The organism is Mediterraneibacter flintii (assembly GCF_055387595.1).
The window spans coordinates 1,095,760-1,153,430 of the sequence record NZ_AP031405.1; the positions used below are offsets into that span (position 1 = coordinate 1,095,760).

The 57,671-nt window shown below is 42.6% G+C and carries 52 protein-coding genes and 8 tRNA genes (2 of these 60 only partly in view); 46 read left to right on the forward strand and 14 right to left on the reverse strand.

Annotated elements, in window-relative coordinates:
* The 6 genes from mutY to trpS all read left to right on the forward strand — a co-directional run.
* Positions 1 to 1,075, forward strand: the 3' portion of a protein-coding gene (gene mutY / locus ACZ5C4_RS05220) for an A/G-specific adenine glycosylase (protein WP_464520062.1). The gene continues 671 nt to the left of window position 1, outside the view; the window shows 1,075 of its 1,746 coding nt (coding positions 672-1,746); the start codon falls outside the window, past its left edge; it ends in the stop codon at positions 1,073 to 1,075.
* Between the two features lie 252 nt (positions 1,076 to 1,327).
* Positions 1,328 to 1,942: a TetR/AcrR family transcriptional regulator gene (locus ACZ5C4_RS05225; RefSeq protein WP_464520063.1), complete on the forward strand. Its 615-nt coding sequence runs from the start codon at positions 1,328 to 1,330 to the stop codon at positions 1,940 to 1,942.
* Positions 1,943 to 1,958: 16 nt separating this feature from the next.
* Entirely contained in the window at positions 1,959 to 2,879 is a 921-nt protein-coding gene (locus ACZ5C4_RS05230) for a diacylglycerol/lipid kinase family protein (RefSeq protein ID WP_464520064.1), read from the forward strand.
* A 15-nt stretch (positions 2,880 to 2,894) separates the two neighbouring features.
* Positions 2,895 to 3,707, forward strand: a complete 813-nt coding sequence (locus tag ACZ5C4_RS05235; RefSeq protein ID WP_464520065.1) for a glycerophosphodiester phosphodiesterase family protein — start codon at positions 2,895 to 2,897, stop codon at positions 3,705 to 3,707.
* A gap of 126 nt (positions 3,708 to 3,833) precedes the next feature.
* Positions 3,834 to 4,508 carry a phosphatase PAP2 family protein gene (locus ACZ5C4_RS05240; protein WP_464520066.1) on the forward strand — a complete coding sequence of 225 codons (675 nt, stop codon included), beginning with the start codon at positions 3,834 to 3,836 and terminating at the stop codon, positions 4,506 to 4,508.
* Positions 4,509 to 4,691: 183 nt separating this feature from the next.
* Positions 4,692 to 5,777, forward strand: a complete 1,086-nt coding sequence (gene trpS / locus ACZ5C4_RS05245; protein ID WP_464520067.1) for a tryptophan--tRNA ligase — start codon at positions 4,692 to 4,694, stop codon at positions 5,775 to 5,777.
* 55 nt (positions 5,778 to 5,832) lie between these two features.
* Here trpS and ACZ5C4_RS05250 read toward each other — a convergent pair.
* Both ACZ5C4_RS05250 and ACZ5C4_RS05255 read right to left on the reverse strand, forming a co-directional pair.
* Positions 5,833 to 5,906: transfer RNA gene (locus ACZ5C4_RS05250), tRNA-Arg, on the reverse strand.
* Between the two features lie 253 nt (positions 5,907 to 6,159).
* Positions 6,160 to 7,392, reverse strand: a complete 1,233-nt coding sequence (locus ACZ5C4_RS05255) for a 6-phosphofructokinase (RefSeq protein WP_464520068.1) — start codon at positions 7,390 to 7,392, stop codon at positions 6,160 to 6,162.
* 195 nt (positions 7,393 to 7,587) lie between these two features.
* Here ACZ5C4_RS05255 and glf point away from each other — a divergent pair, with 195 nt between their 5' ends.
* The 12 genes from glf to ACZ5C4_RS05315 all read left to right on the forward strand — a co-directional run bounded on the left by glf (position 7,588) and on the right by ACZ5C4_RS05315 (position 22,426).
* Positions 7,588 to 8,691, forward strand: coding sequence for a UDP-galactopyranose mutase (gene glf, locus ACZ5C4_RS05260; RefSeq protein ID WP_464520069.1), 1,104 nt, complete (start codon positions 7,588 to 7,590; stop codon positions 8,689 to 8,691).
* A gap of 40 nt (positions 8,692 to 8,731) precedes the next feature.
* Positions 8,732 to 12,457 (forward strand): S8 family serine peptidase, encoded by a 3,726-nt coding sequence (locus ACZ5C4_RS05265; RefSeq protein WP_464520070.1) that lies wholly within the window; start codon positions 8,732 to 8,734, stop codon positions 12,455 to 12,457.
* 223 nt (positions 12,458 to 12,680) lie between these two features.
* Complete coding sequence (locus tag ACZ5C4_RS05270) at positions 12,681 to 13,706, forward strand: hypothetical protein (protein ID WP_464520071.1); 1,026 nt, start codon at positions 12,681 to 12,683, stop codon at positions 13,704 to 13,706.
* 10 nt (positions 13,707 to 13,716) lie between these two features.
* Complete coding sequence (locus tag ACZ5C4_RS05275; RefSeq protein WP_464520072.1) at positions 13,717 to 14,385, forward strand: zinc-ribbon domain-containing protein; 669 nt, start codon at positions 13,717 to 13,719, stop codon at positions 14,383 to 14,385.
* A 24-nt stretch (positions 14,386 to 14,409) separates the two neighbouring features.
* Complete coding sequence (locus ACZ5C4_RS05280; protein WP_464520073.1) at positions 14,410 to 15,075, forward strand: zinc ribbon domain-containing protein; 666 nt, start codon at positions 14,410 to 14,412, stop codon at positions 15,073 to 15,075.
* A gap of 30 nt (positions 15,076 to 15,105) precedes the next feature.
* Positions 15,106 to 15,936 (forward strand): zinc ribbon domain-containing protein, encoded by an 831-nt coding sequence (locus ACZ5C4_RS05285; protein ID WP_464520074.1) that lies wholly within the window; start codon positions 15,106 to 15,108, stop codon positions 15,934 to 15,936.
* A gap of 95 nt (positions 15,937 to 16,031) precedes the next feature.
* Positions 16,032 to 16,295 (forward strand): zinc ribbon domain-containing protein, encoded by a 264-nt coding sequence (locus tag ACZ5C4_RS05290; RefSeq protein ID WP_464520075.1) that lies wholly within the window; start codon positions 16,032 to 16,034, stop codon positions 16,293 to 16,295.
* Positions 16,296 to 16,332: 37 nt separating this feature from the next.
* Positions 16,333 to 16,947 carry a zinc ribbon domain-containing protein gene (locus tag ACZ5C4_RS05295; RefSeq protein WP_464520076.1) on the forward strand — a complete coding sequence of 205 codons (615 nt, stop codon included), beginning with the start codon at positions 16,333 to 16,335 and terminating at the stop codon, positions 16,945 to 16,947.
* A 12-nt stretch (positions 16,948 to 16,959) separates the two neighbouring features.
* A complete protein-coding gene (locus tag ACZ5C4_RS05300) occupies positions 16,960 to 17,775 on the forward strand; it encodes a zinc-ribbon domain-containing protein (protein ID WP_464520077.1) in 816 nt (271 codons plus the stop codon).
* Positions 17,776 to 17,785: 10 nt separating this feature from the next.
* Positions 17,786 to 19,036 (forward strand): glycoside hydrolase family 3 protein, encoded by a 1,251-nt coding sequence (locus ACZ5C4_RS05305; RefSeq protein WP_464520078.1) that lies wholly within the window; start codon positions 17,786 to 17,788, stop codon positions 19,034 to 19,036.
* Between the two features lie 161 nt (positions 19,037 to 19,197).
* A complete protein-coding gene (locus tag ACZ5C4_RS05310; protein ID WP_464520079.1) occupies positions 19,198 to 20,385 on the forward strand; it encodes a hypothetical protein in 1,188 nt (395 codons plus the stop codon).
* Positions 20,375 to 22,426 carry a hypothetical protein gene (locus ACZ5C4_RS05315; RefSeq protein WP_464520080.1) on the forward strand — a complete coding sequence of 684 codons (2,052 nt, stop codon included), beginning with the start codon at positions 20,375 to 20,377 and terminating at the stop codon, positions 22,424 to 22,426. Before ACZ5C4_RS05310 ends, ACZ5C4_RS05315 begins: the two co-directional genes overlap by 11 nt.
* A gap of 235 nt (positions 22,427 to 22,661) precedes the next feature.
* Here ACZ5C4_RS05315 and ACZ5C4_RS05320 read toward each other — a convergent pair whose 3' ends face one another.
* Together ACZ5C4_RS05320 and ACZ5C4_RS05325 are read right to left on the reverse strand one after the other, a co-directional pair.
* Positions 22,662 to 23,924 (reverse strand): Glu/Leu/Phe/Val family dehydrogenase, encoded by a 1,263-nt coding sequence (locus ACZ5C4_RS05320; protein WP_464520081.1) that lies wholly within the window; start codon positions 23,922 to 23,924, stop codon positions 22,662 to 22,664.
* A gap of 3 nt (positions 23,925 to 23,927) precedes the next feature.
* Entirely contained in the window at positions 23,928 to 25,217 is a 1,290-nt protein-coding gene (locus tag ACZ5C4_RS05325) for an aspartate aminotransferase type Ic (protein WP_464520082.1), read from the reverse strand.
* A gap of 140 nt (positions 25,218 to 25,357) precedes the next feature.
* Here ACZ5C4_RS05325 and ACZ5C4_RS05330 point away from each other — a divergent pair, with 140 nt between their 5' ends.
* Together ACZ5C4_RS05330 and ACZ5C4_RS05335 are read left to right on the forward strand one after the other, a co-directional pair.
* The gene (locus ACZ5C4_RS05330; protein WP_464520083.1) at positions 25,358 to 26,320 is read left to right on the forward strand and encodes a LysR family transcriptional regulator; all 963 of its coding nucleotides are present in this window, start codon (positions 25,358 to 25,360) and stop codon (positions 26,318 to 26,320) included.
* Between the two features lie 35 nt (positions 26,321 to 26,355).
* Complete coding sequence (locus tag ACZ5C4_RS05335) at positions 26,356 to 28,254, forward strand: PEP/pyruvate-binding domain-containing protein (RefSeq protein ID WP_464520084.1); 1,899 nt, start codon at positions 26,356 to 26,358, stop codon at positions 28,252 to 28,254.
* On the opposite strand, the gene ACZ5C4_RS05340 is transcribed toward ACZ5C4_RS05335, so the two are convergent.
* Positions 28,251 to 29,138 (reverse strand): LysR family transcriptional regulator, encoded by an 888-nt coding sequence (locus tag ACZ5C4_RS05340; RefSeq protein ID WP_464520085.1) that lies wholly within the window; start codon positions 29,136 to 29,138, stop codon positions 28,251 to 28,253. The genes ACZ5C4_RS05335 and ACZ5C4_RS05340 overlap by 4 nt on opposite strands.
* A gap of 171 nt (positions 29,139 to 29,309) precedes the next feature.
* On the opposite strand from ACZ5C4_RS05340, the gene ACZ5C4_RS05345 reads away from it, so the two are divergent.
* From ACZ5C4_RS05345 to ACZ5C4_RS05435, 19 genes are all read left to right on the forward strand, one after another.
* The gene (locus tag ACZ5C4_RS05345; protein WP_464520086.1) at positions 29,310 to 30,086 is read left to right on the forward strand and encodes a carbon-nitrogen hydrolase family protein; all 777 of its coding nucleotides are present in this window, start codon (positions 29,310 to 29,312) and stop codon (positions 30,084 to 30,086) included.
* Between the two features lie 24 nt (positions 30,087 to 30,110).
* Positions 30,111 to 31,427 carry a purine-cytosine permease family protein gene (locus ACZ5C4_RS05350; protein ID WP_464520087.1) on the forward strand — a complete coding sequence of 439 codons (1,317 nt, stop codon included), beginning with the start codon at positions 30,111 to 30,113 and terminating at the stop codon, positions 31,425 to 31,427.
* Positions 31,428 to 31,464: 37 nt separating this feature from the next.
* Positions 31,465 to 32,532, forward strand: a complete 1,068-nt coding sequence (locus tag ACZ5C4_RS05355; RefSeq protein ID WP_464520088.1) for an aminopeptidase — start codon at positions 31,465 to 31,467, stop codon at positions 32,530 to 32,532.
* A gap of 56 nt (positions 32,533 to 32,588) precedes the next feature.
* The gene (locus ACZ5C4_RS05360; RefSeq protein WP_464520089.1) at positions 32,589 to 33,653 is read left to right on the forward strand and encodes a M29 family metallopeptidase; all 1,065 of its coding nucleotides are present in this window, start codon (positions 32,589 to 32,591) and stop codon (positions 33,651 to 33,653) included.
* 90 nt (positions 33,654 to 33,743) lie between these two features.
* Positions 33,744 to 35,339, forward strand: a complete 1,596-nt coding sequence (locus ACZ5C4_RS05365) for an OPT/YSL family transporter (protein WP_464520090.1) — start codon at positions 33,744 to 33,746, stop codon at positions 35,337 to 35,339.
* A gap of 72 nt (positions 35,340 to 35,411) precedes the next feature.
* Positions 35,412 to 36,842: a beta-Ala-His dipeptidase gene (pepD, locus tag ACZ5C4_RS05370; protein ID WP_464520091.1), complete on the forward strand. Its 1,431-nt coding sequence runs from the start codon at positions 35,412 to 35,414 to the stop codon at positions 36,840 to 36,842.
* Positions 36,843 to 37,082: 240 nt separating this feature from the next.
* Positions 37,083 to 37,577: a DUF1700 domain-containing protein gene (locus ACZ5C4_RS05375; protein ID WP_464520092.1), complete on the forward strand. Its 495-nt coding sequence runs from the start codon at positions 37,083 to 37,085 to the stop codon at positions 37,575 to 37,577.
* A 268-nt stretch (positions 37,578 to 37,845) separates the two neighbouring features.
* Complete coding sequence (locus ACZ5C4_RS05380; RefSeq protein ID WP_186875349.1) at positions 37,846 to 38,031, forward strand: hypothetical protein; 186 nt, start codon at positions 37,846 to 37,848, stop codon at positions 38,029 to 38,031.
* A 128-nt stretch (positions 38,032 to 38,159) separates the two neighbouring features.
* Positions 38,160 to 39,308 carry a THUMP domain-containing class I SAM-dependent RNA methyltransferase gene (locus tag ACZ5C4_RS05385; protein WP_464520093.1) on the forward strand — a complete coding sequence of 383 codons (1,149 nt, stop codon included), beginning with the start codon at positions 38,160 to 38,162 and terminating at the stop codon, positions 39,306 to 39,308.
* Between the two features lie 12 nt (positions 39,309 to 39,320).
* The gene (locus tag ACZ5C4_RS05390) at positions 39,321 to 39,935 is read left to right on the forward strand and encodes an XTP/dITP diphosphatase (RefSeq protein WP_464520094.1); all 615 of its coding nucleotides are present in this window, start codon (positions 39,321 to 39,323) and stop codon (positions 39,933 to 39,935) included.
* On the forward strand, positions 39,932 to 40,414 hold the full coding sequence (locus tag ACZ5C4_RS05395) for a metallophosphoesterase family protein (RefSeq protein WP_464520095.1): 483 nt from the start codon (positions 39,932 to 39,934) through the stop codon (positions 40,412 to 40,414). Before ACZ5C4_RS05390 ends, ACZ5C4_RS05395 begins: the two co-directional genes overlap by 4 nt.
* A gap of 130 nt (positions 40,415 to 40,544) precedes the next feature.
* Positions 40,545 to 40,619: transfer RNA gene (locus ACZ5C4_RS05400), tRNA-Pro, on the forward strand.
* 7 nt (positions 40,620 to 40,626) lie between these two features.
* A tRNA-Gly gene (locus ACZ5C4_RS05405) sits at positions 40,627 to 40,697 on the forward strand.
* A gap of 49 nt (positions 40,698 to 40,746) precedes the next feature.
* Positions 40,747 to 40,820: transfer RNA gene (locus ACZ5C4_RS05410), tRNA-Arg, on the forward strand.
* A 5-nt stretch (positions 40,821 to 40,825) separates the two neighbouring features.
* Positions 40,826 to 40,899 (forward strand) — tRNA-His (locus ACZ5C4_RS05415).
* Between the two features lie 52 nt (positions 40,900 to 40,951).
* A tRNA-Gln gene (locus ACZ5C4_RS05420) sits at positions 40,952 to 41,023 on the forward strand.
* A 27-nt stretch (positions 41,024 to 41,050) separates the two neighbouring features.
* Positions 41,051 to 41,123 (forward strand) — tRNA-Lys (locus ACZ5C4_RS05425).
* A 447-nt stretch (positions 41,124 to 41,570) separates the two neighbouring features.
* A tRNA-Leu gene (locus ACZ5C4_RS05430) sits at positions 41,571 to 41,651 on the forward strand.
* Between the two features lie 192 nt (positions 41,652 to 41,843).
* Positions 41,844 to 42,860 carry an N-acetylmuramoyl-L-alanine amidase gene (locus ACZ5C4_RS05435; RefSeq protein ID WP_464520096.1) on the forward strand — a complete coding sequence of 339 codons (1,017 nt, stop codon included), beginning with the start codon at positions 41,844 to 41,846 and terminating at the stop codon, positions 42,858 to 42,860.
* A 196-nt stretch (positions 42,861 to 43,056) separates the two neighbouring features.
* Here the strand turns inward: ACZ5C4_RS05435 and ACZ5C4_RS05440 are convergent, their stop codons facing one another.
* A complete protein-coding gene (locus ACZ5C4_RS05440; protein WP_464520097.1) occupies positions 43,057 to 44,280 on the reverse strand; it encodes a 6-phosphofructokinase in 1,224 nt (407 codons plus the stop codon).
* A 200-nt stretch (positions 44,281 to 44,480) separates the two neighbouring features.
* Between ACZ5C4_RS05440 and ACZ5C4_RS05445 the strand changes: the two genes are divergently transcribed.
* The 7 genes from ACZ5C4_RS05445 to ACZ5C4_RS05475 all read left to right on the forward strand — a co-directional run bounded on the left by ACZ5C4_RS05445 (position 44,481) and on the right by ACZ5C4_RS05475 (position 50,972).
* Entirely contained in the window at positions 44,481 to 45,497 is a 1,017-nt protein-coding gene (locus ACZ5C4_RS05445; protein ID WP_464520098.1) for a glycosyltransferase family 2 protein, read from the forward strand.
* Positions 45,498 to 45,613: 116 nt separating this feature from the next.
* Positions 45,614 to 46,210 carry a rubrerythrin gene (rbr, locus tag ACZ5C4_RS05450; protein WP_186875343.1) on the forward strand — a complete coding sequence of 199 codons (597 nt, stop codon included), beginning with the start codon at positions 45,614 to 45,616 and terminating at the stop codon, positions 46,208 to 46,210.
* 21 nt (positions 46,211 to 46,231) lie between these two features.
* Positions 46,232 to 47,974: a S8 family peptidase gene (locus ACZ5C4_RS05455; protein ID WP_464520099.1), complete on the forward strand. Its 1,743-nt coding sequence runs from the start codon at positions 46,232 to 46,234 to the stop codon at positions 47,972 to 47,974.
* A gap of 74 nt (positions 47,975 to 48,048) precedes the next feature.
* Positions 48,049 to 49,080: an NUDIX domain-containing protein gene (locus ACZ5C4_RS05460; RefSeq protein ID WP_464520100.1), complete on the forward strand. Its 1,032-nt coding sequence runs from the start codon at positions 48,049 to 48,051 to the stop codon at positions 49,078 to 49,080.
* Entirely contained in the window at positions 49,065 to 49,556 is a 492-nt protein-coding gene (locus tag ACZ5C4_RS05465) for a DNA-deoxyinosine glycosylase (protein ID WP_464520101.1), read from the forward strand. Before ACZ5C4_RS05460 ends, ACZ5C4_RS05465 begins: the two co-directional genes overlap by 16 nt.
* A gap of 138 nt (positions 49,557 to 49,694) precedes the next feature.
* A complete protein-coding gene (locus ACZ5C4_RS05470) occupies positions 49,695 to 50,321 on the forward strand; it encodes a GTP pyrophosphokinase (RefSeq protein WP_464520102.1) in 627 nt (208 codons plus the stop codon).
* 72 nt (positions 50,322 to 50,393) lie between these two features.
* Positions 50,394 to 50,972: a nicotinate-nucleotide adenylyltransferase gene (locus ACZ5C4_RS05475; protein ID WP_464520103.1), complete on the forward strand. Its 579-nt coding sequence runs from the start codon at positions 50,394 to 50,396 to the stop codon at positions 50,970 to 50,972.
* Between the two features lie 134 nt (positions 50,973 to 51,106).
* Here ACZ5C4_RS05475 and trhA read toward each other — a convergent pair whose 3' ends face one another.
* The 8 genes from trhA to ACZ5C4_RS05515 form a co-directional block, all read right to left on the reverse strand.
* Positions 51,107 to 51,766, reverse strand: coding sequence for a PAQR family membrane homeostasis protein TrhA (gene trhA / locus ACZ5C4_RS05480; protein ID WP_186875338.1), 660 nt, complete (start codon positions 51,764 to 51,766; stop codon positions 51,107 to 51,109).
* Between the two features lie 231 nt (positions 51,767 to 51,997).
* Positions 51,998 to 52,927: a carbamate kinase gene (arcC, locus tag ACZ5C4_RS05485; protein WP_464520104.1), complete on the reverse strand. Its 930-nt coding sequence runs from the start codon at positions 52,925 to 52,927 to the stop codon at positions 51,998 to 52,000.
* A gap of 124 nt (positions 52,928 to 53,051) precedes the next feature.
* Positions 53,052 to 53,591: a prolyl-tRNA synthetase associated domain-containing protein gene (locus ACZ5C4_RS05490; RefSeq protein WP_464520105.1), complete on the reverse strand. Its 540-nt coding sequence runs from the start codon at positions 53,589 to 53,591 to the stop codon at positions 53,052 to 53,054.
* Positions 53,592 to 53,605: 14 nt separating this feature from the next.
* Complete coding sequence (locus tag ACZ5C4_RS05495) at positions 53,606 to 55,183, reverse strand: DUF975 family protein (protein ID WP_464520106.1); 1,578 nt, start codon at positions 55,181 to 55,183, stop codon at positions 53,606 to 53,608.
* A 139-nt stretch (positions 55,184 to 55,322) separates the two neighbouring features.
* Positions 55,323 to 55,928: a hypothetical protein gene (locus tag ACZ5C4_RS05500; protein WP_464520107.1), complete on the reverse strand. Its 606-nt coding sequence runs from the start codon at positions 55,926 to 55,928 to the stop codon at positions 55,323 to 55,325.
* Positions 55,913 to 56,428, reverse strand: a complete 516-nt coding sequence (locus tag ACZ5C4_RS05505) for a flavodoxin family protein (RefSeq protein WP_464520108.1) — start codon at positions 56,426 to 56,428, stop codon at positions 55,913 to 55,915. The genes ACZ5C4_RS05500 and ACZ5C4_RS05505 overlap by 16 nt, the downstream gene beginning before the upstream one ends.
* Positions 56,429 to 56,609: 181 nt before the next feature.
* Positions 56,610 to 56,999: a hypothetical protein gene (locus ACZ5C4_RS05510; protein ID WP_464520109.1), complete on the reverse strand. Its 390-nt coding sequence runs from the start codon at positions 56,997 to 56,999 to the stop codon at positions 56,610 to 56,612.
* Between the two features lie 111 nt (positions 57,000 to 57,110).
* A protein-coding gene (locus tag ACZ5C4_RS05515; protein WP_464520110.1) for an ABC transporter permease crosses the window boundary here: on the reverse strand, positions 57,111 to 57,671 show its final stretch. Its footprint extends 681 nt past the window's final position; the window shows 561 of its 1,242 coding nt (coding positions 682-1,242); the start codon falls outside the window, past its right edge — the gene reads right to left on this strand; it ends in the stop codon at positions 57,111 to 57,113.

Sequence of the window (57,671 nt, forward strand, 5' to 3'; positions counted from 1 at the left end):
CGTGCTGGGCTCTCCGCGCCTGAAAGAAACCTGTGAGCCGCTTATAAGCTGGTTTAGAAAAAATAAGAGAAGGCTTCCCTGGAGAGAACGGGTGAGCGCCTATCGGGTATGGGTTTCTGAAATTATGCTTCAGCAGACCCGTGTGGAGGCGGTCAAGCCATATTATGAGAGATTTTTAAAAGAGCTGCCAGATGTACAGGCATTGGCGGAAGCACAGGAGGAACGGCTTTTGAAGCTCTGGGAGGGCTTGGGATATTATAACCGTGTACGGAACATGCAGATTGCGGCGCAGCAGATGGTAGAAAAATATAAGGGAGAATTTCCGCGTACCTTTGAGGAGATTGCGGCTTTAAAGGGAATCGGCAGCTATACTGCCGGAGCGATCAGCTCTTTTGCATACGGAATTGCCAAGCCTGCTGTTGACGGAAATGTATTAAGAGTGGTGTCCAGAATCCTTGCCAGCGAGGAAGACATTATGAAAGCGGGAGTGAGAAAGAAGATAGAGCAGCTGGTGGAAGAGGTAATTCCAGAGGAAGCTGCATCTGATTTCAACCAGGGATTAATTGAGCTGGGGGCGCTTATATGCGTTCCGGGCGGAGAACCGAAATGTAATATATGTCCGGTGAAGGGGACATGTCTGGCATATGAACAGGGAAAGCAGAGTAAGCTGCCTGTTAAGAAAAAAGCAAAAGACAGAAGAGTGGAAAAACGGACAGTTTTACTGTTTCGGGACACCCATACGGTGGCAATTAAAAAGCGTCCCGCGCGGGGGCTTCTTGCGGGACTGTATGAGTTCCCGAATGTAAAAGGACATCTGAACAGGAAAGAGATTATCGAATACAGTAAAGCTATTGGACTATCGCCAGTCAGACTAAAAGAGTTAGAAGATGCAAAACATATTTTCAGCCATGTAGAATGGCATATGAAAGGGTATGAAATTTTGGTAGATGAACTCGAAAAAAATTGTAGTGAAGAAATGATTTTCGCCGATGAAAAAGAGATTGACACTCGCTTCCCCATCCCATCTGCATTTGAGGCATACAGAAGCGTGATAAAAGAGAGGATATCGAAATAGGAGTGCTGGCATAGACAAACTCTAATGTGACAGCTTAGCCCGCGCCACTCGTAAAACCGCACTGCGCGCTTATCTTGGCTGCCGCCATTGTTTTACTCATTGACGGATGCGCACTGTATGGCCGGACTGTTACATTTCAATATTAGAGTATGCTCTGTTTTCTTGAATCTGTAGGATATTTGTGCTACACTAGAAATAGTGTTGGTGTATACTAACGTGTCGGGTGAATCAGGAAATAAAGGAGTGTATCCAATGGAAGAAAAGACAGAATTGTCAAGACAGCAGTTGAAATCAAGAGAGACAAAGGAGAGGATTTTTCGGGCGGCAAAGCATATTTTACAGAAAAAAGGGTATGAAGAGCTTTCTATCAAAAATATATGTGAAGAAGCGGGAGTATCGAATGGAAGCTTTTACCATCATTTTAAAACAAAGGATGATTTACTGTCTTACTATATAGAAGATCAGCCCAGAGTGAATCCAGATTATCTGGCTGTGCCAAAGAGTGCGCGGGAGGTAAAAAGGGCGATTATAGAGGTTTATCTGAATTATGTACAATATTGCAGAGAGCTTGGAGTCGAGTTTATATCGGGCTATTATGATACGAAGAACCAGGCATTAAATGCAGCAATCAGAACGGAGCGTCCCTACCCGATCGTAACGGTACAAAATTATGTAGAGAAAGCAGTACGCGCAGGTATCATTTCTCTGCGTGGAGAAATCGAAGAATTTACGACAGATATTCGCATGATTGTAATCGGCAACGTGTTCGAGTGGTGTCTTAGGAATGGAGATGCTGATTTTGAAGGAAACATGAGCCGTTCTCTGGAAAGGTACCTGGATAGTACTGTATGTGAGGGGAAAGAATAAAAGGCGGGAGCAGGAGATGGAATATATTTTTATAGTCAATCCCAAGGCGAGGTCAGGAACGGGAAAACTAACATGGGACAGACTGGAGCCGGAACTGAAAAAGAGAAGAATTGTTTATCGTGCATATTTGACCAGATATGCAGGCGAGGCAGCAGACATAGCCAGAGAAGTGACAAAGGATGGAAAAGAACATATCCTTGCTGTGCTTGGAGGAGACGGGACAGTCAATGAGGTTTTGAACGGAATCTGCGACCTTCGTAAAGTGATACTTGGCTATATACCGATTGGCTCAAGTAATGACTTCGCCAGAGGAATACAGATTCCAAAGGAACCGAAAGAAGCGCTCGACTTGCTCCTGGAGCGTAAGTATATCAGGGAAATGGACGTAGGCCTGATGATACGAAAGGACAAGCAGAAAAGATTTGCGGTAAGCGCCGGAATCGGGTTTGACGCGGCGGTCTGCCATGAGGTCTGTCTGTCAAAGTGGAAACAATTTTTGAATAAATTGCATATGGGGAAATTAAGCTATGCAGTGGTAGCTCTAAGGCGCCTGATAAAAGATCCGGCGGTACGGGCAGAGGTTTGTCTGGATACAGGAGAAAAAGCAGTATATGACAGGACATATTTTATCGCTGCTATGAACCAGCAATACGAGGGCGGCGGCTTTCGTTTTTGTCCTAAGGCATCGGCGCAGGACGGAAAGCTGGATGTCATTATAGTGTCAGGACTTCCCAAATGGAAAATTCTTTGTCTGCTTCCCACTGCATTTTGGGGCGGACATGTATACTTTAAAGGGGTAACTACTTTGCAGTGTAAAAGTATTGCGATACGTCTGGAAAGTCCTCTGCCTATTCATACAGATGGCGAACCGGTATTTTTAAGAGATGAAATGAAGGCATGTCTGTTGCCAGATAGGATTCGAATTATTACGGCTTGATAGGAGGAAGTCAGGATGTGGCTGTCTATAATTGGGATACTTCTATTGTGTATTATATTTTATTTGTTTCTTACAGCTCCGCGTCTGGGCGGAAGAAAAAGACTTCATCCATTTTTGGGAGTGCAGTGGGCTCATAGGGGACTTCACAATGTAAAAATGGGGATTCCAGAGAACTCTATGGCGGCGTTTAGAGCAGCGGTGAAGGAAGGATACGGTATTGAGTTGGATGTGCATTTATCCAGAGATAAAAAAATCGTTGTATTCCATGATGAGACATTTAACAGAGTGTGTGCGAGAGATGGCAGGGTGGAGGAAACAGATTATCGAGAGATGAAAAAATATAACCTTCTGAATACAAAAGAGAGGATACCGCTTCTAAAGGAAGTGCTGGACTATGTAGACGGACGCGTGCCTCTTCTTATAGAAGTAAAGCTTCCTACCGCAGATACGCGGATTTGTGAATGCCTGGAGAAGGAATTAGAAGGATACGGCGGGAAATATATGATTCAGTCCTTTAACTGTTTTGTATTGCGGTGGCTTAAAAAGAACCGTTCGGAAATTCTGCGGGGGCAGTTGTCTGAAAATCTTACCAGGGCAGGAAAAAAGCCGCATTATGTCTTTCGATTTTTTGTAAAGTATTTGCTGACAAATGTATTTTGCCGTCCTGACTTTATTTCTTATAAAATGTCTGATGCGGCAAACTTAAGTCTGTGGATGAACCAGTATGTGTTTCGGGCTCCGGTTGCAGTATGGACGCTTAGAAGTGAGTATGAAGTATGGAGGGCAAAGAGAAAGTTTCAGATGTACATTTTTGAACGAAACGGATAATATAATAAAAGGTAAAGAAATTCAAAAGATTTGTTAAGAATTGATGAATATTATTGTTGCCGAAATAGAATCGTGATATAATCGGGGCAAAGTTGTAGGATTTTTGTAGAGAAGGAAGTAGTTTACATGACGGCAAAGGAAAGAATTTTTAATTTCATAAAGAAATATAAGCATGCGTGGGTATTTCTTTATGCACTGATTTATATGCCGTGGTTTATGTACTTAGAAAAACATATTACGGTACATTCAGAATATCATGTAATTCACTCTGCGCTGGATAACAAAATCCCATTTGTTGAGTATTTTATTGTGCCGTATCTGCTCTGGTTTGTATTTATTGCAGTTGTATTTTTGTACTTTTTCTTTACTGATGTAAATGGATTTTATAAACTTGCAAAATTGAGCTTTATAGGCATGACTATTTTCCTTGTGGTTTCCACTTTATTTCCAAATGGAGTGGCGCTTAGGCCGATTGTATTCCCGCGGGATAATATATTTACGGAAATGGTGAAGATGCTTTACATGGCGGATACGCCTACGAATGTATTTCCGAGTCTTCATGTATTTAACTCACTTGCCGCATGTATTGCTATTTACGAAAGCAGGGAGCTGCGCAAACATAAGCTGCTCAGCATGAGCGCCTTTATTCTGGCAGGATTGATTATTTTAGCTACGATGTTTTTAAAACAACATTCGGTTATCGATGTGATGGGTGCATTTTTGATGGCGTATACATTGTATCAGTTTGTTTATGCAGCAGAGAGGAAGAAAGCACCGAATGTAAGTGAACAAAGGGTGTAGTAAAAACAAAAAAAGAATAGAAAAAGCGAAGACGGCAGTGTAGATTACCTGCCGTTATTGTTTTATAGAACGGCAGATAGAAAGAAATAGCCGTTTCCAAAAGAGTAGGATAGTGTTATAATAAAAAAAGCGTCTCGTCTATATAGACGGGAAAAGCGAATGAGCGCAGGAGGAAAGAAAAAGATGAAAAAGATCATGCTGACAGGTGACAGACCTACCGGAAAGCTGCATGTCGGGCACTATGTAGGTTCTTTAAAACGCAGGGTAGAACTGCAGAATAGAAATGACTTTGATGAAATGTATGTAATGATAGCAGATGCACAGGCATTGACAGATAATGCGGATGATCCGGAGAAGGTGCGTCAGAATATTATAGAGGTTGCGCTGGATTATCTTGCCTGCGGGCTGGAACCGGAAAAATGTACAATGTTTATTCAATCACAGATTCCAGAGCTCTGTGAGTTATCCTTCTATTATATGAATCTGGTGACGGTGTCAAGACTTCAGAGGAATCCTACTGTAAAGGCAGAGATACAGATGCGCAATTTCGAGGCGAGCATTCCGGTAGGATTTTTTACTTATCCGATCAGCCAGGCAGCGGATATTACGGCGTTTAAGGCGACAATAGTTCCGGTAGGAGAGGATCAGCTTCCTATGTTGGAACAGACAAAAGAAATTGTAAGAAAATTTAATTCTGTATATGGAGAGACGCTGGTGGAACCGGATATTCTACTTCCGGATAATCAGGCATGTCTGCGTCTGCCGGGGACAGACGGTAAGGCAAAAATGAGCAAATCTCTGGGAAATTGTATTTATCTGTCGGAAGAACCGGAGGAAATTCAGAAGAAAGTGTTCAGTATGTTTACGGATCCGGAGCATATCCGTGTGGAAGATCCGGGCAAGCTGGAAGGAAATACAGTTTTCACTTATCTCGATGCATTTTGCAGGCCAGAATATTTTGCAGAATTTCTGCCGGACTATGAAAACTTGGATGAGTTAAAGGAGCATTATAAACGAGGCGGACTGGGAGACATGAAGGTAAAACGCTTCTTGAATAAAGTGCTCCAGGCAGAACTAGAACCGATCCGCAATCGCAGAAAGGAATACCAGAAGGATATACCATATGTATATGAGATATTGAAAAAAGGAAGCGAGAAGGCCGAAGAGGCTGCTGCGCAGACACTGCACGATGTAAAAGAAGCGATGAAGATTAACTATTTTGATGATAAAGAGCTGGTTGCTATGCAGGCAGAACGATTTGCAGAATAAAGAAGCAAATAACAAAAAAGATTGTTCTGAATTTCAGAACAATCTTTTTTTACTACGTGCGATAGAAGATTCGAACTCCCGACCTTCTGGTCCGTAGCCAGACGCTCTATCCAGCTGAGCTAATCGCACACATGTGAAACACTTCGTTCACAGCGAATATTAGTATATAATATTGTAAGGATATTGTCAAGTGCTCAAAGAAAAATATTTGTAAATATCAGTTCAGCCATACAGTGTGCGGGAAGCATAAAACATGCTTGCATGTTTTTGCGAGCGTACATCTGTATGAGCTGAACTGATATGTAAATATGGATAAATGAAAAGGTGCCATAAAGCAGACTTAAGGCTGCATCTGACACCTTTCTTAATTGAAAATGCAAAATCAATATGGACGGAATAAATGCCTTGGAATTCCGTCCACCATAACAGGGGATACATCCCCCTGAATTAATGGACGCACATAATTTACAAATTCGTCTGTTACATAAGTACCACTTTCATTTACCCATTCTCTTGGAACCAGTTTTTCATCATTGGCTATTTTATGCACGTCTTTAACTTCTGTACCACTCTGGTAAGGATCATCAGACAGTCGTTTGAGAACAACCATCTTGCCGGAATCCCCTTCGTCTGCTGCCTTTACAGCAGCGCCGCCTACCTGATAGGCCTCCAGAATATCTACGCGGGAAGCGCAGTGAGAAGCAGAGCGCTGCAAAGAACTTAATTCAATGGCGCGAGTCTTACAGCCTACCTCTCCGGCAATATAGCTTGCCAGATAATTTGCGGTGCCAGACAATTGTTTATGCCCGAATGCATCTACAAAATCAATACTTTGTCCGAGTTCACATACATAACGTCCGTCAGAGAGCCGGATGCCTTCTGAAATTGCTACGACAACAGAGGGCTTTTTGCTAAGAAGCTCTTTTACCTTGTGCCCGAATGCCTCTATATCAAATGGAAGCTCCGGCAGATAGATTAAGTCAGGACCTGCACAGTCCTCCCCTTTTGCAAGTGCAGCCGCACCAGTCAGCCATCCTGCATTTCTTCCCATGATTTCTACGATAGATACGAGCCCTTTGTCATATTCCAGACAGAAGCTGTCGCGGATAATTTCTTTTACAGAAGTACCGATATATTTTGCGGCGCTTCCATATCCAGGCGTGTGATCGGTAAGAGCAAGATCGTTGTCAATCGTTTTGGGGCATCCGATAAAATGAGTGGGGTGTCCGGTAACGATTGCATAATCGGAGAGTTTTTTTATTGTGTCCATAGAATCATTTCCGCCGATATAGATAAATGCTTCAATATTCAGTTTGTCAAGAATGGAGAAAATCTTTTCATATACCTCCTTATCCTGGTGGATTTCCGGCAGCTTGTAACGGCAGGAACCCAGGAATGCTGCTGGTGTCCTTTTTAAAAGCTCGGCATCCAGTTCATTTGTGATGAATTCAGACAAGTCAATGTACCTTTCCTGCATAAGTCCTTGAATTCCGTGTAGCATACCGTATACTTTTTCCGCCCCTCTGTCTTTGGCGGTACGGTATACGCCAGCGAGACTGGAATTAATTGCAGCGGTGGGGCCGCCTGACTGTCCGACAATTACGTTTCCTTTCATGTATATTACCTCCGTCTCAATAGATTGTTACTTAATAGTTTAGTGCATTTTGACTAATTTGTAAACGGAAAAATAATTTATATAGTTAAAATGACGAAAAATGGCGAGATATATCATATAAAAAAAGAGAAATGCTATAATAAATGCAGATGTCTTATCCTGATAAGACAATTGTACGGTGGAAAGGAAAAGAAAATGAGAAAATATGATTATCTAATTGTAGGTGCCGGGCTGTACGGCGCAGTTATGGCACATGAATTGACGAAAAAAGGAAAGGCATGTCTGGTGATAGATCGGAGAAGCCATATTGCAGGAAATATTTACTGCGAAGATATAGAAGGAATCCATGTACATAAGTATGGAGCGCATATCTTTCACACTTCTGACAAAAAAATCTGGGAATATATGAATCAGTTTGCAGAATTTAATAATTATATCAATTCTCCTATCGCAATATATAAAGACGAATTGTATAACCTTCCATTCAATATGAATACATTTAGCAAAATGTGGGGGATCCGTACGCCAAAAGAGGCAAGGGAGATTATTGACAGGCAGGTAGAAGAAGCGGGCATTATAAATCCGCGTAATCTGGAGGAACAGGCACTTTCACTTGGAGGAAAGGATATTTATGAGAAACTGATCAAAGGGTATACCCAGAAGCAGTGGGGAAGGGACTGTAAGGATCTGCCGGCATTTATTATCCGGCGCCTGCCGTTTCGATTTACGTATGACAACAACTATTTTAATGACCGGTATCAGGGAATTCCAATCGGCGGATATACCGCTGTTGTAGAGAAAATGTTAAAAGGTGTAGAGGTAAGAACTGGCATAGATTTCTTTGAGCTGAAAAAGGAGAAGCCGGACATTGCAGAGAAAATTATTTTCACCGGAATGATAGATGAATATTTTGGCTACTGTCTGGGAGCGCTTAAATATCGTTCAGTGAGATTTGAAACAGAAGTTTTAGACTGCGAGAATTATCAGGGAAATGCGGTTGTTAATTATACAGAAAAAGAGGTTCCCTATACACGTATTATAGAACACAAGCATTTTGAGTTTGGAAAACAAGAAAAAACGGTTATTTCCAGGGAATATTCCTCTGAATGGAAGGTAGGAATGGAACCCTATTATCCGGTGAATGATGAGGAGAATACACATCTTTATGAGGAATATAAAAAGCTGGCGGCAAAAGAAGAGCATGTCGTTTTTGGGGGAAGACTTGGGGAATATAAATACTATGATATGGATAAAGTGGTTGCGGCTGCACTTTCTAAATTAAAAGAGCTAGAGGCATAGAAGCAGCATTGCTGTTAAGGAAAAAGGAGGAGGGAAACAAATGCGTAAATGGAGTCTGCGGATTTTGGTAATTCTTGCGTTCGCCGGCTTGGCCTTTATTCCGCTAAGCGGAGAGTTTAACAGATGGGGACTTATATTTGCCGTCTTTACGGTCATTCCGGCAGTATTTTTATTCGGAGTAAGCTTTATCAATAAACGAATTCTCCATGTTGTACTTACTATTTTGGCGGCTCTGTTGGGAATAGCGGGGATGTCGTTTCTGCTGATTACCACAGCGCTTGACTATGGTATGGCAGAATTGTTTGATGTGTCTGCGCTACATATGATTCACGGAATATGGATAACCTGGTTGATTTTCTGGATATTGCTGTTTTTAGCAATTGCTGGAAAAAAAGAAGGAAAACGTAAGATAGGTTTTCTGATCGCGGGTATTTTATTCGCAGCGAGTCTTTTATTAGCTGGAATACTGTTTGCTAAGGACAAGATAGCACTTCCTGGTCCAGAAGGGGAAGAGCAAACCGGACCATATGCATACACAGAGGAAGAGATTTCACAGGATGAAGAAACAGGTATCAGCTATGTAAATGACATAATTATGGTATTTTTTACGCCGGATACACCAGAGGAAGAGAAGCAGGCGGTAGTAGATGCACTTGAAGGAGAGATAGCCGGACAGGAGGAAGTGATTGATCTGTTGATGATCCGAGTGGAAGCGTCATCTTATGAAGAACTAGAGGCGCTCTGTGAGGAAGTAAGGCAGATGGAAGGAGTGCAGGAGGCATCCCTGGATTTGGCGGCTTTTACTGCACCTAATTATGAACCGAATGATCCTTTTGGAAGATACTGGTATAATTGTCTGTGGACGGATAACAAATGGGATGTGGAGTCTCCTTCAGGCAACAACTGGTGGGCGGAAGCAATTGACGCTCCAGGAGCATGGGAGCATAAAGATAAAATGGCCTCTGTCAGTGTAGGGATTGTAGATAATGGATTCGACATAGAACATGAGGATTTATCTGTTGGCCTGCTCAATGAAGGTGTGAATTCTTATGAGGATCACGGTACGCATGTAAGCGGTCTGGTAGGAGCCACGATGGACAATAAGAAAGGGATTGCAGGGGTGGCGCCGAATGCAAGGATGCTGGGCTGGGACTGGGAACCGACTAAGGCACAGACAGAGGCAGGAGGATGGAGTACGAGTAGTTCTATCTTGTCCGGAGTGGTCGCTTCTATAGAAGAAGGGGGCGAACGCACAGTTGTGAATCTGTCTCTTGGAATCGATCCAAAAGGCTTGAAAGAATCAACGGGGAGTGATGTGCTAGGCGACGAATACAGAGAGTATTACGGGGCGTTGGTATCGAAATATATGGCGGCTTTGCTGGTACGGGACTATGATTTTGTGATTGTAGAATCTGCAGGAAACGGAGATGCGAGTGGAATTGGTTATGATGCAAAAAATAACGGATATTTTTGTTCTGTGACAGAAGAAAACTGTGATACATTTGGCGGGGCGATAGAACCGAAAGAAATATTGGATCGTATCATTATTGTAGCGGCAGCGGCACAGCCTGACAAAAAAGGGGATTATACGCTCTGCAGGTTCTCTAATTACGGTGAGAGCGTTACGATTGCGGCGCCCGGAGAGGATATTTACAGTACAATAGTCGATGGATATAAAAAGATGGACGGCACATCTATGGCCTCTCCCATTACAGCAGGCGCTGCTGCGGCTGTATGGGGTGCGCAGCCGAATTTAAGCGGGGCGCAGATTAAAGAAATTCTTGTAGACAGTTCAGAAATACAAGTAAGCCCGAATGAAGCGATAGATGCCAAAGAAGGCATTGCGCTTTTGAATGTTGGAAATGCAGTAGAAAAGGCACTGGAAACAGAGGTGGAAGAAACAGACAACAGTGTATATGAAACGTACATAAAGGCAGCAGAGATTACAACAGTCAGGGGCAATTGGACAGAAAAGACGAATATGGAAATGGAAGTGCAAGCAGAAAATGGCAGGGACACATATCGAGTGAATGGGGAATCAGAGACAGAAATCTCAGGTTTTGACCGGCATGATATCAGCAAAGTGCACTTGGAAGGGGAGGGGTATAGCAGTAATGAAAATACAGATACCCGCTGGGAGATGCGTTATGCGGACGGTGTAGTGCGCTATGAATATATAGAACCAGTGAAGCAGGATTTGGAACAGGAAATACAGCCAGAATTTTTTAACTTTTTTAATCTGAAGGAAGCGTCTGTTCTAAACGGAAAAATGGAGGAAAATGAGATTTCCTTTGAATTAACCAGAGATTCTTTTGAGTCAGCGGCGGGCGCGGTACTGATTCAATTGAGTCAGAATGAAAGCTTCAGTTACGATAAAGTGACATTGTCTGCACAGATAGATTCCTCCAGTGGACAGCTTAACAGCCAGACAATTGAGATTGTCGGCAGTATGGACTACGAAGGAAGTAAACAGTATACAGAGTGTGTATTGGAATATAGATTTGAGGCAGAAGAAATAGAAGAAGGAGACTTGGTTCCGGGCAATGGCGACATGTCACAGGAACGAGATATTGTTCTTGTGCTGGATAATTCTGGAAGCATGGCGGAATCTGTTGTAGATGAAGGCGCCTCTTCGGACGTCCCGATTGAAGAAACGAGGGAAGCGGCGGTTAAGTTCATTGATACTATTTTAGAGGAAGATGCCAGTATCGGTATCGTAACTTATAATAATGGAGCGAAGATGTGTTCGGATTTCTCTAAAGAACAGGGGATTCTTGAAGCTTCTGCATATACGATTACGGCAAACGGGGGCACCAATATGGAAGCGGGCTTAAATACCGCAGAAGAAATGCTTTCCTATAGTAGTGCAAAGAAAAAAATTATCGTACTGATGAGTGACGGTATGCCAAACGATGGTAAGCAAGGTGCAGAGTTAGTATCCTATGCTGATTCGCTGAAAGAGGATGGAATTGATATTTATACACTGGGATTTTTCAGCAGCCTGGAAGAAGGGGAGAGAGCTTCCGCCCAGTCTCTGCTGGCGCAGCTTGCGAGTGAAGGACATCACTATGAGGTAGATGATGCAGAGAATCTGGTGTTTTTCTTTGATGATATTGCCGATATGATCAACGGACAGAAGTATATTTATATTAAAATTGCGTGTCCTGTGGATGTAACAGTGAAATCTGGAGGAGAGACGCTTACATCAGAGGAAAAAGCTCTCAATACAAGAACCACCTTTGGTACGCTGACCTTTGAGGAAGGAGAAACGGATATAGTAATAGACAGTGGAGAAGATACAGACAGTTCCGCGGCGGCAGATGCGCTTTTTGGCTTCATAGGGGAGCAAGAAAGCAAACAGAGAAAAGATGGCGAAGAAGAGGATGACAGAGTGAAGATTCTTCGTCTGAAAGAAGGAACAAAATACGATATCCAGATAGAGGGAACCGGGAACGGCAGCATGGACTATACAATCGGATTTATGGATGAAAATGGAGAGTATACTGATTTTCGGGAATTTGAAGATATAGAAATTACCAGAAGAACACAGATTGATACGGTGGCAGAGAATACTTCCAAAACAGTGCTGAAAGTAGATGAAGACGGTGATGGAAAATATGAATGGAAGTATAGAGCAGGTATAAATGAGCGTGGGAAATTGGTAGATAACACATGGATACTGTATGTTGTGGCAGGTGCGGCAGGAATAGCTCTTATTCTGGTGATTGTCTTAAAAGTCCGGCAGTGGCAAAAAAAGAAAAAATAATAGAGTAACAGTTCGGCTATACAGTGTGCGGGAAGCATAAAACATGCTTGCATGTTTTTGCGAGCGTACATCTGTATGAGATGAACTGCTACATATTAAAAAATGTATAAAAAGAAAACACTGGAAATCATGGAAAAATTGGAAGGAATCTATTATAATATTTACAATGCTGTACATATATATAAATTCGTATATATAGTATCTAGAGGCAGGGGGTGAAGGAATGAAGGAGAAGTTGAAGTACATCATAGCAGTTTTAACAGCAGGCACAGTAGGGGCATGGTTTCTTACATATGCTAAAATCGGAACGGCCGAATTTTCTCTGCTGGGAACACTAAAGGCAGGGCTGGGATTTTATAAAGGAACGGAAGAACAAGAACTTATATATACTGCTGCAAGAACCTGTCTGGAGCCGTATACATGGTGGATAGCTGTGGGGGTGTTTCTCATACTTCTGGGAGCGTTTTTAATTGCGGTTTTGGAAAAGAGAGCACCATATATTATTGGAATGACAGCAAGCCTTGTAGATTGTGCGGTATTTGCGACGCTTCTTTTTCTGTTGTATGGTCGGCTTAAAAAGGCAGAAGAGATCGTTTTGGATCTGGATAAAGGAAATACGCTTTCTTTACAGATTCCGGCACTTTTGATTTTGGCCGTATGCTATCTTGTTCTATTTCTTTTATCTCTGACAGGACTTTTGCTGTGGAAGCAGAAGAAACCAGAGGTAGACAGGGCTGCAGAAGAGAACGGCAGGTTGGAAGACAAGACAATAGAAATGCCATATGCAGAATATGAGACAGCAGGATATGAGACAGAGAAAATGGCAGTGCCCGGACAGGCGGAGCAAGTGTTGCAGGAGCGTCTTTTCGAGGAAGAACAGGAAAGGGAGAGGGCAGCTTTTTTGAAGGAGCAGGAAGAGCCCTTTGTTCAGCCAAGAGAAGAACGCGGCGGGGAATTGTGTGCAGAATCCGGACAGCTTAAGGGAAAGAGATACCCGATGAAAGAGACCGCGGAGATCTATTTTCTCTGGGCAGATGGATGTGCAGTGTTAAGTCCGTATGAGAGTCCGCAGGCGCTTGCGTCCGTTCGGTTTGAGCAGGAGCGCGCACAGTACTGTATAGAGCCGTTTGAAGTAAAAACAATGTTTTTGGAAAGCGGGCAGCCTCTCGGAAAAGGTCGGCAGTATTATGTTCCCAGAGGAACGAGAATATATCTGAAAAATAATGAGAATGTATTTGTCTTGATATAAGGAGGGAAACATGTTTTGTAAAAATTGCGGCGCCCCGCTGAAAGAGGGGGCAAAATTTTGCTCCAAATGTGGGACACCGGTATCTATAAATGCTTCGGGAGCAGTTGGCGGAAAAAACGAGAAATATACAGAGGGAAGAACAAGCTATTCGCAGACTCAAAAAAGGCTGCCATACCTAGCAATCGGTGTAATTGTGCTGGGCGTTATTGTTCTAGCAGTAGTTGGAAAATTTGTATTTGGGAGAGGATATGTAAAGCCTGTGAAGGCATTTGTCAAGGGAATAGAACAAGAGGATGGAGAAAAGATTCTGTCTGCCTACAGTGAAAATACAATCAAAAAAATGGAGGATAACTTCGGCGTAAAGGGCAGAAAACTGGAGAAGCAGATGGAAAAAAATTCTCTGTATATGATAACAGAAGAAGACCTCGATGGAGAAGACATCAAGATAAAATATAAAATAGAGGACAATAAAAAATTGGATAAAGAGGATATCAAAGATATTAAAAAGGACTTGAAAGAGTTTATGGATATCCGAGAGGACATCAGTGCGGCAAGAGAACTGGATGTTGTATTTACAATCTATGTTGATGGCGATGAGGAAGATGAGACAGACATAACAATGGAAGTCATTAAAGTAGACGGCAAATGGTATATCAATTGGGGAAGCTTCGAGTACTAAAAGATAAAAGAGGAGGAAAAAGGTATGTTTTGTAAGAATTGTGGAGCGCAGTTGAATGAGGGGGCAAAGTTTTGCCCTAAGTGCGGTACTCCGGCGGTAAACGGCAATGCTGGGGGAAATAGCGGAGGGTATCAGGGAGGAGCATCTCCGGTACAGCCGCAGAAAAAACCGCCGTATCTGGCAATTGGATTGATTGCGATTGTTGTGGTCGTAGTAATTGTTCTGGCGGTAGTGCTTGGAAAGACTGTATTTGGAAAGGGATATGAAAAGCCGATTAAGACTCTGATGAAGGGTGTGGAAGAACAGGACGGAGAGATGATTCTGTCCGCATTTTCCGAGAATACGATTGAGGCGATGGAAGACCAGTCAGGACTTGATAAGAAAGACCTGGAAGATATGATGGAAGAGCAATTTGAATATATGTTCTCCGGAGAAGACTGGGAAGATGAGGATGTGGAATTCAAGTATGAGATTGAAGACAGCAAGAAATTAGATAAGGACGACATTAAAGACATTGAAGATGAGTTGAAGGATTACTGGGATGTCAGGGAAGACATCAGCGCAGCAAGAGAACTGGACGTTACAATGACGATCTATGTTGACGGGGATGAAGAGGACGATAATGATGCTACTATCGAAGTAATTAAGGTAGATGGAAAGTGGTATATCAATCCGATCAGCCTGAACTAAAGAAGCTTTGAAAAAGAGGAGGGAAAAGGTATGTTTTGCAGAAATTGTGGAACACAAGTAAATGATGGTACAAAGTTCTGCCCGAACTGTGGAACACCAGTAGAAGTGCCGGGTAATGCGCAGAATGTAGGCGGTGCACAGCCAGCAGGGCAGTATCAGCAGCCAAACGGACAGCAGTATTATCAGCCGGCTGGAGGGAAACCTCCGAAAAAATCAAAGAAACCACTGATTTTTATTATTATAGCTATTGTTGTACTGATTGCAGTGATAGTCGGAGTTGTATTTGCCGTAAAAGGCTGCTCGAATGATTCTGGAAGTTCTTCTGGTGATTCGAAAAAGTCGGAAGCTTCGTCTGATCGTTCTGATAAAAAGGATGAAGACGAGGATGCGAAAGAAGAGGAAGAACAGAAAGAGGAAAAGAGAGAAGAAAGCAGCTTTGAAGAGCCTATAGCAAAACTGATGCAGGGGATTGAAGAACAGGACGGAGAAATCATGCTGTCAGCTTTTTCTGACGGAACGATAGAGGTGCTGTCAGAAGAGAGTGGATATAATGAGACAGAGTTAGCGGATTATCTTGAAGAAATGTTTATGGACTCTATGGGTACAGACATCAAAGTAGGCGGGTACCAGGTTGACTACGAGGTGAGGAGTGCCAATGAGCTGACAGAGGATGACATTGCGGTAATACAGGATGAGTTTGATTCGGCGGGTGTGTACGAGACGGTGGAAGAAGGAAAATCCGTAGATGTGCTGATGATTATCGGAATGGAAGCTATTACGGATGAAACATACACGGATGGAATGGTTCTGCAGGTGGTTAAAATTGACGGAAAATGGTATTTGGATCCGACTTCTATGTAAAATATAAGTTGGGATAGAAAGAGAGGAGCCTGCCGGAGGAAAAGCTGGCAGGCTCTAGTGTGATGTATTTAAAATCTATATAAGGAGAGCTGAAAATGATGGCAGATGAAGAAAAAACAGAAATTTTTCATTTAAAAGAGGAAGTGGAGGAAGAGCTGAATCAAGTGTATTTGGAGCTGGGAAAGCAGTATTATGAGGGCGGTTTCGAGGATCCGCTTCCACAGCTTCTTCCGCTGTTTGATAGAATTACAAGACTGAAAAATCAGCAGGCAGACAACAGAGCAATATGTCCGAACTGTAAAGCAAAGTTAGAGCCAGGCGCTGTTTTTTGCGGAAGCTGCGGAACAAAAGTAGGATAAAAGATACAAGTCTATATCATATAAGGGAGGTAATACAATGGCATTTTTAAATGATTTAGATAAAAAAATAACTATGCTTGGACAGGGAGCAATCCAAAAAACAAAGGAGGCGACAGATTCTGTAAAGATTTCATCGAATCTGCGGGGACTGGAGAATCAGAAAAAAGAAGTGTTCGAACAGCTCGGCAAGCTCTATTATGAACTCTGCACAAAGCAGGAGCAGGAAGCTGTGCCGGAGGCAGCAGAGTGGATTATAAAAATAAATGAGTTAGAAAATCAGGCAGAAGAACTGCGCGAACAGTTGAGAAAAATAAAAGGAACCATATTTTGCCCGAACTGTAATGCAGAGATTTCTGAAAACTCAAAATTTTGTAATGTCTGCGGTACAAAAATAGAAATCCCAGAGAAAGCTGTGGAGACATCGGCACAGATGCCTACAGGAAAAGTGTGCAAATCATGTGGTGCTCCGCTGGAGGAGGATCAGCTGTTCTGTGTAAACTGCGGGACAAAAGTGGAGACAGAGCCTGTGCAGGCGGAAGCAGCAAGTGAGCCAGTTCAATCAGAGGTGCAGCAGTTAGTATGCCCAAATTGCGGTAAAGAGTTGAAAGAAGGCCAGAAGTTTTGCACAGGATGTGGAACACCGATCGTCTAGGGAGGAGTAAAAATGCGATGTCCAAAATGTAACAGTCCTGTTGAGGAAGGCGCCGTTTTCTGTGAAAAGTGTGGTGCGCCTCTTGGAAAAAAGAAATCAAGGCTTCCTGCAGTCATTGTTTGTCTCGTTCTTATGCTTGGAATTTTGGCCGGCATTTGCGTGTGGATCGTAATGGGAGATTACCATGTAAAAGAATCGAAGAAGGAGTTGAATGCCAGAATCGAAGAATACAAAGGCGGGCTGGATGAGAAGAAAGTGTCCGAAGACTCCGGTGAAAAGGAAGAAATACAAAAGGACAACGATGATAAGGAACTAAAAGAGGAAAATGAGGACAAAAAGGATATAGAAGAACAGAAAAAAGTTTATGACTCTACGGAAGGCGGAATTCACAGATATGAATTTATTGTTTCTGACTGTACTTGGAGTGAGGCATACCAGTACTGTTTAAATGAAGGAGGGTATCTGGTAAGGATAAACAGCCAGGAGGAATATGATTATATTCTAAGTGAAATCAATAAAAAAGGAATGCAGGATATTCAGTTCCGTATTGGCGGAAGAAGAGATGCCGGCTCTGAGGAGTATTATTGGGTAAACGAGAAAAATGAACTCTATGGAGATAAGATAAATTCGGATTCTTACTGGTGTGTGGATGAATGGATGGAAAACGAGCCTAGCTTCAGGGATGGAAGTACAGAAGAAGACTGTCTGGATATTTTCTATTATCAGAACACTGGAAAATGGGTTTTTAATGATGTACCGAATGATATTTTATCTGTAGCTCCTGAATTTTCCGGGAAAATAGGATATATCTGCGAATATGAGGACTGATAAGGAGAAGATGAAAGGAAAAATAAAGAACCGGATATTTTTCTTTTTGGCAGTCCTGGCGTGCTTAATATGTATAGCGATTATTGGAATATGCATTAAGGAAATAGCAGAGAAAAGAACCACCGTACCGCAAGAAAGCCATAAGGGGAAAGGGGAAAACACAGAGAAGGTCAAGAGAAAGCAGACGGATGAAACACAGAATACAGAAAAGCCTTTGACAGAGGCAGAGAAAATTCTTTCCGAGATGACGTTAGAACAGAAGGTGGCGCAGTTGTTCGTTGTGACGCCGGAGACTCTGACCGGAGAGGAAGCTGTGACGCAGGCCGGAGAGACATTTCATAGCGCCTATGAGGCATATCCGGTGGGTGGATTTATTATGATGCAGGGAAATATTGTATCTCCAGATCAGATCGTACAGCTTAATGGCGCTGTAGAAGAACTAAGCGTCAATGTAACAGGGCTGAAGCCCTTTCTTGCAGTAGATGAAGAAGGCGGGACTGTGGCGCGTATTGCAGGAAGCGGAGCATTTCCGGTAGAAAATGTGGGGAACATGTGTGATATTGGTTTTGCAGGAGATACAGCAAAAGCATATGAGACAGGGGCATACATAGGAGGATACCTGGCGGAATATGGGTTCAATGTGGATTTTGCACCGGATGCAGACGTGTGGAGTAATCCGGCAAATGAAGTGGTCAGATACCGCGCGTTTGGCTCTGATGCGCAGCTGGTGTCCAGTATGGTGTCAGAGGCAGTAGACGGGTTTCACAGTGCAGGGATTTGTACGTCACTGAAGCATTTCCCGGGGCATGGAGGTACTTCTGAGGATTCCCACGATAATTTTGCCTATTCGGATCGGAGTCTTGAAGAACTGAGAAGCTGTGAATTTCTTCCTTTTCAGGCAGGAATAGAAGCGGGCAGCGAATTTGTAATGGTGGGGCATATTACTTTACCGCAGATAGCAGAAAGCGACACTCCTGCAACACTTTCCAAAACGGTTGTCACAGATATTCTAAGGGGAGAGCTTGGGTATACGGGAATTGTTATTACAGATGCGATGAATATGGGAGCGATTGCACAAAACTATTCTGCGGATCGTGCGGCAGTACAGGCAGTGCAGGCGGGAATAGATATGATTCTGATGCCTTCAGATTTTTATAGTGCATATCAGGGAATTTTAGATGCAGTGAAAAACGGAGAAATTACAGAGCAGCGTCTGGACGAGTCAGTGAAAAGGATTATCGACTTAAAATTAAAACTATAGTATTCTCAAAAAGCACTTGCATTTTTACTTTTCATAAAGTATGATACAAGTACTTTCTATTATTTCTATTTCATTTTTACTTTCAACATCAAATCTGATGAGATTCAAGGATTAAGAAAACAAGTCATGTGTGGATTGCAGATTCACAGCGGGAAAAGAAATTGAATAAAGAACAAGCATATGAAGTATTCCGGTTTATTGAGTATGGTACACAGTGCAGGCAGAGCTTGGATTGCGTACAGGGAATCTTACTGATTTACTATTTAAAAGAATATCCTCGGGTGGAAAAGGATTGTCTTTTTAAATGGTTTAGACAACTGTGCCATTTGATGGAACAGTATCAGAGATGTAAAAAGGGACGCTGCTATCGGTATTTGAATCCATACAGTATATTAGTTGCGAAAGAAAACTTGTTGCTGTTGGATTTAGAATCGCCTGAAAATGAAGCAGTGTTGAAATACATGCAGAAACGGGCGGTAAACGAACATTTTGTAAAACCTGTGTTTGAACGCAAGATAAACCAGGCAGCACAGGCAGATTTATTCTGTACAGGGAGAACGATGCAGTTCATTCTTTCATATGCACAGGTATATCCCGCGCTTACTAGGCGGGAGGAGCATTTGCTGGAGAAAGTAATCCAAAAATGTCTGGGGGAATCCGGCAGAAGCTTTGAGGATTTTTTTCAGGTACAAAAGGCGCTGCCGGAGTTAAAGGAGAGAAGGAGCAGAGGAAAAAGAAAAGGGGTTTTATATGGAAGTATCATTGTATTTGTAGTGACAGCCGGAATTGGAATCGCTGTAGCAGGCAAGCAGGACACAGGACAGACATCTGCAGGGAATACGGAAGGAGAGAGTGTGAAGCGTTCAGAAAAAGAAGTTTCTAAAGCGGAAAAGGCGAAGGAAAAGGACTGGCAAGAGGGAACAGCAGAAGCAGGCATTTCGGGACTGGGAGAGGAATCGGAAGAGGGAACGGATTTTATGATAGAATCGCTGCAGGAAGAACTCTTACTAAATACTGCCGCAGGCAATCAAGAGGTGATTACACGTGGAAAGGAATTAGAGGCAGAGATTTTAAGATGTCTTGCCGCCGCATATGAAAGAGAGGAAATGGGGCAGGAGGCGGCAGATGCGTACGGGAGACTGTGTGAAATCGAGGAACAGGCAGAACGGATAGAGCTGGCGGGGATAAAAAAGATGAAGCTGGAGGCAGGGCAGGGGCAATATACAAGGGCAGTGCTGACAGGGGAGGAGCTGATAGAAAGACTGGGAGAGTCGGAAGCTGTCGAAGAATTAATGGAAGAATATAAAAAGCAGGAGGAAAATGAAAGGGGAGAAAAGAATGAAGAATAGAAAAAAGGGATTTATTGGCATAGTGATTCTGGGCATGCTTATTACCTTTTTGCTCTGTACAGGACTTTCCTATGATGAAAACCAAAAGGGCGGGGAAGAAAAGAAGGAAGAAACGACCGGAGAAGAAAAGAGCTATGAAAATCCACAGATACTATGTCCCGAGCCGGATGGAGAAAACGGTTGGTTTCAGACAAAGCCGCAGATACAGATTATCCATACGGAAAGGCAGGCGATTGTCTGGTATGAATTAAAGTCCGCATCAGGAAAAACAATAGAGGGACAGTTAAAGATAGAAAAAACGGAGGAAGAGGGAAGTGTGGAGGAAACGGAAAAAGAGGAGATGTTCGTTGTTCCGAAGGAATTTTTGGAGGAGGGAGAAAATCTTATATCCGTTTGGATGACAGAGACAGAGACGAAAGAAGAACTGTACAGGGAAGAGATTACAGTGAAAATAGACGAGACCATGCCGGCACCTCCTGTTTTTTCTTATCCCTTTACAGATGACGGGACAATCTGTGTAAATACAGAATTCGAAATAGAGGTGAAAAGCGAGGACGCAGTGTCTGGAATCAGTGAGATTGTCGTTTTGCATAACGAAATGGAGATTGGAAGGATACAGGGCGGCGAGGGAAGCGTGACTATTTCTCCGCCATTTTATGGCGCTGTGGATGCGTATGCAGTGGACAGGGCAGGCAATCGATCTGAGGGCAGCAGATCGGCAGAAGTTTTATGCGAAAACGAGGCTCCGCTGCTTTGGATTACTACTGCGGACACACAAAACGGCTGGTATGCAGAGGCAGCAGAGGTGGCTGTGCAAATACAGGAACCAGCGTATGAAGGATATTCCGGACTAAAGAGGGTATGCTGTTATGTAAATGACAGAATAGTTACGGTAAAAGAGTACGAACGGGAGCAGGTGACACAGGATAATATTTTTCTGCGAATAGAAGAGAATTCTGTGTCCGGAGAACCTGTTCAGATAGCTATAGAGGCAGAGGATTATGCAGGAAATAAGACAGTGCAAAGCCAGGAGCTATATATAGATGGACAGATACCAGTCATAGAGGCAGAAGGTATCTATCAGTCTATGATTACTGCCGAGACTAAGACGGCAGTATTTACGGTGGGAGATGAGAACATACTGGAAAACTGCAATATAGAAGTCTGGCGGACAAGTCCTGCAGGAGACCGCCTGGAAGAGACAGATAAGCGTAATATTATATGGGAAGAGACAGAAGGGGAAAGAAAGGCAAGGCTTGTATTTGAAGAAGAAGGTAAATATGACTGTGTTGTTACTGCTTCAGATAAAGCAAGGCATATAAGTACGGCGGAATATACATTTATCATAGATAAGACAAGCCCTATAATACGTTATGTCAGTCACATGGAAGGAGTCTATATTCCTTACTTTGAATGGAATTATGGTGCAGAAGAAATGATACAAGATTTTATCGGATATACATATCAGATTTATCTGGACGGGGTGCCTTATTTTGCGGGAAAACGAGTGATAGATGAAGGAGTAAGGATTTTACAGGTGACCGCGGAGGATGAAGCAGGAAATGAGGCGGACGCTTATGCGGTATTTACAATCGACCATACTGCGCCGGAGATTTGTTGGAGAGGCGTGGAAGACGGAGCAAATTATGAGGGAGAAGCAGACTTTAGTATCTGGGTAGAGGAAGAGGGCGGACGTCTGCACAGGCTTGAAATAAATGGCGAGAAGCAGAATATCAGTGCAGACAGTCGGATTGTCCGGTATGAATTTTGTGAGCCGGGGGCGTATTATGTGACAGCGGAGGCAGAGGATTTAGCGGGAAACAAAAGCAGGGCAGAAATTCAATTTTCCATTGTGGAACAGATGTCTGCGGCAGAGCATATAGAAAAAGTATTTTCAAATAAAGGGCGTGGAACGGAGGAAAGGGAAAGAAAAGATGAGATAGTCTGGATTCCCGCAATACTTTTTGCAGGGGTTCTTCTGGCATCAGTCGGGAGGCTGTGTTATAGAAAGAAAAGACGGCACAGAAAAAAAGAACTGTAAAAAGGGAGGATGCCAGGTAGCCGTTTGTCGGCCCCTGGCATGTATTATGAAAAAGTTTATTCAAAATAGTATGATTCATACTTGATAACGTCAATGTTTATTATGTTTTCTATCTGATATATTCAGTATAGGCAAGAGAGATGAAGAAACAATGATAAGAAAATGAATGTTTTTTAAAAGAAAAATGAACAAAATATGAACGTGAGACTGCCGAGGCAGCCTCACGCTTAGGGAATTATGGCCAGATAGCTCTTGCTTTCTTCGCTTCTACTACTCGTTTGACCGCGATTAAATAAGCGCCGGTTCTTAACGTAGTATGTTCCTTCTGCGCAATATTCCATACAGCCTCAAAAGCCGGATCCATAATATTTTTCAGCTTTTCGTTGACTTCCTTTTCAGTCCAGCTTACAGACTGGATGTTTTGTACCCACTCAAAGTAAGAAACAACAACACCGCCTGCATTGGAGAGAATATCAGGAACTACAGTGATTCCTTTTTGATTCAGCATAGCGTCTGCTTCGGAGGCAATTGGCCCATTGGCAGCTTCTACAATAATATCCGCTTTGATACGATCTGCGTTGGAGGCATTGATCTGGTTTTCTAAAGCAGCAGGAATCAGGACTTTGACATCCAGCTCCAGCAATTCTTCATTCGTAATACGTGCCATTCCATCTTCTTCATATCCGGTGAGAAGATTTTTGCGGTCTTTTGAGAGGTAATCAATAATTGCAGGGATATTTAATCCGTCTGCCTTATAAATGCCGCCGGATACATCACTGACAGCGACAACCTTCATTCCTTCCTCATTCAGCAGCTTTGCTGTGATACTTCCTACATTTCCCATACCCTGGACGGCAACGGTTGTACCCTGTATGGGGACATTTAACTTGTTGAGAATGTTTTTCGTAGTGAACATAACTCCCCGTCCGGTAGCTTCATTTCTTCCAAGAGCGCCGCCTAATTCGATGGGCTTACCGGTTACAACACCATGTACACAATGTCCTTTGAGCATGCTATATGTGTCCATCATCCAGCCCATGACGGTGGCGTTACTTCCTACATCCGGCGCAGGAATATCCTGCTCCGGCCCGATCAGAGGAGCGATTGCAGCCGTAAAGCGGCGTGTAATGGCGCGAAGCTCGCGCTCTGAGAGCTTATTTGGATCACAGATGACGCCGCCCTTTCCACCGCCGTAAGGGATGTTGACAACCGCACACTTGAAGGTCATCCATGCAGCGAGTGCTTTCACTTCGTTTTCGTTGACTGCCGGATGGAAACGGATTCCTCCCTTAGCCGGCCCTCTAGAGGTAGAGTGCTGGATACGGTAGCCTTCAAAAACATGCGTGGTTCCGTCGTCCATGCACACGGGGATTGCCACCTTCAGTTCTCGTTCAGGATACTTGATCGCTTCAATATCACTTTCAGAATATCCGAGAATATCTGCCGCGTCTTTTACGGTTTTTAATACGTTATCATAAGGATTATATGTGTTTGCCATGATTCATTCTCCTTTACTATTTAACAATTTTTCAATTCCTGCAATTTGTATACATACTGTGAAAATATCCATTGCCTGTTCTAATTCTCCGAGTGTCGGATACGTTGGGGCTATTCGGATATTGCTGTCCAGAGGATCCTTGCCGTAGGGATAGGTGGCGCCGGCCTCTGTCATAATGACGCCTGCATGTCTGGCAAGCTCTACAGTACGTTTTGCACAGCCTGGCATGGTATCCAGAGAGACGAAATAACCGCCTTTTGGATGGCTCCATTTGGCAAGACCGCTGCCCTCCAGATTGCTTTCAAGTTTGTCTAGTACAGCGTCAAATTTGGGACGCAATTGTTTAGCCAGAAGCTCCATGTGATGCTTTAAGTTTTCCTTTGATTTAAAAAACTGTACATGTCTTAATTGATTTAATTTATCGTGTCCGATAGTCTGAGCAGACATATGCTTTTTTAATTCATTTATATTATCCGGACTAGAAGCAGTCAAGGCAATGCCGGCACCTGGAAAACTGATTTTCGAGGTTGAGAAGAAATAATAAGCGCGATCCGGATTATGAAAACGACTACATGCATCCAGAATATTTTTAAGAGGTACTTCCTCATAGATGTGGTGTATTCCATAGGCATTGTCCCAGAAAATACGGAAGTCCTCTGCGGCGGTTTCCATAGAGGCAAGCTGTTCTACTACAGGATCAGAGTAGCACACACCCTGCGGATTTGAGTGAAGAGGAACACACCAGATTCCTTTTATATAAGGATCTTCTCCGGCAAGCTTTTTCACCATTTCCATATCAGGGCCATCGTCCAGCAAAGGAACCGGAATCATCTCTATTCCCAACTCTTCGCAGATTTTAAAGTGGCGGTCATAACCAGGCACCGGACAGAGAAACTTTACCGGATGTCCGCTGTACTTATGGTAGTGCCAGGGCATAGAGCCATGGGTTCCGAACAGACAGAGGAAAGATAAGGTATCGAACATTACATTCAAACTGGAATTTCCACCGATAATGATTTGTTCTGGAGCAATGCCGAGTGTTTCTCCAAACAACCTACGACATTCTGGAATTCCTTCCAGGATACCGTAATTGCGGGCGTCAGTTCCATCTTCTAAAGTATAAGTGTTCATTTTGTCCATAAGCGGAGCGCTTAAGTCAAGCTGCGAAGGAGCAGGCTTTCCGCGTGCCATGTTAAGCTTTAAGTTTTGTGCACAGAATGCATCATACCGTCCCTGTAGTTCTCGGAGCATTGTTTTTAGCTCTGATGGGGAAGCTTCTGTAAATTTTTTCATCATATCCTCCTTTGGAATATATTGGAAACAGCTATTTCGTTTTTTCTTGCCTTTATTATAAAAAGGCTTTAGAATAGAAGCAAATACTTATATTTATATGGTAAATATAAGTAAATAATTATAAGGAGGAGAAAACCCTTATGTTCAGCGGTATGAACTATGTGTATGAGGTATATAAAGCGAAAAGTTTTTCCAAAGCGGCGGAAAAATTGTACATATCGCAGCCAGCATTGAGCGCTATGATTAAAAAAGTAGAGACCAAAATAGGAATGCCGCTGTTTGATCGCAGTATGAATCCGATACAGCTTACAGAATGTGGGAAAAAGTATATCAAAACAGCAGAGAAAATTATGGATCTGGAGGATGAGTTTGCCTATTATGTGGGGAATCTTTCAGAATTAAAGACAGGACATCTCTCGGTCGGAGGGACATATTTGTTTTCTGCATTTATTATTCCCCCTATAATTAAGACATTCGGAGAAGCTTATCCACATGTAAAAATAAGCTTGTTTGAGGGCGATACACCTCTTTTGGAAGGGAAGCTGTTTGCAGGAGAACTAGATCTTTTGATTGACAATTATATATTAGATGAAAAGATATATGAAAAGAAGGTTTTCATGGAGGAACATCTTATTTTGGCAGTTCCTGCATCATTTGCAAGCAACAAAAAGGCCAGGAAATATCAAATGACGGCGCAGGACATAAGAAACAATCTGCATTTGGATCCTTCTTTTTTGGGAGTGCCGCTGAAATACTTTAAAGAAGATCCCTTTGTAGTGCTTCGTTCTCACAATGATACGAGGGAGAGGGTGGAGGCAATTTGCCATAGAGCTGGAATACAACCGAATTATGTACTGAAGTTAAACCAGCTTCTCACGACATATCATCTTACAGAATATGGGATGGGAGTTTCTTTTGTCAGTGATACAGTAGTAAAAAGCCTTCCGGCAGATTCTAAGGTCATTTACTACAAGGTAGACGATCCGGAGACGATAAGAGAGGTATATCTATATTATCGGAAAAATAAATATCTGACGCGCAGCATGTCAGAATTTATGAAATTTGCAATACCAGGTATTGAGTTAGAATTAGACAAAAAATAAATAGCATGCTATGTAAGCGCAGGGAGGAAACAGACATGAATGTGTGGGAACAATTACGGGCAGGCAAACGCCTGACAGAAGAGGAGAAAAAGCAGATCTGCCATGAGATGGTAACGACAGAATCCAGAATGGAAAAACTGATTTTAAAACATTTTGCGGAAGAAGATTATCAAAAAGTAGAAGAACGAAGAATTGGCGGAGGGCTTATCGGCGGGAAGGCATGTGGTCTTTTAGCAGCGCGGAAGCTGATTGAGAATCTTTTGCCGGAATATGTGGAGCTGCTTGAACCACATGATTCTTTTTTTATCGGCTCAGATGTATTTTGTGGGTATTTAAAAGACAATGACTGTCTGGAGTTAAGAGAGAGGCAAAGGAAAGAAAAGGAACATTTCAGGGAGGGGGAAGAGTTAAAGGAGCGCCTTAGAAACGGGAACTTCTCTGAAGAAATAAGAGAGGGATTTTTAAAAATTATCCGGCATTATGATAAGACACCTATTATTGTACGTTCCAGCAGCTTTTTAGAAGATGGCTATGGAAATGCTTTTTCTGGAAAGTATGAATCCATTTTCTGCATGAGCCAGGGAGAAGAGGAAGAGCGTCTGTATGAATTAGAGGAGGCAGTTCGAAAGGTATATGCAAGCACGATGAATCCGTCTGCCCTGGAGTATAGAAGAAAGAGGAAGCTTCTGGGTGCAGATGAACAGATGGCGCTTCTGGTGCAGAGAGTGGAAGGACAGAGGTACGAAAATTATTATATGCCTGTGGCAGCAGGTATGGGCTGCTCTTATAATCCTTATAAGTGGATGGAGCATCTAAATCCGGATGCAGGAATGCTAAGACTTGTGGCAGGGCTTGGGACAAGGGCGGTGGAACGTACGCCGGGGGATTACCCGAGATTGGTTGGATTGGACAGGGCACAGGCAAATATGAGGACAACGGTTGCAGAGAGGCATAAATTCTCTCAAAGACAGGTAGATGTATTGGATCTAGAGCAGGGGATGCACAGTACGATTTCGCTGGACAAAATAATAGAACTACTTCCTTCCTGGCAAAAAAAGATGGTTTTAAGCCATGACACAGAGGCAGAGTATCTTCTGGCCCAGCGTGGTCGGTACCGGAAAATTTATTTTTCAGACTGCCAGGGACTAGTAGACAACAATGCGTTTATACGTATGATGCGCAGAGTGCTGAAAATGTTGGAGAAGGAGTACGAACGACCGGTAGATGTGGAATTTGCCCTGTCAAGCCCGCAAAAGGAGGTATGGAGGGTAAACCTATTTCAGTGCAGACCTCTGCAGGTGTCTGTGTCAGAACAAATACAGATACCAGAGGAAATGGAGAAGGAGTTTTTATTTGATGTGAGGCGTACGTCCATGAGACGCTCCAAAAAGGAGAGATTAGATCGGATTGTGTGGGTAAATCCGCAGAAGTACTATGAGTGTCCCCATGCAAAGAAGCCGGATGTGGGGAGGCTCATTGGCAAAATTAACCAGTATTATGAAGAAGAGGACAAAAAGCTTATGCTGCTTGTGCCCGGTAGAATCGGAACTTCTTCTCCAGAATTGGGAGTACCTGTAGTGTATGCGGATATCAGCCAGTTTATCGCGATCTGTGAAGTGGCATACAGCAAGGCTGGATACCATCCGGAATTATCCTATGGAAGCCACATGTTTCAAGATTTAGTAGAGGCAGACGTCTATTATGGGGCGATCAATGAAAACAGCAAGACAAAGGTGTACCGCCCGGAGCTTTTAGAAACCTGCAGAGAAATTCTAAAGGATATTTTTCCGGAGGAGACAGAGCTTTCAGAAATTGTAAAAATTTACGATACGTCAGACAGGGACACGAGACTGATTTTGGATGCGAAAGAAGGCAGGGCAGTCTGCCTGATTCACAATAAAAATTCCGAGTGCTGTTCGCGGAAAAAGGATTAGAGCACAGATTTACATACTTTTAAAAATTTCAGGTTGCCGGACGTAAAAAAGCTGTCTTTCATCCATGCAAAACTAAATGCATTGCGAGAAGAAAAACCGCGGATATAAATTTGCTCTAAGGTTCCATTATCCAGATTTTCCTGCACGACAAAACGATAGATAAAGGAGATTCCTATATTTTCCATGACGAGCTTTTTGACAGCGTTTATCGTGCCGATTTCTACATAAGAATGGAAATTGCCAAGCTCTTGATTGTGCTCATGGAGGATATGCATGAGGTTTCGGTGGGAGTTTGTGTCATTTTCGCGGAAAATAAGCCGGTAGTCGTTGAGCTCGTGGAAATCGACGGTATGTCCGGCAAGAGGGTGCTGCGGCGAACAGACGCAGACCGTCTCCATCTCGAATAGCTCTTCACTTTCGTAAGTGGAGGAGGGACAGTAGGCATCTGTGATACAGCATTGAATCCTCCCTTCCTGAAGCCAGGTAAGGAGTTCGTCAGCCTCTCCTAAATAGAGGCTGACTTTCTGGTTTGGATATTTTTTTAAATATTCTGCGATCATATGCGGAACGAGGGATTCTCCGGCGGTTGTGACAGTACCTAATTTTAATTCGCTGTTTTCTTTCGGAGGCGCCATCATTTCTTCCAGAATAAGGGCAGAATCAGAACGGATAGTCTGGGCAAAAGAACGTAAAAGCTTTCCTTTTTCGGTAAGGTGGAGACGACGCTTTTCATCGTAATAGAAAAGCTTGGTTTTGTAGTATTTCTCAAGATATTTTATATGCTGGGATACAGCAGGCTGTGTGATGTTTAACAGACTGGCGGTCTGGGTATAGTTGCGGGTCTCGCAAAGTGACAGAAATGTAGCAAGCTTTAAATCTAACATAGGAAAAACGTCCTTTCTGAAAATAGAACTGAAAAATATGGGTATAACCTGTACTTATCAGGGTATAAAATAATATGATTTCATTTTAGAAGAATATTTTGGTATAATCAAGGAAAATATACATAGTTTTACAGCGGTTTATTTGTGAAAATTGCGGAAAGGAGGGAAAGAATGAAAATAGGGATTGTGCAGTTTGCCTCTATAGAGGGGGAAGTGAAAAGAAATTGTGAACATTTTGAACATGAGGTAAAAAAGTATTCAAAGAATGGTCTTGATTTACTCTGTTTTCCTGAATTATGTATCAGTGGGTATAAATTTGAAAGCGGAAAACAGATGGATGAGAAAGCATTTGTATCCGAGCTGGCACAGCGGTATAAGCAGCCGATTCTCGCCGGAGTACAGTCTGTCTGTCAGGGAAAGTATTATGATGCAGTCTGTCTTTGGGATGAAGCAGGCGATATAGTAGGTGAATATAAAAAGATTCATCTGTGGGCTTCCGAGAATGACTACTTTGCAAGAGGAAATGAATTGGTGGCAGTTTCGTTTCGAGGCTGGAAAATCGGCATGTTGATCTGCGCAGACTTAGGATTTGCGGAGATCTCTACACCACTCGCGCTTGAAAAGGAAGCAGATCTTATCATATACCCGAGTGCATGGGGATATGGCTGGGAGGAGCTATTCTGCGGGTGCGCTAAGACAAGGGCGGCAGAAAACCAGATATATACGATTGCGCTCAACCGTGCTTGTGGAGATGAAAAGTACTGTGGGAATTCGACGGTAAACAGCCCAGATGGGACTGTACTTTTAAGGTTGCAGACTACGGGAGAGGCGTATGGAGAAATTACGCTTGAGAAAGAAAAGCTTAAAGAAGCAAGAATTGGAATTCCATGGCGACAGATGAAGCAGCCGGCAATATATAAGGAGATAGCGGATAAAGGAAAGTCGTAGAAAAAGATGAGGAGGATATGATATATGTTTGATGAAAAACCGATGAAAAGTGAAGGGGCAGTTGCAGCAGACGAGCCTATGACGCCGATACCGTTGGAGCAACGTGAAAAATGGGTGACTCCGGCAGTTGTATTCGGAGGATTAGAGTTTAGTGTATCTGTTTTAATGATTGGTGCTACTTTGATTGGCTCATTTGGACTAAAGGGAATGATACCAGTCGTCTTGTTTACGTTTTTGATCCTTACATGGGGCGGAAATACAATCAGTGGATATATGGGAGCTAAAACAGGGCTTTCCTCCTCTGTTATCGCAAGGCAAGGGTTTGGTGACAAACAGGCAAAATTCATCATTGCACTTGTAATTGGCGTGATCAGTATGGGCTGGTGGGCGATTCAGACCTCCGTAACCGGAAATGCATTGTGTGTGATTTTAGGCATTGATTATACGGTAGAGAAAGTACCGTGGGCAATCGTGACAATCATTGTAGGTGCTCTGTTTGCGGTTCCGGCTATTATCGGATATTCTTCGATGAAATGGACAGATTATCTCGCAGTGCCCTGTGGGCTTCTTCTATGTGTGGTAGGAATTTACCTGGCTTTGAAAAATGTGGGATGGTCTCATATTATGAGCTATCAGGGAAGTGGAGAACTGACATTTGCGGCAGGTGTTACTACACTTTTGGGAATGAATGTATCACAGTTTGTTATATCGGCAGACTATACCAGATATGCAAAACCAAGATGGAAAGATAATATCCTGATTCCGCTTGGAATTATCGCAATCGGAATTCCACTCGTATTTATCGGAGGAATTATGGCGGCGGGTAACGGTACGGCAGACATTGTGGCAGTTATGCAGGGACTTGGATTCCCAATCTGGGGATTCCTTGTACTGTGGCTTGCTTCCTGGACAAGCCAGTTGGTAAACAACTATACAATGGGGCTTTCCTTTTCTAATATTCTGAATGTAAAAACAGGAAAAGGAAGAGCGATGGTAACATTAGGAGCTACCGTTATTTCGATTATTCTTTCTCTATGGGGAATCCTGGATCACTTTACAGATCTGTTGAACCTGGCAGCGTTGCTTTATCCGGCAATCGCTGGGGTCATGTTTGTGGATTTCTTTGCAAGAAAACAAAAATGGGAGGACAAGACAGGTTGGAACTTTATCGCTACGCTGGCAATGGTTATCGGCGCGGTTGTCGGGTATGTGACTACTTACGTAGTAAGTATCGGAATTCCACCACTGCAGTCTCTTATTATTACGGGGCTTGTATATTACTTTGCAATGAAGCTCAAAGCGAAGGCGGCGCCGGATAAATTTACGGAAGGTATGTTTTAGATACTATAAAAATGAAAGATAGAAAGGAAGGACGAGTATGGAATATCCAATAGGGATTGAGATGACAGAAGGGTATCTGTCATACGAGGTGCAAGGTGCGGCAATGAAGCTGGTGCGTGATGTGATGCTGGTAAAGCAGGGAGAAAGTGTTGTAGTAACAGCGGATACATCGACGGATATGCGTGTGGTGGAGGCTGTGATGAAAGCGGCGTACACAATTGGAGCAGTCCCTGTATTAATTAAGTATCCAACGACAGGAAAAGCATTTGAAGAGCCGGCATTGCCGGTGGCAAACGCCGTGGCAGCAGCGGATGTATGGATTGAGTTTGCATATTACTGTGTGATGCACTCTCCTTGTTTCCAGAAAGCGATCGCGAATGGAGCAAGATATACATGCCTTTGCGGAATGGATACGATTATGCTGGTGAATACAGTTGGGAAGATCAACTATGGAATGGTAGTCGAGTTCGGAGAATATCTGACACAGAGAGTGCAGAAGGCAGATGAAGTTATTGTACGGGACGCAAACGGAACCGATCTGAAAGCTTACAACCGCGGAAGAAAGGTGAAACATTCCGGCCAGCTTGCCACAAAGAAAGGGTATCCGATTATGTTGGGCGGCCAGGTAAGCTGGTGCCCTGTGGAAGAGACGATTGAAGGTACGATTGTGTTTGACGCAGCGCTGTTCCCTCCGGCAGAGATCGGCATTTTGAGAGATCCGGTGAGGGTAACATTCCATGAAGGAAGAGTGACAGACATAAGCGGCGGAGCGCAGGCAGAAATTTTTAAGAAGTGGATAGATTCTTTCCAGGATCCGAATATGTACCGTCTGGCGCATTATTCGATAGGATTTAATCCAGGCGTGCGCAAAGCAACAGGAAGAATTGTAGAGGACGAACGAATCTTTGGATGTATTGAATTCGGTATCGGAAGCCAGGGCGCAAGCTTAAACGGCGCGTTTTGGGATGCCGCTGCACATACAGATGGGGTAGTCTCAAAGCCGACCATTATCCTGGACGGAGAAGTGATTGAAGAAAACGGAGTCTACAAAGATCCGGTATGTATCGAATATTGTAAAAAACTGGGGATTGCAGAGTACGAATAATCCCACCGTAAGTTTAGTGAAAAATAAATTTATATAAAGAAAGGGAGGATTTCATTATGGAGTATCCAATTGGAATCGAAATGACGCCAGATTATTTATCTTATGAAGTGAGCAAGGCAGCTTACAAGCTTGTAAAAGAAGTTATGCTTGTAGAACCCGGAGAAAACGTAGTAGTGACCGGAGATACTTCTACAGACAAGAGAGTTCTGGATGCGATTATGAATGCTGCTTATATTGTGGGAGCGAATCCGGTTCTAGTTTACTGCCCGACCACAGACGCTGCGTATGCAGAGCCGGTTGCACCGCTTGGAAATGCAGTGGCAGTAGCAGATGTATGGATTGAGCTTTCCTATGCATCCATTATGCTGTGTGAATCCTGGAGAAAAGCAATTGATTTTGGCTGCCGTTACATCAACCTGACGGGAATGGATGTGACCATGATTGTAAACTGCATCGGAAAAGTAGATGTAGCAGGAGTAGTAGAGTTAGGCGAAGCATTGAAGGCGAAAATGGAGGCTGGAAATGAAATTATTATAAAGGACGATAACGGCACATACCTGACTGCGCGAAATGAAGGCAGAAAAGTGCGTCATTCCGGACAGCTTGCGACATTTAAGGGATACCCGTTTATGATGTGCGGACAGATAAGTTGGTGCCCGATTGAGGAGACGATCAATGGAACACTGGTATTTGACGCGGCAATCTTCCCGCCGACAGATATGGGAATTTTATCTGAACCAGTAAAACTTACACTGGAAAATGGACGTGTGACAAAAGTAGAAGGCGGAAAAGAGGCAGAACGTTTTGATGCATGGCTGCATTCCTTCAATGACCCGAACATGTTCCGTCTGGCGCATTATTCACTAGGATTTAACCCGGGTGTATCGAAGGCTACGGGAAGAATTGTAGAGGATGAGAGAATCTTCGGATGCATGGAATTTGGAATTGGAAGCCAAGGCAAGATGATACGGGGAAGCTACTGGACAGCGGCATCCCACACAGATGGCGTAGTATCGAAGCCTTCTATTATACTGGATGGAAAGACAATAGAAGAAAAGGGAAAATACGTAGATCCTGAGCTTGCAGCAATTTGCAAGAAGATGGGTGTAGCAGGATATTAAGGTTCCGGTAGAGAGGGAAGAAGGAAGGAGGGTACTCGTGAATTTTGCGTGTACTCTCCTTTTTTACGGAATGAGTAAAAAGGAGAGCGTATGAAGGATAAAAATACAAATACAGAAAAGACAACATTTGAGAAAATAAAATTTTCAGAGCCGGTAACAATTATTTTTGGCTCTATTCTGGCGATTCTGTCAGGAATTATCTGTATGCAGATCATGGGAAAAGTAGGTGTATCCGCGAATACTTCGATTCTGGGTGCAGTATTCGCGATGCTGATTGCGAGAATACCGATGACGCTGTTTAGCAATTTCAAGAGTAAAGAACGGCAAAATTATATCCAGACAATTGTATCCGGCGCAGGATTTTCAGCGGCAAACTGTGCGTTTGTGGCGGTGGCGATCCTCTTTGTCATGGGAGAGACAAAGGCGATTCTTCCGATGGCAATTGGAACGATTTTTGGAACCGTTGTTTCTGTATATACGGTAGGGGCACTTTTCGAATCTCCACTATTTCCGGCAAAGGAGGCATGGGCGCCGGGCGTTGCTACAGCAGAAGTCATTGAAGCCGGTGACGAGGGCGGTGATAAGGCAAAAAGAGTTATACAGGGAATTGTTGTCGGTATCGTAGGAAGTATCTTTAAGCTTCCTGTAGGAGCAGTTGGAATTGTATTTATCGCAAATATTGTCTCTATGTTAGCCCTGGGGATAGGACTTCTGATACGTGGATATGCATTGCCTATAACCGGTTTTGATATTGGAGCGACAAATATTCCACAGGGAGTTATGGTTGGTGCAGGACTCGTAGCACTGATTCAGTCTGTATATTCCATCTATCAAAGCTCCTCCAAGAAAAAACGTGCACAGGCAGAACGCATGGAAATGGAAGAAGGGCTTACCGTATCGGCATCAAGGACGAAAAAGACTTTGATTGTCGCACTGCTTACGCATGTGGGAGGCGGAGTGCTTACTGGAATTATCTGCGGCATTTTTACAGGAATGTCTCCGGCTACTTTGATTCTTTGGATTGTATGGACAGCATTTTCTTCCATCGCTTCTATGATTATTATTGGAAAAGCGGCGATGTACTCCGGCTGGTTCCCAGGCTTTGCTGTTACGACGATTTTTATGACAATCGGCGTCCTGATGGGATTCAATCCAATCGCGGTAGCGGTTATGACAGGATATATCAGCGCTGTAGGTCCATGCTTTGCTGATATGGGATATGACTTAAAAACAGGATGGATACTCCGCGGGAGAAGTAAAAATAAAGAACATGAGGTGTACGGGAGAAAACAGCAGGTATATATTGAGATGCTGGGAGCAGTCATCGGGATTGTAGTTGTTATTTTCTTTGCAGATATGACGATGAAGGACGGATTAATTCCGGCAACAAGTTATGTATTTGCAACTGCGGCAGAAGCCGGAACAAACATGGCGCTGGTGAAGGAACTGCTGATCTGGGCAATCCCGGGAGCGATTATCCAGTTTATTGGAAGTAAATACATGTTTGGTGTATTGCTGGCAACAGGGCTTTTGATTAACAATCCGATTTATGGAATCGGCGTTGTGATTGCAGTGATTATCCGTAAGATTATCGGGGACGAATTTATGAACTGCCGCGATGCAGGATTGATTGCAGGAGACGGGCTATACAGCTTCTTCTCCAGCCTAATAAAAATGTTCATATGATCTGTTTTATTAGTTGGCCGATTGGAGAAAGCTTAAATTGGAATAAATTAAGAATACAGGAAGGGAAAAGACATGAATGTAGAGAATGTAATTTCATATTTTAAAAAGGTATGTTCTATACCAAGGGCGTCGGCGGATGAAGGGGCAATTGCAGACTACATAGTCGGGTTTGCCAAGGAACGCGGTTTGGAGGTGCACAGAGATGAGATAAACAATATCATTATCCGGAAACCAGGCACCGTAAAAGGGGCTAAACCAGTGATACTGCAGGGACATCTTGATATGGTGTATGTAAAGGAAGAAGGGAGCAGCCACCGTTATGAGGATGGAATCGAAGTAAAAGAAGATGAGGAATATTATTTTGCAGATGGAACGTCTCTGGGGGCAGATAATGGAATTGCTGTGGCATACTGTTTAGCAATTTTAGACAGTAAAGACTTAAAGCATCCGGATTTGGAAGTCATCTTTACTGTACAGGAGGAGACGGGACTGATCGGGGCAGATAAGCTGGATATTTCTTCCTTGAAGGGAACACGTTTTATTAATTTGGATTCGGAGGAGGAAGGGGTTTTCTATACAAGCTGTGCAGGCGGGCTGCGTTGCCGCATGATCTGGAATCTGGAAAAGGAGGTATGGGAGGAGGAGAGCGTCCCTGTAACTGTAAATGTAAGAGAGCTTGCGGGCGGTCACTCCGGCATCAATATCGGAAAAGGATTGGGAAATTCGATTGTGCTTTTAGGCAGGCTATGTTACGCTTTGAAGGATACCAAGGCAAGAATCTGCGACATGGAAGTAGAGGGCAAAGCGAATGCGATCGCAAATACGGGAAAGGCTTGTTTTTGTGTAAAGCCGGAAGAAAAAGAGAAAGTGGTGAACATCATCCGCGATACAGAAGAAATTTTCCGTAAGGAGCTGCAATATACAGATCATATTTCGCTGGAAATAACGGAAGGGCTGCCTGTAAAAGATGCAATGGTGTATACAGAAAAGTATCAGACAGGCATTACAAAAAGCCTTATGCTGCTTCCATACGGTGTAGCAGGGTATTCCTTTGCAATAGAGGGATTAATTGAGACATCTATGAGCATGGGAGCGCTGACAACAGAAAATGGGAAGATGACATTGCTTATGTCAATGAGAAGCTCCGTTGAATCGCAGAAATACTTTTTGAGAGATAAAATTCAGATCATTGCAGAAGCGTTTTGTGACGAATGTATTTTTGAGAGTGACTATCCAGGATGGCAATACAGGGCAGAATCGCCTTTGCGTGAAAAAGCGATTGAGATATATGAAAGATTATCGGGAAGGAAAGCGGAATTGTCGGCAATTCATGCAGGTCTGGAGTGCGGATACTGGGATGGAAAGAAGCCTGGAATGGATATTATCTCTGTAGGACCGAATTTGTATGATGTACATTCTACAAAAGAAAAAGTTTCCAAAACTTCTATATCAAATATGTGGAACTGGCTAACAGAACTTTTGAAAGAACTGTCAGAGGTATAATTTTAGTAACAGTTCGGCCATACAGTGTGCGGGAAGCATAAAACATGCTTGCATGTTTTTGCGAGCGTACATCTGTATGGCCGAACTGTTACTAATTTTAAGAAAATTTAAGAACCTTGTACTTTAAATAGCAGATAAGGTATGCTATTCTAAGTGCAAGGTTTTTTGTATAGGAACTTCGTTCTCTATACAAGAAAATCCACACTGGAAGCAGGACATAACAGTATGTAGGAGGTACAGATGACACGAACCGAATTTCTGGACAAATTAAAAGAAGCATTAAAAGGAAGCTTAAGTGATAGAGAAGTACAGGAAAATGTGGAATATTACGCACAGTATATAGCAGAAGAGACAAGGAAAGAAAAAAGTGAGGAGGAAATACTTTCCATGCTCGGCGATCCGTGGATTTTGGCGCGTACAATCATAGATGCGAGTGATGGAACTGACAGAGAGACGGTTTATGGAAGCGGACAAGATACAGCATATACACAATACAGGACAGATAGGAGATATGACCAGCAGAAGAATGGAAGATATGAAGAAGAAAAGAGGAGAGTTCATATACTAGGGCTGAATACTTGGTGGAAAAAACTGCTTCTATTACTTTGCGTTGTCTTGGTGATCGCTGTAATTGTGTCATTTGTTACGGGGATTATCCGCCTTTTAGCACCGGTATTGATACCGATTATTGTGGTTTTGCTGCTGGTACGGATGGTAAAAAACAGACATGAATAATAGTGTATTGTTTTGCAGAAATATAAATTAGAGAAAAGAAGAAAAAGTAAAAGACCGATGGGGGAGCCATCGGTCTTTTGAGGGGAGTATAAATAATTAATAAGGGGTTGTAGAAAGTAACCTTCCTACAAAAGATAGTATAATATATGAAATTGGAAAAAGCAAGCAAAAAAAGAAAAATTCTGTAACTTATTTGTAGATTTTCTGAATAAAAAGTGTATCATCTTCAAACAATATCTATGTACCAAATAAACAGGAGGGATACACAATGGCAAAGAATTACAGCAATACAAACAATTCAAACAAAAATGCAAGCAACAGCTCTTATTCATCTTATGCAAATGAACAGAACAAGAACAAGACATCTAACTGCGGCAAAAACTCTAACAGCAACTCTTCCAAAAACAAGAATAGCAAGAGTATGAACGCATATGATGAACAGGACAACTACTAAACAGTGTATATGTCTGTCCTAAACAAGGGTGTATAAACAGACTGTCAGGGGCGTAGGAAAGTTCAACTTTACTACGCCCCTGATTTATAGTAATATGGATACAGACGAATTTTAGAACGGAGGAGTTCATGGAGAAATTGGAATTGATTGCCCCCTGTCATTTTGGCCTGGAATCTGTACTGAAAAAAGAGATTCTAGAGCTTGGCTATGAGATAGCGCAGGTAGAGGATGGCAGGATTACATTTTATGGGGATAGAAGCGCTATATGCAGGGCGAATATATTTCTTCGGACAGCAGAACGAATTTTGCTGAAAGTAGGAAGCTTTCCGGCTAAGACGTTTGAGGAACTGTTTGAAGGAACAAAAAAATTGGCATGGGAAGAATACATACCGAGAGATGGGAAATTTTGGATTACAAAAGCGGCATCTGTAAAAAGCAAACTATTCAGTCCTTCCGATATACAGTCGATTATGAAGAAAGCGATAGTAGAACGGCTAAAGGTAAAATACCATAAGGATTGGTTTGAAGAAAATGGTTCTGCTTATCCGATTCGGGTATTTTTGATGAAGGATGCAGTGACAGTAGGGATAGATACCTCCGGAACCTCGCTGCATAAAAGAGGGTATCGTCAGAGACAGTCCAAAGCGCCGATTTCAGAGACACTGGCGGCAGCTCTGATTCTTTTAACCCCATGGAAAAGAGACAGAATTTTAGTAGATCCTTTCTGCGGAAGCGGTACCTTTCCGATTGAAGCGGCGTTGATTGCCGCAAATATAGCGCCTGGTATGAATCGGAGTTTTACAGCAGAGCAGTGGGACAATCTGATACCAAAGAAAGACTGGTATGAGGCAGTGGACGAGGCAAACGACCAGATACAAGAAAATATTGAAACAGATATTCAGGGGTATGACATTGATGAGGAAGTAATTAGAGCTGCAAGGCAGAATGCGCAGGAGGCGGGGGTTTCCCATCTGATTCATTTGCAGCAGAGAGCTGTAAAGAATTTAAGCCACCCGAAAAAATATGGGTTTATTGTTACCAATCCTCCGTATGGAGAACGGATTGAGGACAGAGAGTCACTCCCAGGGATCTACAGAGAGTTCGGAGAAGGATTTGCGAGACTTGACAGTTGGTCGGCATATATGATTACGAGTTACGAAGATGCAGAGAGGTATTTTGGAAGAAAAGCCGATAAAAACCGCAAAATCTATAATGGCATGATAAAGACATACTATTATCAGTTTTTAGGTCCGAGACCACCCAGACAAAAGAGATAGAAGGTAAGAAAAATGGAAAAGAGAATTGTTTTTGCAACCGGAAACCAAGACAAGATGAAAGAAATACGAATGATACTGGAAGATTTGGGAATTCCAGTTTATTCGATGAAAGAAGTAGGGGTAAATATTGAGATTGTGGAGGATGGAACGTCCTTTGAAGAAAATGCGGAGATTAAGGCGAGGGCTGTATCCAGAGTTTTAAAGAATGATATTGTTCTTGCAGATGATTCAGGACTTGAAATTGACTATCTGGACAAGGCGCCAGGCATTTATTCTGCGCGGTTCGCCGGAGAAGATACTTCTTATGATGTAAAGAACAGAATTTTTCTGGATCGTTTGGAAGGTGTTCCAGAAGAGGAACGTACGGCACGTTTTGTCTGTGCTGTAGCGGCTGTATTCCCAGATGGCACTTCAAAGACAGTGCGTGGAACGATTGAAGGGAGAATCGCCCACGAAATATTAGGAGAAAATGGATTTGGATATGATCCTATATTTTACGTGCCGGAATATGGGTGTACAACAGGTGAAATGTCCCCAGAACTGAAAAATAAGCTCAGTCACAGGGGAATAGCACTTCGTGCTATGAGAAAAATTCTGGAAGAAAAATATGGGAAGGAAGCATTATGAAAGTATTAATTGTCAGCGATACGCATGGAAAACACAGGAGTCTGGATCGTGCGCTGGAAGAGGCAGGAGAATTTGATATGTTTATTCATCTGGGCGATGTGGAAGGCGGTGAGGAATATATCAATGCTGTTATCGACTGTGAGAAACATATGGTGAGAGGAAACAATGATTTTTTTTCAGAGCTTCCGCAGGAAGAAGAGTTCTATATTGGAAAATATAGAGTATTTATTACACATGGACATAATTATTATGTATCATTGGATACAGAGTGTTTGAGAGAGGAAGGAAGATCGCGGAATGTGGATATTGTGATGTTTGGACATACACATCGTCCTTTTCTGGAACAAAGTGATGGAGTTACACTATTGAATCCAGGAAGTCTTTCTTATCCGCGCCAGGAAGGGAGAAAAGGAAGTTATATGATTATGGAAATAGATGAGAAGGGGAGAATTAAATATAGGGAATGCTATCTGGAATAGTGATATAAATGAGGATGAGAAGCACAAATGCAAAATTGTGTTAAAAAAATGAAAAATTTTGTTGACATGTGCCCTTGTCTATAATATAATAACTATTGCGTCACGGGAAGACAGAGTTGACGAGCAATATCGGGGTGTGGCTCAGCTTGGCTAGAGCGCCTGGTTTGGGACCAGGAGGTCGCAGGTTCGAATCCTGTCACCCCGATGGTTTTGCGGGTGTAGTTCAATGGTAGAACACCAGCCTTCCAAGCTGGATACGTGGGTTCGATTCCCATCACCCGCTTTCTCACAGTAGAATGTGAGGGGTCTGATAGACAGGGGATATTTCATAAGAGTCTGTAGCTCAGCTGGATAGAGCAACGGCCTTCTAAGCCGTAGGTCGAGGGTTCGAATCCCCCCAGGCTCGTTATGGTGGGTATGGTGCAGTTGGTTAGCGCGCCAGATTGTGGTTCTGGATGTCGTGGGTTCGAGTCCCACTACCCACCCTTTTTCTTGCATAAGAAAAGCTGGCATGCAGTGTCAGACACAAGTCTTTAATGGGCTATCGCCAAGCGGTAAGGCACAGGACTTTGACTCCTGCATTCGCTGGTTCGAATCCAGCTAGCCCAGTTTACTGAAAATAGTATATGGACATAAGGGCGTGTAGCTCAGGTGGTAGAGCACTTGACTTTTAATCAAGTTGTCCGGGGTTCGAATCCCCGCACGCTCATTAGACAAAGACAGCGGAACTCCTCGTGGAGAGTTTTGGCTGTTTTTTTATATAATAGGATTCGGGTGTCAAAAGGTAACTTTTGCAAATGCTTCCGGCACTTTTCACAAAAAGATAACTTGCCAGACGACTTTATGCGCGATGGAGATGAAACTCAAAAATCTCGGAAGCCTTTGCTGACGTGATTTTCGTATTAAGAGGTTCATCGGAATGTTCCGCGCACCGGAGTCTGAAAAGTTACTTTTTGTGAAAATTGACAAGAGAATTTAAATAGGTTACCTTTTGACACCCTAATCATAATAGAAAATTTCGATAAATTTCCTATTATACAAACACATGTATTCTAATTCTACAAATACTGTAGACGCTGATTTTTAATAGGTCTTGACATTTGGATAGATATTGTATAAAATTAATATGCTGTTTTTAGAAAGCTTATATTGTTATGCGGATATGGCGGAATTGGCAGACGCGCCAGATTTAGGATCTGGTGTCTACGACGTGCAGGTTCAAGTCCTGTTATCCGCATTGAATAAACCCTTTGAGAATACTTAGATATAGTGTTTTCAAAGGGTTTTTCTATTTTTTTATAAAAGACAGGAACGAATCTTTAGATATGCTGCATAAAATAATACGAAACATATAGTTCAGAGAAAGAAGAGGGACCTTGGTGCAATACCCCTCTGCCTGCTGTGGCAGGAAAGAAAGGAGATCTTAAATATGAAAATAGGTTTGAGAGGCGGACATAGCCCGAACTGTAAAGGGGCTGTTGGAATCCTTGATGAACAGACAGAGGTAAGGAAGATTTATAATGCTCTTGCTCCTATACTACAGGCGGCAGGACATACAGTTGTCAACTGCAATTCTGATGCGTACAGCGTAAGCGGTGAGCTTTCAGAAGGTACAAATAAAGCGAATTCAAATGGTTGTGATGTATATATTACTATTCATATGAATGCTTCCGGAGGTGCGGGAAACGGGACAGAAGTGTGGCTGTATGACGGAAGCAATGGGACAATGAATAGCATCGCAGATAATATCTGCAATAATTTTGCAAAAAAAGGATTTCAAAACCGAGGGAGAAAATATAATACAGGTTACCATGACTTAAATGCTTCCGCTATGCCAGCAATGATTGTGGAAACGTTATTTTGCGATAACAGCCATGATGTCGATTTATATAACAGTTTGGGGGCATCCGGCGTTGCTGAATTGATTGCAAAGGGAATTGCAGGACAGACTGTATCCGGTGGTGTAACAGTGTCCGTACCGCCTTCTACTTCTTCAGTATCGGAAGGAGATGCAGGGGTTGTATTTACCTATGCTGTGAAGCTGACAGACGGAACGATCCTTCCGTTTGTAGAAAATCTGTCCGACTATGCAGGGCTTCCGGGAAAAACAGTGGCAGGGATTGCAGTAAGAGTAAATAAAGGAACCGTAAAATACAGGGCACACAGTAAGGAAAGTGGATGGTATCCGTATGTAACGGGATGTGACTGGAATGATATTATAAATGGCTGGGCGGGGGATAATGGAGCTACTATTGACGCTGTGGAGGTCTATTATGAGACACCGGCAGATATTGTAGAAAACTATGGCTACCAGAAAGCACAATACAGGGTTGCCCCAGTGGGCGGCGCTTATTATGCATGGCAGTTTGACAATGAGAAAGATGAGCAGCAGGATGGATATGCTGGCGTGTTCGGAATAGCATTCGACAGATTCCAGCTATTCTAAATCTTTATTTTGCCGCCGGCTACTTTTACTGAAGTAGCCGGTGATATTGGAGAGCTTAGGGAAGAGTTTGAAAAAGAGCGAGAATTATAAAGAAGCAAGAAGTATTTGTTGAAAAAAATAAAAAAGAATGGAAAAAGGAGCAGTTCTCTGCCTGGAACCACTCCTTTTTAACTATAGCTTTATGTATTCTGGACTTTTATCTGCGGTATGCAAATCGGGGAAGTCCATTTTCTTTTGGGACAGATACTTCTCCCTGAATCAATGGCTGAGCATAACGGATAAACGCCTCTGTCACATCACAACCGTCTTTGGTAATCCAGTCCGTAGGAACCGTTTTTTCCTGATTACAGATAAGCGTGACATCCTCTGTTGTGTAATCTACTGTATAAGGATCTTCTGCTGCACGTTTCAACGCGATCATTTTTCCGCTTTCTCCTTCCAATGCACATTTGACACCGTAGGCGCCGGAAGCAACTGCCTCTTTTAGATCTGTGCCGGAAAGCATAGAGGAGGAACATCTCTGGCATACGTTGAGTTCAATGGAACGCACTTTGACGCCGAGCCTTTCTTTTACAAGGTTTTCCAGATATTTGCCAGACCCTGTCAGCATTTTATGGCCGAAATTATCTACGCCGACGTCGTTTGCAAATTCACAGACAAACTTGCCATGTTCATCATGGATACCTTCGGATATGCAGACAACAAGATTAGAGGTTGTCTGAAGGGCTTTTTCAATCTGTTTTAAAAAGGCTTCCTGGGAGAAGTTCGTTTCCGGCAGGTAAATAAAAAGTGGATTATCTCCTTTGTATTTACGTGCAAGGGCGCTTGCCGCCGTAAGCCATCCTGCATGTCTGCCCATAATCTCCACAATGGTAACAGACTTTTTGTTGTCATAGACAGAAGCGTCAGTTACGATTTCGCGGACAGTAGATGCCACATATTTTGCGGCACTTGGAAATCCCGGGGTATGATCCGTTAGAATCAGGTCGTTATCGATCGTTTTGGGAATCCCGATAAAACGAATGTCACTGCCCGTCTTTTGCGCGTAGCGGGAGAGCTTGCTGACCGTATCCATAGAATCGTTACCGCCGATATAAAAGAAATATCCGATTTTATAATCAGAGAATTTCTGAAATAGAAGAGGATAGACCGCATCCTCTAGATTCTCTGGGAGCTTGTAACGACAGGAACCAAGATAAGAGCCTGGAGTGGTTTTTATAAGTTCTAGTTCTCCGGATTTGTCAAGTGGTTCCATATCCATAAGCTTTCCATTTAAAAATCCTTCAATCCCATTTATCATGCCATAGACAGTGCCAAAAGAGTCCTCGCGGTTAAGTGCTTCATAGACAACCCCGTAAAGACTGGCGTTGATGACGGCAGTGGGGCCTCCAGACTGTCCTACAATTACATTTTTTTTCATCTTGTTTCCTCCTGGATTAAAATCATCTGAAATCACCGGTGTGGGTATACCGGCCTCTATAATTACTATAAAGGAAAGAGACAGAATTTACAATAAAACAAATGAAAAGATTGTGCTGTACGAGGAGTATTTTCCTTTTAATCGGGGAAAAACAATGCTATAATGAGTCTGTATTTAGCATAGAAAGGATGAGAAGGAGCATGAAGTATATATCATTTGCAATTCCCTGTTATAATTCGGAAAGTTATATGGAAAAAGCAATTTGTTCGATTCTTGCAGGCGGTGAGGATGTAGAAATCATCATTGTCGATGACGGCTCAAAGGATGGAACTTTGGAAATTGCGAAGAAATACGAAAAAGAATACCCTGCGATTGTCAAGGCGGTTACAAAGGAAAACGGCGGACACGGAGATGCGGTTAATTGCGGGCTTCAGGCGGCGACAGGAAAGTATTTTAAAGTGGTAGACAGTGATGATTGGGTAAATAAGGATGCACTTTTGAAAATTTTGGAGACGATAAAGAAATTTGTAGATGCCGGTACAGAAGTGGACATGGTGATTGCAAATTATGTATATGAAAAGGTCGGGATGGAGAACAAGAAGGTAATTCGGTATAGTAATGTACTGCCCGAGAACCAGATATTTAAATGGGATGATATAGGACGGTTTCGGCTGGATCAGTATATTTTGATGCATTCTGTTATTTACCGGACAGAGATGCTCAAGCTTTGCCAGTTAAAGCTTCCAAAGCATACATTTTATGTAGACAATATTTATGTCTATTATCCACTTCCGCATGTCAGAACGCTTTACTATATGGATGTGGACTTTTACCGGTATTTTATTGGAAGAGAAGATCAGTCGGTCAATGAAAAAGTTATGATAAGTAGGATAGATCAGCAGATTTTTGTCACAAAAACAATGATTGCAATGTATGAGTTGAAAATGATTCCAAGTGGAAAGCTTAGAAAATACATGATCAATTATCTTGCTATTATGATGACAGTTTCCTCCATTCTGTGTATCCGATCCAAAAAGCAGGAAAATTTGGACAAAAAGAAAGAATTGTGGGATTATCTAAAGAAAAAGGATTACGGGACATACTTTAAAATTCGATACGGCATTCTGGGACAGACAATGAATCTTCCAGGGAAATCAGGACGTAAAGTGTCGTCTCTTGCCTACACAGTAGCGCGGCGTCTGATTGGATTTAATTGACCGGACAGAAAAAAGAGACCGCAAAAGAGTCGGAGGGATAGTAAAATTATTCCAGAATAAGAATAAAATTGAAGCCATGGCACATACTAGTAATAAAAAGAAAAGGAGTATGTATCATGGCTTGTAATTTTTCACAGAGCAAGACAAAAGAAAATTTGATGCGGGCATTTGCAGGGGAAAGCCAGGCGCGGAATCGTTATACAATCGCTGCCGAGAAGGCCGAGAAGTCAGGAATGTATACAGTGGCGGACATATTTTTGTATACAGCAGATCAGGAACGCGCCCATGCAGAAAGGTTTTATGAGCTTCTAAAGGAGATGTCAGGACAGACGATTCAGATTGACGGGACATACCCTGTGGATCAGCAGGAGACTCTGGCAGAGCTTTTAAGGGCAGCGGAACACAATGAGAAGGAAGAATATGAGGATGTATATAAAAATTTTGGGGACACAGCGAAAGAAGAAGGGTTTTTAGAAGTGGCTTCTGCGTTTTATCAGATCGCGCAGATTGAGCATATCCATGAGATACGCTTCGCCAGACTGGCAGAGATGTTGGAAAATAATACGTATTATGCCAGTGAAGAAGTAAGCACTTGGATGTGCACAAACTGTGGTTATATCCATGAAGGGAAGCAAGCGCCGAAGGTATGTCCGGTTTGCAGACACGAGCAGGGATATTTTCTGCCGGACGAATTTATTCCTTATAAAGGCTGATAGGAATTAAGGAGTTATATAATGAGCCAGAAATCAGAAAATCTATTGAATCTTGCACTAGAGGCGACAGAGGAAGAACGAATGAAATCTCTGGAATTGGAAGTCGGATATCATCCGATCGAAAAAGAATGGGATTTGATTGTAAAGTATTCAGGGTCTCTGTCTGAGATACGTAAGACGGCGGTATCCGTTACAGAATTGATGAACGGATATGCGGTACTTACGATAGAGGAGAAACAGATAGAAAATCTGGCACGTTTTCCTGAAATTGAATTTATAGAGAAACCGAAAAGACTATTCTTTGAGGCAGAGAATGGAAGGAGGGTTTCCTGCATAGATTCTGTGCAGCGTCCTCCTCTTTCTCTGTCAGGGAGAGGCGTGCTGGTAGGAATTATAGACAGTGGAATTGACTATACAAACCCGAACTTTTGTAATGCAGACGGAACTACCAGGATTCGCGCACTGTGGGACCAGAGTATTCAGGGAAAACCACCTGCAGGGTATGCATTGGGGACAGAGTATACACAAGAACAGATTAATATGGCTCTGGCACAGGAAGGAAGTATTGAAAGTAAAAAAGAGATCGTGCCGAGCAGCGATACATCAGGACATGGAACGGCTGTAGCAGGGGTGGCGGCCGGAAATGGACGTGGAAGTGAGGGGATGCGGTACAGAGGGGTTGCTTATGAGAGTGAATTGATTGTTGTAAAATTAGGAAATGCCAGAACGGACGGATTTCCGCGGACAACGGAGCTGATGCAGGCAGTAGACTATGTGATACGAAAAGCATTAGAATATCGGATGCCGGTCGCGGTTAATATCAGTTTTGGAAATACATACGGTTCACATGATGGAACCACCCTGCTGGAACGATTTATAGACGCTGCATCAGATGTATGGAAAAATGTAATCTGTGTGGGGAGTGGCAATGAAGGAAACAGCGCGGGACACACATGGGGAAGAATGAATGAAGAGGAAGAAGCGGAGGTACAGCTGGGTGTACAGATGAATGAGCCGGCTCTCAATCTGCAAATATGGAAATCTTATGTCGATGAGATAGAGATATCTGTTGTCAGCCCATCAGGTGTTCATGCGGGACCCTTTAAGGAAATACTGGGGGCACAGCGTTTTGTGATTGGGGGAACAGAGCTGCTGGTGTACTATGGGGAACCAAAGCCATTTAGTGTCCGGCAGGAGATATTTATAGATTTTTTGCCCAGAGAAACCTATATAGAATCTGGCGTCTGGAAAATCCTGTTGGAACCGCAAAAAATTACAGAAGGGATATATCAGATGTGGCTGCCCAGTGAAAATGTTTTAAACAGAGGAACCGCTTTTTTAAAACCCTCTGCGGAGATGACACTGACAATTCCTTCTACGGCTTCTAGGGTGGTTACAGTGGCTGCATATGACGCATTGACCTTTTCCTATGCAGATTTCTCAGGGCGAGGGTTGACCGCGTACAATACAGGAGAGATGCAAAAACCGGATCTGGCGGCGCCAGGTGTGAATGTAACAGCACCGTCGGGAACAGGATATGGAAAATTCAGCGGTACTTCCTTTGCGGTGCCCTTCGCGTCCGGAAGTGCGGCATTGATGATGGAATGGGGAATTGTTAAGAAAAACGATCCGTATCTGTATGGCGAAAAAGTAAAGGCATATCTGCGCAGAGGAGCACGCAAGCTTCCCGGATATGACAGGTGGCCGAATCCACAGCTTGGATACGGGACACTGTGTTTAGAAGAAAGTATTCCGAGACAGTAAAACATTGAAAAAATAAGAAAAGTACACTAATATATTTATAGGTGAAAAATGAAAATGACAGGGGACAAAAGAAAATGGAGAGATTGAGTACACTATGTTATATAGAAAAGGACGGCAAATACTTGATGCTGCACAGGACGGTAAAAGAAAATGATGTCAATAAAGATAAATGGATTGGAGTAGGCGGACATTTCGAGTATGGAGAAAGTCCGGAGGAATGTCTGCTAAGAGAGGTAAAAGAAGAGACGGGATATACACTGACTTCATGGCAATACCGGGGGATTGTGACATTTGTATATGGAGAAGATGTGGTAGAATATATGTCTTTATATACTGCGGATGGGTTTACAGGGGAGTTAATTGCCTGTGATGAAGGAGAACTGGAATGGATTGAAAAGGAGAAAATTTCCAGCCTGGAGCTTTGGGCAGGAGATAAAATCTTTTTCCGGCTTCTGGAGGAGACGGAAAGTTTCTTCTCCCTGAAACTTGTGTATGATACGCAGGATGTGTTAAAGTATGCCGCCCTTAACGGAACGCCGATGGAATTATTCGATGTGAGAAGGGAGGATGGCACGAAAAGCGGAATTGTACAGGAAAGAGGTGTGGTTCACAGGGAAGGACTGCTTCACAGTACGTCGCACGTGTGGATCGTGCGTGAGAATAATAAAAGCGGATATGATGTACTTTTACAGAAAAGAAGCGCACAGAAAGATTCAAATCCAGGCTGCTATGATATTTCCTCTGCAGGACATATCGAAGCGGGGGCAGATTATTTGGAAAGCGCTTTGCGTGAGATGAAGGAAGAACTGGGGATAGAGGCGCTGCCAGAAGAATTGCAGGAGATTGGAATTCATAGGGGAGGGTTTTCAGATGTGTTCCATGGACGCCCTTTTAAAGATAATGAGTTGAGTATGGTTTATCTCTACCGGAAACCAGTAGAGATTTCCAGGCTAAAACTTCAGAAGGCAGAAGTAGAAACGGTCATATGGATGGACTATGAGGAGTGCAGGGAAAGAATGAAAGAGCATACCCTTCCAAACTGCATTTATCCAGAGGAATTTGATATGGTAGGGGAGGCGTTGAAAAAGATATGTCTGACCGAATAAGCCATGAATTTGCCCCTGTATTTAACGAGCAGTCCAGAATTTTGATTCTGGGGACTTTTCCGTCCGTAAAGTCAAGGGAACAAAAATTTTATTATGGACATCCGCAGAATCGGTTCTGGAAAGTGATTGCACGGCTTGTAAATGCAGAAGTACCTCTGACAATCGCGGAGAAGAAAATGTTGCTTTTAGACAACAAAATTGCTGTATGGGATGTGATTGAAAGCTGTGAAATTACCGGCTCAAGCGACAGCAGTATTAAGAATGTACGGCCTGCGGACTTACGCATGATCTTAGATCGTGCGCCGATTCAGAAGATTTATGCAAACGGCAGCACTGCAAAAAAATTATATGACAGATATAGTCTGGAGAGGACAGGAAAAGAGATTACAGGACTGCCGTCTACCAGTCCGGCAAATGCGGCATATTCTCTTGAGAGGCTGCTGGAATATTGGAAAGATATAAAAACCTGTCTTTAAATTTAGAAAAAGGCCGTTGCAACAATCTTTTACGGAATATTTACAAAAGGATAACCTCAGTTTGGTGGCTGCATAAAAATAACTCTGTTAGCATATATTAGTAAGCATTAATGTGAAAGCAGAGAAAGAAGTGAAAGTTTGAAGCAGGACAGAGAAGGGCTGAGAGGATTTCTCACCGAAGGAGCTTTCCCAGTGAAGGGACAGTGTGTCATCAACCTTTTGTTGACAAGGCTTGAGATTATGAATATGGAGCTGTCATTGGAAATGGGGAGGAGCATTATCCAGACAAAAAGCGGAAGGCTAAAATCATACAAAAGTACATGTAAAAAGCTAGAGAAAAAAGGACTGAAAAGAAATGTGCAGGCGGTATTAAAGAAGATACACGATTTGATTGGAGTGCGTGCGATTTGTTATTATGTGGATGATATATATAGGATAGAAAAAAAGTTAAAGGAACAGTCAGATTTTCGTATTGTAAAAGTAAAGGATTATATACAGAATCCTAAAATATCAGGGTATCAGAGTCTCCACGTAATTTTAAAGGTTCCGATTGTATTTCAAAAAGAGATACAGTGGATGGACGCAGAATTGCAGCTTCGGACAGCAGCGATGGATTTCTGGGCAAATTTGGATCATCAGCTGCGTTATAAGAAGGAAGGTGAAGAGCTGCAGTCCATAGATGAGGAATTAAAAGAATGTGCCCAGATGATTCAGAAACTGGATACAAAAATGCTGCATATCAGAAAAAAAATAGAACGGATATAGATAGGATTTGATTTACTAAAAGAACTGTATTATACTTGGTTAGTAGAAAACGCAGGAGAGGAGTTCGGTCAGATGACTGACAAAGGCATAACACATGGAAGATTTCAAGTACTGCATTTAAAACATATGGAGTATTTGTTGGCGGCGAAGATGCGTTGCCAAAAACTATACATCGGGATCACACATCCGGATATTTCTGTATATCCTGCAAACTCTTCTTTAGATATACATGGCACGACAAAGAGGGATAATCCGTTGACTTATATTGAGAGATACGAGATGCTTTTAGATGCTCTGCTTGATTTTGGAGTGAAAAGGGAAGAATTTGAAATTATTCCGTTTCCGATAAGCCATCCGGAGATTCTGATGGAGTATATTCCTTCAGATGCAGTTCACTATATGAATCTATGTGGGGCATGGGATGAAGAGAGAAGAAGGATATTGTCAGAGCTTGGAGCGAAGGTTGAGGTTCTTTTTCAAAAGAGTGAAGAGGAAAAAGGAATTACTTCCTCCAGGATTCGTGAAATGATTGCGGATGAAGAGGCTTGGGAGATGTATGTCCCCAAAACAGTATATGCATATATTCTTACGCATGGGATTGAGAAGAGAATTCAGCAATTGCAGTATATATATACGCCGTCCTTGGAATAATGGCTGACAGGGAACAGGAAAGGCCGGCCAAAAGCAGTGAGTAGGTTGGGAAATAAAAAATGGAAAAAATAAGAGCCAGGTCCGTAAAAGGCCTGGCTTTTGTATGGAAAGCAGAGGAGTATATCAGATAAAGCTTATGGAAGTACAAATGCATACATTACGATAAAGTGGCAGGCACTTCCGCCCATCACAAAGAGGTGAAAGATTTCATGGCTTCCAAAATTTTTGTGTCTGCTGTTGAAAATTGGAACCTTAAGCGCGTATATTACACCTCCTACAGTATAGATAATTCCTCCTGCCAACAGCCAGCCAAAAGCTGCGGGAGACATATTGTTGAGGATTTGTGTAAACGCAAGAACACAGGTCCAGCCCATTCCGATATAGAGTACAGAAGACACCCATTTTGGGCAGTATACCCAAAAGGCTTTAATTAAAATGCCGATGAGAGCGATTCCCCATACAATACTTAAAAGAATGATACCGGTTTTTCCCTTTAGAACAATCAGACAGATGGGAGTGTAACTACCTGCTATTAAAACAGAAATCATCATATGGTCTATTTTTTTTAAAATTGTATTTGCCTTTTTGGAAATATCAAATGTATGGTAAGTAGTGCTTGCGGCATATAATAAAATCAGGCTTGCCGCATAGATGGCAAGTGAGACTATATATATTTTGCCTGGTTCATTAGCTGCTTTAATCAGAAGGGGAACTGCTGCAAAGATAGCCATTAACATTCCTATAAAATGTGTAATTGCACTGCCAGGTTCCTTGATGTGTTGTTTCTTTTTCATAGATTACACCTCCTGCGGTTTTGAAATGTTTATAAGTAGTTTTAAATACTACATTAAGTATATGTATATATTATGACAAGTATTCGAAAAAATCAAGTAAAGTGATGAAAAAAATAAAAAATCCTGTGATGAAAACGTTACTGCGTTAAACGCTTGTTTTCATCACAGGATTTTTATCTGTCTCTTACAGTTAAAAAAAGGCAAAATAAAGCTCCAGGAACGTAATTTTTATTATGCAATAATGGTTCCTGTTTTTTCCTTCAGGCCTTCTTTGACTTTGTCGAAGGAAGTAATCAAGGCGCTGCGATTCTCGCCGTCTTCGATAAATTCAATGGCAGCCTGAAATTTCGGGAGCATATTATAAATACCGAAATGTCCTTCAGCCATATATTTTTTTGCCTGTTCTACAGTGATTTTTCCTAATTTTTCTTCATTTTCTTGTCCGAGGTTGATACATACCTGCTCTACACTCGTAAGAATGATCAGTTTATCTGCATTTACTCCTTCTGCTAACTTTCCGGCTGCAAGATCCTTCTCAATTACAGCGCTGGCACCTTTTAAATGGTTGTCCTGTTCCATAACAGGAATTCCGCCTCCTCCGGCAGCAATAACAATCTGATCTGCATCAAGAAGGGCGTTGACAGCATCAAGCTCTACAATTTTGACTGGATTCGGCGCTGATACGACACGACGGAATCCTTTACCGGACTCTTCAATGACATAGTTTCCCTTTTTGCGCTCTTCATTTGCTTCCTGTACATTCATATAACGACCGAGTACCTTGGTCGGAGTATAAAAGGCCTCGTCATATGGATCGACGATCACCTGTGTAAGTACAGTGCTGACGGTGCGGTAGATACCACGGTTTAAAAGCTCCTCCCGAATTCCGTTTTGTAAATCATATCCAATATAACCCTGGCTCATGGCAGAGCAGACAGACATTGGAGCAGCAGTATAATCAGGATGTGCCTTTCCAAACTCATTCATAGCGGCATGAATCATACCGACCTGGGGAGCATTGCTGTGTGTAATGGCAACCTGGTATCCTTCCTCTATCAGATCTGCGATAGATTTTGCGGTATTTTTTACAGCGATTTTTTGTTCCGGCAGGGTGGTTCCCAACGCTCGGTGCCCTAAGGCAACTACAACTCGTTTTTTCATAGTATTCCTCCAGTTTGTCTCTGCTGTCCTCTGCATCTGAAGCTTAAAGAGAGACAGAAAGTGCCGGACAAAGAGACTTCATAATTAATAAAAAGTATAATCGTTTTTCAGGGAAAATGCAATATTATAAATGCACTGTCACATAAGAATGTCCGGTATGTACAAGGAATTTTTCCAGTATATCCTCCATTCGTATTTTCAGGCTGGAGGTATTGATACAAGGATGACAGCCTATGAATTCTTGTGCCAGAATCTCCTCATCTATAAGGAGGTGGACGCGGTGGCATGTATCATTCATAAGTCCAAGTACGCTGGCACTTCCTGGTGAGGTATTCAGTAATTCTTCCATAAATTCCGGCTCTGCAAAAGAAAGGCGAGAGATATGAAGCTGGTGGGAAAGGTCTTTTGTGACAAATTTTTTCTCTCCCGGCATTAAAAGAAGATAAAACTCTGTTTTCTGACGATTCCTAAGAAATAGATTTTTGCATGGCATGATGCCGAGCACATCTTCGATTTCCCGACATGCTTCTATAGTGGGAGCAACGTCGTGATCTACGCCCGTATAAGAAATTTCCAGTCTCTGCAAAAGATCATACACCCGTTCTTCTTTAGAAAGACGGGCAGTGCAGTCTGGCTTTTCTGTAAAAAGTTGCGTATGTACCATAATGATTCCTCCAATCAGAAAGTGAAAATTGAAAAAAGAATGTCCGCGGCAAAAAGAACCGTCAATAGAATACACAGCCAAATTCTTTTTTTACGGGTCAGCTTTAAAAATAAGCGGTTCCATCTGGGAGCGAGGGAATAAAAAAACGCACAGCCTAGAAGAGCAAATGCTACAGTACCGCCCATATAAATACGTCCGTTTATATTTAGAAGGTAGGAACTGTAATTCCAAAGTCTTATGTGGAGTCCGAATTCTGTAATCCAGTTGACCGCATATTCAAGTAAAGAATACATTCCCATAATAAGTAGAAATACAAAAACAGGCTTTGCAGATAATTTGCGCATAACAATAAGAATACAGATTCCACATAGTCCATAGAGAGGAATCCATGGACCGGTAAGAAGGCTGCGGCTTGTAAAGGTGCCATCTCGCAGCAGTGTGATGCCTACTTCTAAAAGCCATCCAAATATAGAGAAAGCAAAGAATAAAAAATACAAAGACATAAAAGAGTATTTCTGCTGTATTTTAAGGGGAGCCTTCACCGCATATTCCGGCGGCTGGATAGAATATAAAAATGCAGGATACTGGGCCGGTGCAAAATAAGCAATTTTCGTATAAGGCCCCTGTGAGTCATCGTAAAGTGCTTTGCTGATCAACAGTTCGTCTTCGGAGAGTACATGTTCGAGCGCCGGATCATTGAGTTTTTCATAACAAGGTGAGCGAAGAAGGACATAATTGCGCCGGAGAGTCATATATAATTCTGCTTTTGTGCCAATTACATATGGATTTACAAATAAAATATCCAGAAATCCTAAGGTAAGAATAGAAAGACATTTCCACCCTAGAAAAGAAAGATCCAAAAGAAATAGCTTCCATTTATGCTGATGAGTAAGCTGCTTCGAGAGGTAAAATGCATGTTTTCTTCCGACAGCAGGATTTTCTGAAAGAATAAATGGAATCATGCTATATTCATAGTGCTTTATAATTCCCCCGATAATTGTAAAATTCCACAGCAGCTGAAAAAGAGAACGGCAAAACATAACCCAGGCTGGTTTGAATATAAATCTCAGCTTGTACAAATAGAAGATCTTATTGATTCTGGTCTGAGGATAATTTCTAATCTCCAGGAAGAAGCGTGCCTCTCCGACCAAAAGAAGATTCGAAATAAAGAACTGATAACCAAATGAAAGAAATACTCCTATCATTAGAAAAAGTGTAGAGTAACTCAAAGGATCCAAAAGAAGGCTGTTGAATGCACGCAGGGCAGAAAAAACAGCTGAAGAGGTATTGGTATATAAATCAATTAAAATGTCAGCTATCCGAAAGGAGTAACTGTCCAGTGCTTCTTCAGTACCGGCATCATCAGAAATATATTCGATTGTATCATTCAAAACTTCAGAGTTTGAATCTTCCGGCATATATGCAGACTTGGTCTGATATTGTGCTGTGAGAGTATGCTGACTGAAAAATGTTGTAGCCAGTGGGTAAGAGGTAGTAAGTGTGGCAATTAAAAAACAGACGGATATCATACGCCAATATCCTGCCTTGACGTGTTTCCTCGCTGTTTTCTTAAGTGTCGATCGTTTCCACATTTTTACAATTCCTCCGGAAAACTTAAATTAACCTTATTATAGTTGAGATAATTTGCATTTGCAAGTAAAAAGGGGCTGCCTGGAAAGGCAACCCCAGATTGTCAAGGAACCCCTGTTAAGCTAAGACAAAATAGAGGCTCTATTGCTCCGATTCGATTTCCATAGTCCGCATTTGTTCTTCTGTTGTGTGGAACCGTTTTCCATAATCGAGCCAGTATTTTTCCGCTGATTTTATGAACTGTCTTTTGCTTAAAGGCAGAGTAACAGAGAGCACTTGGCTTTTCCCCTGACAGACTCCTTTTACGAAGGAACGAATCTTCCGGCGGACAAGAAATGCAAAGGGAGTTTTAAGAATCGCCTCTCCCGATCCGATCTGAAGGGTCATCCCGTAAGAAAGTCTGGCTTTTTTGCAGAAATATTGCAGTATTTTAACTGCGGTATCATTTTGCTGCGGTTCAAGGAAGCCACAGTTGATAAGCACATGGGCCTGCATACCTTCTGGGAGGTGCGCCTGTTCCAGATATTTTAGAAAGGGAAACAGTACAGACGGAACGGCGTCCGCATACAGTGGAAATACAAACAGGATGTGCTGGTATTTTTGCAGATCGAGTTCCTCTTGCTTTTTTGAGGTTACAAGATAGGTGTCTGCCTGTCCTTTCCAGTATTTTTGTACGAGCTGCGCATACTGTTTGGAGTTGGATTTCGGTGCACGGGGACTTCCGTTTACAATTAACAATCTTTCCATGCGTTCACCTCCTGATGTATAGCGTCTTTGATTTCTTCTTCCTTAACAAACCGGATACGCCAGTCGTTAAAGGATACATTCTTTGCGTTGCGGGAGACAAACTCTTGAAATATATTTTGTTCTTCTTTAGAGGTATCTCCATAAGCGATAATAACCGCTGACTTTTGTTCTACATTCCTTTGTACATGGTGTGTTTCCCCTTGATGCAGGCGTATGAAAGCCTGCTGTACTGGAATAGAGCGTTCTAGCAGACGCTTTAAGGGTTCATCATACATCCCACAGTACAGACGACTTACATAAATCAGCTTTTTACTCTTTGCGATTAGGGGATAGAGCGTTACCGCGTCGTCGCGGATAACACACTTTCCCGGCGTCTTTACCCAACAGGAAAAGCATCCGGTACAGCCTTTAATCTGCTTGTGATTTAAATCGATATAATAAGTGTCCGGCGCAGAAGGAAGTCCTTCTGGCAGGGGGAAATCTGATATGAGTAAATGCAATCTACCCTCTCCTTTCGTTTGTTAGTTTCGTCCATTTTAGCAGAAGAAAAAGTAAGGCGCAATACCTAAAAAAGATAAGTGGAGAAGAAAAAGTAATGGGGAAGCAACAAAATAAAATTTTGTTGCTTCCCCAAATGCTTTTAAACAGCAGGTCAATTTGAGTAGGGCGGAGTAATCCGGCCTATTCAGACTGATACCAGCCCCACATATAAAGAATCGGAAGAATCAGATCTATCACATACAAGAAGGAGAAGCCCGCGATAAAGGAAGAGTATATAACACTTCCAAATTCAAGTACGAGATAAATAACTGCCATAATCAAGACGGATTTTTTTGATTTGTGCAGTACACCGACGATACCGGCAACCAGAACGACACAGGCGGATGCAATCATATATACATAGTATCCGGTAGAAGGAGCGCTCTGTCCGAGCATTTCATAGGACTGTTCCATTAAATCCGGCATAGTGACTGCCATTACAGTAGACATAATAGAGCCTAAGACAGAAAGACTTCCAAGAACAATCACAATAATTGAGACAACTTTTAACATTTTGCTAGGTTTTAACATACTTATATCCTCCACATAATTAAAATAAAAATTTATACTTGTTTGAGTATTCTATAATGTATATATACTATCAGCATATGACTTTTCCTGCAAGAGCTGTGTACCAGGCTCTTACATGCGCCTTAAAGCCTCAATCGGACTTAGTTGGGCAGCCTTACGTGCCGGATAAATACCAAATACAATTCCAACACCACAGGAAAAAATAGTGGCAACTACTACAGCAGGCCAGGAGAGCTGTGCGTGTATACCGCCGATTTCCAATGCACTGATCAATGCGGTAAGAGCTCCTCCAAGCAGTATGCCGATAAGACCTCCCATGCCGGAAATAATTGCGGATTCACATAAAAACTGAAAAATAATGGAACCTGTTTTTGCACCTAGTGCTTTACGGATGCCGATTTCACGAGTACGCTCTGTAACAGAGACGAGCATAATATTCATAACGCCGATTCCGCCGACAATGAGAGAAATACCCGCGACCAGCGCTACAAATGCTGTCACGCCATCCATAATGGAACCAAACATATCAGAAAGATTTAATGGTTTTTGCTGCATGAACGGGGCATCTCCAAGATTCTGGTGTCGTGCATTTAAAATCTGTACGGCGGAGGAAGCTGTTTTAGAGGCATCCTCCGGATCATATACGGTGACAGATACAGAGGAGAAGGCATC

What these genes read in the sequence shown, in the direction of transcription:
- ACZ5C4_RS05225 (WP_464520063.1), top strand. Translation starts at nt 1,328, where the DNA reads ATGGAAGAAAAGACAGAATTGTCAAGACAGCAGTTGAAATCAAGAGAG.
- ACZ5C4_RS05230 (WP_464520064.1), top strand. Translation starts at nt 1,959, where the DNA reads ATGGAATATATTTTTATAGTCAATCCCAAGGCGAGGTCAGGAACGGGA.
- ACZ5C4_RS05235 (WP_464520065.1), top strand. Translation starts at nt 2,895, where the DNA reads ATGTGGCTGTCTATAATTGGGATACTTCTATTGTGTATTATATTTTAT.
- ACZ5C4_RS05240 (WP_464520066.1), top strand. Translation starts at nt 3,834, where the DNA reads ATGACGGCAAAGGAAAGAATTTTTAATTTCATAAAGAAATATAAGCAT.
- trpS (WP_464520067.1), top strand. Translation starts at nt 4,692, where the DNA reads ATGAAAAAGATCATGCTGACAGGTGACAGACCTACCGGAAAGCTGCAT.
- ACZ5C4_RS05255 (WP_464520068.1), bottom strand. Translation starts at nt 7,392, where the DNA reads ATGAAAGGAAACGTAATTGTCGGACAGTCAGGCGGCCCCACCGCTGCA.
- glf (WP_464520069.1), top strand. Translation starts at nt 7,588, where the DNA reads ATGAGAAAATATGATTATCTAATTGTAGGTGCCGGGCTGTACGGCGCA.
- ACZ5C4_RS05265 (WP_464520070.1), top strand. Translation starts at nt 8,732, where the DNA reads ATGCGTAAATGGAGTCTGCGGATTTTGGTAATTCTTGCGTTCGCCGGC.
- ACZ5C4_RS05270 (WP_464520071.1), top strand. Translation starts at nt 12,681, where the DNA reads ATGAAGGAGAAGTTGAAGTACATCATAGCAGTTTTAACAGCAGGCACA.
- ACZ5C4_RS05275 (WP_464520072.1), top strand. Translation starts at nt 13,717, where the DNA reads ATGTTTTGTAAAAATTGCGGCGCCCCGCTGAAAGAGGGGGCAAAATTT.
- ACZ5C4_RS05280 (WP_464520073.1), top strand. Translation starts at nt 14,410, where the DNA reads ATGTTTTGTAAGAATTGTGGAGCGCAGTTGAATGAGGGGGCAAAGTTT.
- ACZ5C4_RS05285 (WP_464520074.1), top strand. Translation starts at nt 15,106, where the DNA reads ATGTTTTGCAGAAATTGTGGAACACAAGTAAATGATGGTACAAAGTTC.
- ACZ5C4_RS05290 (WP_464520075.1), top strand. Translation starts at nt 16,032, where the DNA reads ATGATGGCAGATGAAGAAAAAACAGAAATTTTTCATTTAAAAGAGGAA.
- ACZ5C4_RS05295 (WP_464520076.1), top strand. Translation starts at nt 16,333, where the DNA reads ATGGCATTTTTAAATGATTTAGATAAAAAAATAACTATGCTTGGACAG.
- ACZ5C4_RS05300 (WP_464520077.1), top strand. Translation starts at nt 16,960, where the DNA reads ATGCGATGTCCAAAATGTAACAGTCCTGTTGAGGAAGGCGCCGTTTTC.
- ACZ5C4_RS05305 (WP_464520078.1), top strand. Translation starts at nt 17,786, where the DNA reads ATGAAAGGAAAAATAAAGAACCGGATATTTTTCTTTTTGGCAGTCCTG.
- ACZ5C4_RS05315 (WP_464520080.1), top strand. Translation starts at nt 20,375, where the DNA reads ATGAAGAATAGAAAAAAGGGATTTATTGGCATAGTGATTCTGGGCATG.
- ACZ5C4_RS05320 (WP_464520081.1), bottom strand. Translation starts at nt 23,924, where the DNA reads ATGGCAAACACATATAATCCTTATGATAACGTATTAAAAACCGTAAAA.
- ACZ5C4_RS05325 (WP_464520082.1), bottom strand. Translation starts at nt 25,217, where the DNA reads ATGAAAAAATTTACAGAAGCTTCCCCATCAGAGCTAAAAACAATGCTC.
- ACZ5C4_RS05330 (WP_464520083.1), top strand. Translation starts at nt 25,358, where the DNA reads ATGTTCAGCGGTATGAACTATGTGTATGAGGTATATAAAGCGAAAAGT.
- ACZ5C4_RS05335 (WP_464520084.1), top strand. Translation starts at nt 26,356, where the DNA reads ATGAATGTGTGGGAACAATTACGGGCAGGCAAACGCCTGACAGAAGAG.
- ACZ5C4_RS05340 (WP_464520085.1), bottom strand. Translation starts at nt 29,138, where the DNA reads ATGTTAGATTTAAAGCTTGCTACATTTCTGTCACTTTGCGAGACCCGC.
- ACZ5C4_RS05345 (WP_464520086.1), top strand. Translation starts at nt 29,310, where the DNA reads ATGAAAATAGGGATTGTGCAGTTTGCCTCTATAGAGGGGGAAGTGAAA.
- ACZ5C4_RS05350 (WP_464520087.1), top strand. Translation starts at nt 30,111, where the DNA reads ATGTTTGATGAAAAACCGATGAAAAGTGAAGGGGCAGTTGCAGCAGAC.
- ACZ5C4_RS05355 (WP_464520088.1), top strand. Translation starts at nt 31,465, where the DNA reads ATGGAATATCCAATAGGGATTGAGATGACAGAAGGGTATCTGTCATAC.
- ACZ5C4_RS05360 (WP_464520089.1), top strand. Translation starts at nt 32,589, where the DNA reads ATGGAGTATCCAATTGGAATCGAAATGACGCCAGATTATTTATCTTAT.
- ACZ5C4_RS05365 (WP_464520090.1), top strand. Translation starts at nt 33,744, where the DNA reads ATGAAGGATAAAAATACAAATACAGAAAAGACAACATTTGAGAAAATA.
- pepD (WP_464520091.1), top strand. Translation starts at nt 35,412, where the DNA reads ATGAATGTAGAGAATGTAATTTCATATTTTAAAAAGGTATGTTCTATA.
- ACZ5C4_RS05375 (WP_464520092.1), top strand. Translation starts at nt 37,083, where the DNA reads ATGACACGAACCGAATTTCTGGACAAATTAAAAGAAGCATTAAAAGGA.
- ACZ5C4_RS05380 (WP_186875349.1), top strand. Translation starts at nt 37,846, where the DNA reads ATGGCAAAGAATTACAGCAATACAAACAATTCAAACAAAAATGCAAGC.
- ACZ5C4_RS05385 (WP_464520093.1), top strand. Translation starts at nt 38,160, where the DNA reads ATGGAGAAATTGGAATTGATTGCCCCCTGTCATTTTGGCCTGGAATCT.
- ACZ5C4_RS05390 (WP_464520094.1), top strand. Translation starts at nt 39,321, where the DNA reads ATGGAAAAGAGAATTGTTTTTGCAACCGGAAACCAAGACAAGATGAAA.
- ACZ5C4_RS05395 (WP_464520095.1), top strand. Translation starts at nt 39,932, where the DNA reads ATGAAAGTATTAATTGTCAGCGATACGCATGGAAAACACAGGAGTCTG.
- ACZ5C4_RS05435 (WP_464520096.1), top strand. Translation starts at nt 41,844, where the DNA reads ATGAAAATAGGTTTGAGAGGCGGACATAGCCCGAACTGTAAAGGGGCT.
- ACZ5C4_RS05440 (WP_464520097.1), bottom strand. Translation starts at nt 44,280, where the DNA reads ATGAAAAAAAATGTAATTGTAGGACAGTCTGGAGGCCCCACTGCCGTC.
- ACZ5C4_RS05445 (WP_464520098.1), top strand. Translation starts at nt 44,481, where the DNA reads ATGAAGTATATATCATTTGCAATTCCCTGTTATAATTCGGAAAGTTAT.
- rbr (WP_186875343.1), top strand. Translation starts at nt 45,614, where the DNA reads ATGGCTTGTAATTTTTCACAGAGCAAGACAAAAGAAAATTTGATGCGG.
- ACZ5C4_RS05455 (WP_464520099.1), top strand. Translation starts at nt 46,232, where the DNA reads ATGAGCCAGAAATCAGAAAATCTATTGAATCTTGCACTAGAGGCGACA.
- ACZ5C4_RS05460 (WP_464520100.1), top strand. Translation starts at nt 48,049, where the DNA reads ATGGAGAGATTGAGTACACTATGTTATATAGAAAAGGACGGCAAATAC.
- ACZ5C4_RS05465 (WP_464520101.1), top strand. Translation starts at nt 49,065, where the DNA reads ATGTCTGACCGAATAAGCCATGAATTTGCCCCTGTATTTAACGAGCAG.
- ACZ5C4_RS05475 (WP_464520103.1), top strand. Translation starts at nt 50,394, where the DNA reads ATGACTGACAAAGGCATAACACATGGAAGATTTCAAGTACTGCATTTA.
- trhA (WP_186875338.1), bottom strand. Translation starts at nt 51,766, where the DNA reads ATGAAAAAGAAACAACACATCAAGGAACCTGGCAGTGCAATTACACAT.
- arcC (WP_464520104.1), bottom strand. Translation starts at nt 52,927, where the DNA reads ATGAAAAAACGAGTTGTAGTTGCCTTAGGGCACCGAGCGTTGGGAACC.
- ACZ5C4_RS05490 (WP_464520105.1), bottom strand. Translation starts at nt 53,591, where the DNA reads ATGGTACATACGCAACTTTTTACAGAAAAGCCAGACTGCACTGCCCGT.
- ACZ5C4_RS05495 (WP_464520106.1), bottom strand. Translation starts at nt 55,183, where the DNA reads ATGTGGAAACGATCGACACTTAAGAAAACAGCGAGGAAACACGTCAAG.
- ACZ5C4_RS05500 (WP_464520107.1), bottom strand. Translation starts at nt 55,928, where the DNA reads ATGGAAAGATTGTTAATTGTAAACGGAAGTCCCCGTGCACCGAAATCC.
- ACZ5C4_RS05510 (WP_464520109.1), bottom strand. Translation starts at nt 56,999, where the DNA reads ATGTTAAAACCTAGCAAAATGTTAAAAGTTGTCTCAATTATTGTGATT.